The sequence below is a fragment of the Streptosporangium sandarakinum genome, from assembly GCF_013409935.1.
GTDB classification, from domain to species: domain Bacteria; phylum Actinomycetota; class Actinomycetes; order Streptosporangiales; family Streptosporangiaceae; genus Streptosporangium; species Streptosporangium nondiastaticum.
On record NZ_JACCCO010000002.1, the window covers coordinates 1,314,758 to 1,371,845 of the forward strand.

Consider the following 57,088-nt stretch of genomic DNA (forward strand, 5'->3'; position numbering starts at 1 on the left):
GCGAGGTGGCGGTCAAGGAGGTGCGGCTGCCCCTGGTCCTCGACGAGGATCTCCGGGCCGAGCTGTGCACCAGGACCGAGCGCGAGGGGCGGGCCACCGCGATGGTCGCCCACCCGTCCGTGATCACGGTCTACGACGTGGTGACCGAGGACGAGCGTCCCTGGATCGTGATGGAGCTGCTGCGCGCCAGGTCGCTGGAGCAGCTCCTGCAGGAGCACGGCCCGCTGCCCCCGCGTCAGGTCGCCGAGATCGGGCGGCAGGTCCTCGGCGCGCTGCGCGCCGTGCACGCCAAGGGCATCCTGCACCGCGACGTCAAGCCCAGCAACGTCCTGGTGACGCCCGAGCGGGCGGTGCTCACCGACTTCGGCCTGGCCGCGCTGGAGGGCGACGTGCCGATCACCCAGGCGGGCATGGTGCTCGGCTCGGCCGGATACATCTCCCCCGAGCGCGTCCTGGGCGCCAAGGCCAGTCCGGCCGCCGACCTGTGGTCGCTCGGCGCGACCCTCTACACCGCCGTCGAGGGGCGCGGCCTGCACGGCCGCCGTACGGCGGCCGCCGCGCTGGCCGCGCTCACCAGCGGCGAGCCGATCCCGATGGAGAAGGCCGGGCCGCTGACCCCGGTGCTGCGCGGCCTGCTCGCCATCGACCCGGCGACCCGGCTCGACGCGGTCCGCGCCTCGCTGATGCTCGCCCGGGTGGCGGCCGGAGGGGTGGTGGAGGAGCCGGTCCCCCGGCCGCAGCGGAACGGCACGACGATCGCGGTGCCGTCGTTCAACCGCCGCCCGCAGCACCGCGGGCTGCACCGGGTCGGCACCCCGCAGAACACGCCCCCGTCGTTCGTGCCGCCGCCGGGGCCGTTCCAGGCCCCCGCCGCGCCGACCCCGACGCCGGTGGGGTCGATGCGGGGCCACCGCCGCCCGGCCGAGGGCGTGCACCGCAAGCCGGTGGAACGGCCGCCCGCCCCGCAGCCGTTCGGGCGGATCCTGACGCCGATGATCAGGCTGATGCTGCCGCGCCTTCTCTGGCCGAAAAGGCTCCGCAAGCGCGGGTAAAGCGATCTACAACCAACAATCGCTATCTTCTTCTCATGCCGGAACAGCAAAGGCGCCTGCTCGCGAACCGCTACGAGCTGATCGCTCCGATCGGCCGGGGCACGATGGGCACGGTGTGGCGGGCCTACGACCGCTCCCTCGGGCGCGAGGTGGCGATCAAGGAGATCCGGCAGGAGCGCGGTCTCAGCGACGCGCAGCGCGCGGAGCTCCGGGAGCGCATGATCCGTGAGGGCCGTACGGCCGCCCGCATCAGCCATCCCTCGGTGGCCACCGTCCACGACGCGATCAACGAGGACGGCAGCCCGTGGATCATCATGGAGCTGGTGCAGGCCCGCTCCCTGGAGCAGGTGATCGAGGAGGAGGGGCCGCTGCCGCCCCGGCTGGTCGCCGAGATCGGCGTCGACCTCCTCGGGGCGCTGCGCGCCGCCCACGCCCAGGGGGTGCTGCACCGCGACGTCAAGCCCGGCAACGTGCTGCTCACCGAGAGCGGCCGGGTCGTGCTCACCGACTTCGGCATCGCCAAGGCCGAGGGCGACGACAGCCTCACCAGCACCGGCATGGTCATCGGCTCGCCGGGATACACCCCGCCCGAGCGGGCGCGCGGCGAGCACACCGGCCCGGAGTCCGACCTGTGGTCCCTGGGCGCCACGCTGTACTTCGCGGTGGAGGGCAGGCCCGCCTACGAGCGGTCCTCGGTGTCGGAGACCCTGGCCGCCCTGATGAGCGACCAGGTCGATCCGCCGGTCCTGGCCGGTCCGCTCCGGCCGGTGCTGGAGCGGCTCCTGGAGCGCGACTTCCGGGCGCGACCCGAACCGGGCAGGGCGATGGCGATGCTCCGCGCCGTGGCCGACGCCCCCGCGGGCCCGGCCGTGGCGACTCCGGGCGCCGGGCATCCCGCCGCGCCGGACGAGATCCCCTCCACCGGCACGTTCGCGGCACGGCCCACTCCCTCCGCGCCGGACCCGCGGCCGGCGTCCCGGCCTTCCACGCCCCCGGCGCCGCAGCCGCCGGGGTCCGCCGCGCCGAAGGCCGGGCGCCCGTCAGCGCCGCCGTACGGCCTGCCGGCCTCCCGGCCCGCCTCGTCGTCCGCTCCCTCCGCGCCCGGTGGCGCTTCGTCCGCCCCTTCCGCGCCCGGTGGCGCGTCCCCGGCGCCGCGGGGCCCGGCGGGCACGCCTCCCGGTGAGGCCGAGGAGTTCGACGCCGACCGGACCGTGGTGGTCGCCCGCCCGCCGGGGGGTTTCCGCCCACCCGCCGGGAACCAGACGCCCGGCGCCCGGAACCAGGCACCCGGCGGGCCCGGGGCCGCGGCTCCGGCCCGGGGATCGTCCCCGACGCCGCCGGGGACCGGGGAACCGGAAGCGGGCGGCCAGGCCGCGGAAACCCGCATGCTGCCCCCCGTCGAGGCGCACGGCGAGCCCGGCAGGCCCGGAGCGCCCTGGGAGCAGGCGCCGCGGCCCGCGTGGGAGCCCGGGACGCCCCCGGGGACCCGGCTCACCGGCGACCAGCTCCGCTCCCACGGGCTGGGCACCGACCTGTTCGCGATCGCCGGGCAGGGCGGCAAGGGCGTGCAGAACACCACGCCGCCCCGGACCCGCGTCGGCCTGATCGCCCTCCTCGGGGTGGCGGCCGTCGCGCTGATCGTGATCATCATCATGGCGGTGGCCGCCTTCGCGGGCACCTGACGCGCCGCCCCCGCCGGTTTCCGGCGCGGGGCCGCGCCGAACCGGTCAGGAATCGAGAAGCCCGGGAGGGGCCGCCGGTCATAGCGTGATCGGCATGGAACTCACCCTGCACTACTGCTACATCACCGTTGACGACGGCGACAAGGCGCTCGCCTTCTACCGGGACGCGCTCGGCCTCGAACTGCGCAACGACGTCGCGTACGGCGGCGCGCGCTGGCTGACCATGGGCCCGCCGTCGCAGCCGGACGTCAACATCGTCCTGGAGACCGTCAACGCCGATCCGAACGCCGCCCCGGAGGATCTCGCCGCGCTGGGCGACCTGCTCGCCAAGGGCATGCTGCGCGCCGTCGTCTTCGCCACCCCGGACTGCGACGCCACCTTCGAGGAGGTCCGCGCGTCCGGCGCCGAGGTGCTCCAGGAGCCGATCGACCAGCCGTACGGCGTCCGCGACTGCGCCTTCCGCGACCCGGCGGGCAACATGATCCGCTTCCAGCAGCTGAAGAAGGACTGACCCGGCGCCGCCGACGGTCGGTGCCGCGTGGATCGCGCGGCGCCGACCGGCCCGGAGCCGGGGCGGCGCGTCCGGCCGGTGTCGAATTCCGGCTTTATCCGGCAAGACGCAGACTGTACCCATGACCGAATACCGGATCGAGCACGACTCGATGGGCGAGGTACAGGTTCCGGCGAACGCGAAGTGGCGGGCGCAGACACAGCGGGCGGTGGAGAACTTCCCGATATCCGGGCGGGGGCTGGAGAGCCCGCACATCGCCGCCCTCGGCCTGATCAAGGCGGTCGCCGCCGAGGTCAACGCCGAGCTGGGGGTCCTGGAGAAGGACCTGGCGCAGGCGATCGCCGAGGCCGCCACCGACGTCGCCGAGAACGAGTGGGACTCCGAGTTCCCGATCGACGTCTTCCAGACGGGCTCCGGCACCTCCTCCAACATGAACGCCAACGAGGTGATCGCCACCCTGGCCGAGGAGCGGCTGGGCCGTCCGGTCCATCCCAACGACCACGTCAACGCCTCGCAGTCGTCCAACGACGTCTTCCCCACCTCCATCCACGTCGCCGCCGCGACCGAGGTGACCTATCACCTGATCCCCTCGCTCCGGCACCTGGCCACCGCGCTGCGGAGCAAGTCGCTGGAGTTCGAGGACGTGGTCAAGTCCGGCCGCACCCACCTGATGGACGCCACGCCGGTCACCCTCGGCCAGGAGTTCGGCGGGTACGCCACCCAGATCGACAACGCCGTCGCCCGGGTGCGCTCCGCCATCCCGCACCTGGCGCAGCTCCCGCTGGGCGGCACGGCCGTCGGCACCGGGATCAACACCCCGCCCGGCTTCGCTCCCAAGGTCATCGAGAAGCTCCGGGAGGCCACCGGGCTGCCGTTCTCCGAGGCTCCCGACCACTTCGAGGCCCAGGGCGCGCGGGATGCGATAGTGGAGCTCTCCGGGCAGCTCCGCACGGTCGCCGTCTCGCTCAACAAGATCGCCAACGACCTGCGGTGGATGGGATCCGGCCCCAGGGCGGGCCTCGGCGAGATCAACCTGCCCGACCTCCAGCCGGGGTCGTCGATCATGCCGGGCAAGGTCAACCCGGTGCTCCCCGAGGCGACGCACATGGTCGCCGCGCAGGTCATCGGGAACGACGCGGCGATCGCGTTCGCCGGGGCCTCGGGCAACTTCGAGCTCAACGTGATGCTGCCGGTCATCGCCCGCAACATCATGGAGTCCATCCGGCTGCTGGCCAACGTCTCCCGGCTGCTGGCCGACCGGTGCGTCCAGGGCGTCACGGCCAACGCCGGCCGGTTGCGCGAGTACGCCGAGTCGTCCCCGTCGATCGTCACGCCCCTCAACCGGTACGTCGGCTACGAGGAGGCGGCGAAGATCGCCAAGCAGGCCCTCGCCGAGCGCAGGACGATCCGCGAGATCGTCGTCGAGCGCGGCCACGTCGCCTCCGGCGCCGTCACCGAGGAGCAGCTCGACGACCTGCTGGACGTGCTGTCCATGACCCGGCGGCCGTCCTGACGTGCTTCCCCGACCGGCGGCCGGGGAACGCCGTGGAAGACTCGGTGTCCCCGATTCCGCCCCGGACCGTGTCCGGGGCCTCCCCGCAGGAGGATCGAACATGGCACAGGTCAAGTTCTACGGTCGCCGCGACGTCTGGGCCGGCAGGCGCCGGGAGCTCTCCGACACCGTCCACGGCTGCCTGACGGAGGCGTGGAGGCTCCCCGCCGACAAGCGGTTCCACCGGTTCCTGCTGCTGGACGCCGAGGACATGGTCTGCCCGCAGCGGAGCGAGCGGTACCTCATCGTGGAGATCGTCTGCTTCGAGGGCCGCTCCCCGCAGGCCAAGCGCGACCTGATCCGCACCCTGTTCGCCAGGGCGCAGGAGGACCTCGGCCTGCCGCCCGCGGACCTGGAGATCGTGATCCTGGAGGCGCCGCAGGTCAACTGGGGCATCCGGGGCCTGCCGGGTGACGAGCTGGCGCTGACCTACCCGGTCACCGTCTGAGGGACCGTCCACGCCCGCCCCGGCCGGACGAGCGGATCCTCCCGACTCCCAGGAGGATCCGCTCCGCACACATAGCCGACCATTGGACTATGGCGACCGCATACATGGGCCGGTGTTCGGCTGATTGCCTAGATTCGGCAGCATGGTGACTCCTCCACTCCCTGAAGAGAGCGGCTTCTCGCTTTCCTCGGCCGAGGTGGGCGACGGACAAGCCCTGCCCGTTTCGAACACAGGGACCGTATCAATGAAGCGATTCCCCCACCGGGAGAACCCGACAACCCACTCGCCAGATCTGACGGACCTGACAGGACGCCAGGCCGTGGTGACCGGGGCGGGCAGCGGGATCGGGCGTGCCTGCGCGCACCGTCTGGCCGCCGCCGGGGCGCACGTGGTGGTGGTCGACATGGACGCGGAGGCCACCGCGAAGGTGGCCGCGGAGGTCTCCGGCACGCCGGTGGTCGCGGACCTGTCGACGCCGGACTTCACCGACGCCCTCCCACCGGGTACGGACATCGTGGTCAACAACGCCGGCTTCCAGCACGTCGCGCCGATCGAGGACTTCCCGCCGGAGGTCTTCGCGAAGATCCTCAAGGTCATGGTCGAGGCCCCCTTCCTGCTGGTGAGGTCGGTCCTGCCGGGGATGTACGAGCGCGGCTGGGGCCGCGTCGTCAACATCTCCTCCATCCACGGGCTGCGCGCCTCGCCGTACAAGGCGGCGTACGTCACGGCCAAACACGCGCTGGAGGGGCTGTCGAAGGTCATCGCCCTGGAGGGCGCCCCGCACGGGGTCACCTCCACCTGTGTGTGTCCCGGCTACGTCCGCACGCCGCTGGTCGAGAAGCAGATCGACGCCCAGGCCGAGACGCACGGGATCGGCAGGGACGAGGTGATCGAGAGGATCATGCTGGCCCCGGCCGCGATCAAGCGGCTGATCGAGCCGGAGGAGGTGGCCGAGCTGGTCGCCTACCTCTGCGGCCCGCACGGCTCGTTCCTCACCGGGGTGTCCCTGCCCGTCGACGGCGGCTGGACCGCCCACTGACCCCCGGCCCGCGCGGGGCGCGGGCCGGGCACCACCTCGCGCCCGCGGCGCGAGGGAGGCCGGCGGGCCGCTCCCCGCGCCCGGCGACGGGAACCTCCGGGACAGACCGGGATGGACAGGAAGTACGGCGACAATGGAGGGCATGAACGCAGGGATCTTCCTCGAACTGCTGGCCAGGGAAGCGTCGTCGGTCGAGTTCGAGGGGCCCATCCTGGCCGCCCGCGCCGCCGGGGCGGACGCGGCCACGCTCGCCGAGCTGGAGGAGGCCAAGCTCACCGCGCTGAAGGTGCGGGCGCAACTGTCGCGCCGGGCCCGGCGGGAGGCGGAGCTGGCCGCCCTGTTCGACACGGCGAGCGACCTGGCGGGGCTGCGCGACCTCGACGCCGTGCTGGAGGCGATCGTGCGCCGGGCCCGGCAGCTCCTGGGCACCGACGTCGCCTACATGACGCTGATCGACTCCGAGCGGGGCGACACCCGGATGCGGGTGACCGACGGCTCGGTGTCGGCGAAGTTCCGCAACGTGCGGCTGGCCATGGGCACCGGTCTGGGCGGGCTGGTCGCCCAGACCGCCACGCCGTACGCGACGGCCGACTACTTCGCCGACGAGCGGTTCGACCACAGGGCGCACATCGACGAGGCCGTCCACGACGAGGGTCTGGTCGCCATCCTCGGCGTGCCGCTGAAGCTCGGCGCGCGGGTCATCGGCGTGCTGTTCGCCTCCAACCGGAGCGTGCGGCCGTTCACCCAGGACGAGGTGGTGCTGCTCGGCTCGCTGGCCGCGCACGCCGCGGTGGCCATCGACAACGCCCGGCTGCTGCAGGAGACCAGGAACGCCCTGGAGGAGCTCAGCGAGGCCAGCCGGCAGGCCAAGGCGCACGGTGAGGCGGTGGAACGGGCCGCGCTGGCGCACGACCGGATGGCCGGGCTGGTGCTGCGCGGCGGCGGGGTCAGGGATGTCGCCGCCGTGGTCACCGAGGTGCTCGGCGGCTCGCTGGTCGTCCTGGACGAGACCGGGCAGGCGATCACCGGGGACCTCGGCGCGCTGGACCCGGGCGAGGACGCGCACGGATCGGGCCGGCCGGGCCGATCGGGGAAGGGCCCGGCGCGCGGCGGCCGGGCGGCCGGGACCACCGCGGAGGCCATCGCCGAGGCCGCGCGGTCGTCGCGGGCGCTGGGCCGTACGGTCCGCAAGGGCAACCTGCTGGTCGCCTCGATGGACGTGGGCGGCGAGCCGCTGTGCACGCTGGTGCTGCGGCACGAGGGCCCGGTGGCCGACACCGACCAGCGCATCCTGGAGCGGGCCGCGCTGGTCACCGCGCTGCTGCTGCTGTCGCGGCGCACCGCGGCCGAGGCCGAGGGCCGGGTCAGGGGCGAGCTGCTGGACGACCTGATCTCCCGGCCCGGCCTGGACGGCCTGGCGCAGCGGGCCCGGCGGGTCGGGGTCGACCTGAACGCCGACCACGTGGTGATCGTGGTCCGCCACGGCGGGGGGCGCGAGCGCGCCGCGTTCTGGGCCTCCTCCCAGGCCACGCTGAAGGGCGGCCTGGCGGCCCTGCGGGGCGACGAGGTGGTGCTGCTGCTCCCCGGCGACCGGCCCGGCCCCCTGGCCAAGCGGGTGGCGTCCGAGCTGAGCGCGTCCCTCGGGCGCCCGGCCACCGCGGGCGCCGCCGGCCCGGTGCGCGACGCGGAGCCGATCGCCGCCGCCCACCGCGAGGCGCAGCGCTGCGCCGACGCGCTGCTCGCCCTGGGCCGGACGGGGGACGGCGCGAGCGCCGCCGAGCTGGGCTTCGTCGGGCTGCTCGTCGGCGACGGGCACGACATCGAGGCGTTCCTGGCCTCGACGCTCGGCCCGGTGCTCGCCTACGACGCGCGCCGGGGGACCGCCCTGGAGCGCACGCTCACCGCCTACTACGCCGCCGGGGGCTCGCTGTCGCGCACCGCCGAGGCCCTGCACATCCACGTCAACACCGTCACCCAGCGGCTGGACCGGATCGGCCGGCTCCTCGGCGCGGGCTGGCAGGACCCCGACCGGGCCCTGGAGATCCAGCTCGCCCTGCGTCTCCACCGCCTCAGCCACTGACCCGCCGGCCCTTTCCCGCGCCCCGGCGACCGGCCCGGAGCCGCGACCGCCCACCGGCCTGACCCGCGACCGTTCACCGGCCCACGGCCGCCCACCGGCCCGCGACCGTTCACCGGCCCGACCCGTGGCCGCCCACCGGCCCGCGACCGCCCATCCGCCTGACCCGTGGCCGTTCGCCGGCCCTGCCGCGCCGTCCGGCTCCGCCGCCCCTCGCGCCCGGGTCACGATCCGGTAAGCCCCCTTACCGCCCACCCCGCCAGGTGTCGTGATCCCGGGTGTCCACATACACCCGCCTCCCGCTGTGGTGACCGCACCCATAGGAGTGACGCCGGTCACTACGTACCGTGAGCCGACATCCCCCCAACAGCGCAACCTTTGGTGAGTGAGATGACAGAAAAAACCCGAACCCCTATCGGCAAGATCGTCGCCGCCAGCCTGATCGGCACGACGATCGAGTGGTACGACTACTTTCTGTACGGATCCGCCGCCGCGCTGGTCTTCCCCGCCCTCTTCTTCCCCAAGTCCGACCCGCTGACCGGCACCCTGCTGGCGTTCCTGACCTACGCGGTCGGCTTCGTGGCCCGCCCGCTCGGCGCGCTCGTCTTCGGCCACTACGGCGACCTCCTCGGCCGCAAGAAGCTCCTGGTCATCAGCCTGCTGATGATGGGCGTCGCGACCTTCCTGATCGGCTGCCTGCCGACCTACGCGACGGTCGGCGCCGCGGCCCCGCTGCTGCTGACCGCCCTGCGGCTGGTCCAGGGCTTCGCCCTCGGCGGCGAGTGGGGCGGCGCGGTGCTCATCGTCTCCGAGCACGGCGACCCGAACCGGCGCGGGTTCTGGGCCTCCTGGCCGCAGTCCGGCGCCCCCGGCGGCAACCTGCTGGCCACCGCGGTGCTCGCGGTGCTGGCCGCGTTCCAGAGCGACGAGGCGTTCAACAGCTGGGGCTGGCGCATCCCGTTCCTGCTGTCCGGCGTCCTGGTGCTGATCGGCCTGTGGATCCGCCTGTCCATCAGCGAGTCGCCGATCTTCCAGCAGGCGGTCGCCAACGCCGAGCACAAGCCCGTCAAGCGCATGCCCATGGCCGACGTGTTCCGCTACCACTGGCGCGACGTCCTCATCGCGATCGGCGCCCGCTTCGCGGAGAACGTCTCCTACTACGTGATCACCGCGTTCGTGCTGGTGTACGCCACCGAGGCGGCGAAGCTGGACAAGCCCATGGTGCTCAACGCGGTGCTCATCGGCTCGGCCATCCACTTCTTCTCGATCCCGATGTGGGGCGCGCTGTCCGACAGGCTGGGCCGGCGCCCGGTCTACCTGCTCGGCGCGGCCGGGGTGGGCGTGTGGGCCTTCGCCTTCTTCCCGCTGATCGACACCAAGAACTTCTTCGCGGTCACCCTGGCGGTCACGGTCGGCCTGATCCTGCACGGCGCGATGTACGGCCCGCAGGCCGCGTTCTTCTCCGAGCTGTTCGCCACCCGGATGCGCTACTCGGGCGTGTCGGTCGGCGCGCAGCTCGCCTCGATCATCGCCGGCGGCGTCGCCCCGCTGATCGCGGTGGCCCTGCTGCAGCAGTACGGCTCCGCCCTGCCGATCATGCTGTACGTGCTCTTCGCCGCCGTGGTCACCCTGATCACCGTCTTCGTCGCCCGGGAGACCAAGGACCGCGACCTGGCCACCGTGCGCGCCGAGGGCGACACCGCCTCCGCCCCGACCGTCCGCTGAACCCATATCGGAGATCACCAGATGCACATCGAGAGCCGGCGGGTGCCCACCGCCCGGATCACCCAGAACGTCCTGACGACCGGGGTGGCCGAAGGCGAACCGGTGCTGTTCGTCCACGGCAACGTGTCGAGCTCCGTCTTCTGGCGGGAGACGATGCTCGCCCTGCCCGGCGGCTACCGGCCGCTCGCGGTGGACCTGCGCGGCTTCGGCGAGAGCGACCCGGCGCCGATCGACGCCACCCGCGGCCTGCGGGACTTCTCCGACGACGTCCTCGCGCTCGTCGACGCCCTCGACCTGTCCGGCGTGCACCTGGTGGGGTGGAGCATGGGCGGCGGGGTCGTGCTGCAGGCGCTGCGCGACCGGCCCTCGGCCGTGCGGAGCGTGACGCTGGTCAACCCGGTCTCGCCGTACGGCTTCGGCGGCACGCACGGGCCGGACGGCACGCTGAACCACCCCGACGGGGCGGGCGGCGGCGGGGGGACGGCCAACCCCGAGTTCGTGCGGCTGCTGGCCGCCGGCGACCGGTCGGCCGACTCGCCCCTGTCGCCGCGGAGCGTGCTGCGCGCCACGTACGTCAAGCCCGGCACGGTGCTCGACCCCGGGGACGAGGACGTCTTCGTCGAGTCGATGCTCACCACGAGGATCGGCGAGGACAACTACCCGGGCGACGCGGTCCCCTCGGACGCCTGGCCCGGGACGGCCCCCGGCCACCGCGGGGTGCTCAACACCATGGCCCCCACGTACCTGCGGCTGGACGACCTGCACACCGTCGACCCCAAGCCGCCGGTCCTGTGGGTCAGGGGCGACTCCGACGTGATCGTCTCCGACACCTCGATGCTCGACCTCGCCCACCTGGGCGCCCTCGGAATCGTCCCCGGGTCCCCCGGCACCCCGGCCCAGCCGATGGTGACCCAGACGAGGACCGTGCTGCGGCGGTACGGGAACTTCGCCGAGGTCGTCCTCGACTGCGGGCACAGCCCGCACGTCGAGCGGCCCGAGGAGTTCCGCGCCGCCCTCGCCGACCACCTGAAGCGGAGCTGAGAGGCATGACGATGGCATCGACGGCGACTTCCCGGCGCCGCCGGCCCGCCGCGCTCGCGGCGGGCCTGGCCCTCCTCACCGCCGCCCTGTCCGCGGGCGCCCCGGCCGCCGCCGCCGAGACGGCCGGCGCTTCCGGCATCGGCCGGCACTGCGCGCTGATGGGCCTGCTGACGGTCGTGGGCGCCGAGCACCAGGAGAAGTCCTGCCTGGACGACCTCACCACCGCCGGAACGGTCGCCTCCGGGCACACCGACCCCGCCGACTGGGCGGGCCTGCACCCGGCCGGGGCGACCAGCCCGTCCGGCGTGCCCGGCGTCCAGATCGACGGTTACTTCCCCGACACCTCCACCACCAACACCAACCACGGCTGGAACCACGACTCGCAGTTCGTGATCCGGCTCCCTGACGACTGGAACGGCGGGCTGGTCGTCGCGGGCACCCCCGGCAACCGCGAGCAGTACGCCAACGACTTCGTCATCTCCGACTGGGCGCTGGCGAAGGGCTACGCCTACGCGGCGACGGACAAGGGCAACACCGGCGTCGGCTTCTACAAGGACGGCAAGAAGCCGGGGGACGCGCTCGCCGAGTGGAACACCCGGGTCACACAGGTGGCGCTGGCCGCCAAGGCCGTCGCCGCGCAGCGGTACGGCAGGCTCCCCCGCCGCACCTACGCCGCGGGCATCTCCAACGGCGGCTACCTCGTCCGCTGGCAGCTGGAGAACCGGCCGTGGCTCTACGACGGCGGGGTGGACTGGGAGGGCACCCTGTGGACGCAGGACGACAATCTCCTGACCTTCCTGCCGCCCGCGCTGCGGGCCTATCCCAAGGGTGACGCCCAGGCGATGTACGACGCCGGCTACGCCAAGGGGTCGGAGTTCCTGTGGCCGTTCCACCACCAGGTGTACTGGGACCTCACCCAGCGGCTCTACCGCGAGGAGCTCGACCCGGGCTACGACGGCGACACCGACGCCGGCACGCCGTTCTGCGCCTCGGGCACGCCGGACTGCGACGCCGACTACGACTACGCGGCCCGCGGGAAGTACGTCGCGCCCGCGGTGAGGAAGATCGAGCTGACCGGGCGGATCGGCAAGCCCCTGATCACCCTGCAGGGCACGCTGGACACGCTGCTGCCGATCTCCCGCACCGGGGACGTCTACGCGAAGATGGTCGGAGACCGGCCGTTCCGCTACTACCGGATCGCCGACGGCACCCACACCGACGGCCTGTACGCGAGCTTCCCGGACAGGCTGCGGCCGATGCTGCCGTGCTTCCGCACCGCCTTCGACGCCCTCGCGGGCTGGGTGGAGAAGGGCCAGGCTCCCCCGCCGAGCGCGACGCTGCCACGCCCGGAGAGCGGTGACCTCGTCAACGCCTGTCAGCTCGGCAGGTAGTGCCGCCGCATCGTCCGGGCGAGCCGGACGGTGCCCCGGACCCCGGGAACCCGCAGGACCACGCGCCGGGCCAGCGGGTACCGGGGTCCGGCCGCGTCCTGGCCGCCCGCGCCGCCGACCTCCACCCTGCCGGTGCGGCCCATCCGCAGCCGGAAGCGCAGGGCCTCCTCCCCGCCGTCCAGCCGCAGGAACGGCAACCACTCCCCGGGGCACAGGAACCCCTCCTGGGCGGCGAGCCGGGTCGGGACCCTGGCCACCAGCCGCCCCGCGTGGCGTCCCGGCACGCCCGGCTCGATGAGGGCGGGCACGCAGACCTCCTGGTCCGGGCGGGCCGCCCGGCGCAGCGCCAGCTCGGCGGGCGGCCCCCCGCTCGGCGGCACGTACGGCACCGGCACGACGACGAAGACCTGTCCCCGGTCGCGGATGACCGTCGTCCCCGTCGAGACCAGGACGATCGACTCGGGGAACGACCGGGGCTCCACGCAGACGCCCAGCTCCCCCTCCTCCGACCACCAGGGGACGACCAGCCTCCGGGAGCCGCCGGCCAGGTCGCCGACGCAGTCGCCGGGGACGCCGGTCACCCGGGCGCGGGCCCGGTGCGCCCCGCCGTGCATGCGCGCGTGGACCTCCCACGGGCCGGCCGGCAGCGGGCGGCCCAGGGCCGCGGTGTCCACCTCCAGCCGGGCGGTCGCGCCGGCCTGCAGCCTGATCCCGTTGCGATGCCGGCAGCGGGTCAGCGACGACGTCACCGGCAGGGCGTGGACGAGCCCGCTTTCGGGATGCCTGACGTAGACCTCGACCCGGGCCTGTGAGACGGCCCGGGTGACGTCGACCAGCTCCGGGGGGAGGTCGACGTCCAGCGGCGCCGGGGGATCCCACAGCAGGCCGGTCTCGCCGTACGGGACGAACCGCATCGGCTCGCCGCCGGCCCGCATGATCTCCACGGTGAGCGCCATCTCGAACGCGCCGTCCCGCCAGCCGGCCTCCCGCAGGTCGGCCCGCAGGTGGGTGCCGCGCATGGCCTCGGCCAGCGCGAGGAGCCGGTCGAGGCGGCCGGCGCGCAGCAGGGCCGCGCGGACCCGCAGGTGGACGGGCAGGTACCGGTCCAGGTGCGGGGGGAAGCGCTGGACGACGAGCTCGCGCAGCGTGGTGAAGGTGGCCGCCCGCTCCCGGGCGGAGGCGGTGACGAACCGGCCGCCGCCGAGCCGGCGCAGCACCGAGGCCCGCAGCCAGTGCGCGTACATCCGGTCGCGCCGCCGTCCCGGGGGCAGCTCGGCGTCGATGACGTCGAGCAGCTCGCGCAGCTCCGCCCCCTGCACGTACGGGTCGCCCGGCGGTTCGGGGCGCTCGGCCACGTGGCAGCAGACCTCGTCGGCCAGGACCGCGACGACCTTGGCCCGCAGGTAGGCGCGGAGCACGAAGGTCTCCTCGGCCAGGCGCCCGCCGGGGTCGGGGAAGGCGAGCGCCTCGGCGTCCAGGAACGCCCGGCGGTAGAGCTTGTGCGGGGTCAGCGCGGACAGCAGCCGGTCCTTGAGGATGTCGGCGCGGTCGCGGTCGGCCTCGAACACCGGGGAGGGCGGCATCCGGCCGACCACCAGCCGTCCGAGGAGGACGTCGGCGTCGGTCTGCACGGCCCGCCGGTACATCCGCTCCAGCGCGGTCCGCTCCAGCCGGTCGGTCTGCTCCATCAGGTAGACGTACTCGCCCTGGGCGACGGCCATCCCGATGTTGCGGCCGCGCATCGGCGAGCCGGTCTCCTCCAGGTGCAGCACCCGGACGTTCGGCCGCGCCGCCGCCAGCGCCTCAAGGCGCCGCTGGATCCCGTCGCCCGGCCCGGTGTCGGCGAAGACGACCTCGTACTCCTCCGGGGCCATCGACTGCGCGAGGAGCGAGCGGACACAGGCGTCGGCCGCGGTGCCGGGGTCGCGCACCGGCACCACCACGCTGACCTTCACATCCATGAGCCCCAGGGTGCGTCGCCCATGGCATGGAGGCGGTCAGACTTGCCGAGTCCTGGTGTCTCAATACCAGCCCGTGGCCTGGGAATGGGCCCAGGCACCACATGGCGTCCCGTAGCGGCCCTTGATGTAGCCGAGGCCCCACGCGATCTGGGTGGCGGGGTTGGTCTGCCAGTCGCCGCCGGCGCTGGCCATCTTGCTGCCGGGCAGGGACTGCGGGATGCCGTAGGCGCCGCTGTAGCGGTTCATCGCCCGCTCGTTCCAGCCGCTCTCCTTGGTCCAGAGCCTCTCCAGGCAGCCCCACTGGTCGCCCCAGCCGCGCGCGTCCAGCATCTGCTTGCCCAGCGCGCGGTTGCCGGACGGGTTGGCCGGGCCGGACGGGAGCTGCTTGGGATCGAAGCCGCCGCCGCCGGGCGCCTCCTTGACGATCTTGATGGGGCTGAGCTTGCGGCGCTTGTCGCGCTCGGCGGCCAGCCGGTCGGCCTTGAGCGCCTGGGCAGCCTGGGCCTTGAGGACGTCGCCCTCGGGGTCGGGCGCGAACGGGTCGCCGCCGCCGAAGATCTTCGACATCTCGTTCAGGGAGAGCGGCGCCGGCTTCGGGGCGGAGGCGTTCTGCATCGCGGTGTAGACGGTGAACCCGCCGCCGCCCACGACGACGGCGGCCGTCGTCGCGAGGATGACGGCGCGCTTGGGGGTCAGCCACCCCTTCTTCTTCCCGGCCCGCGGCTCCTGTGGGGCCGCCTTGTCCCGCCTGGCGGGTTTCCGGGCGTTACGGCGGGGGCGCGGAGCCGGATGCTCCCTCAGCTGCGGCGGTCCTGAGCTCACAACCTATGAGCTTGCCGCGCGCGGGGGGGTGCTCCGCAACCTGAACGGCGGAGTTGGTCTGCCTCTCCCGTGAGATCAGCAAGCTTTCCCCCTGCTTACCACTCGATTACGTGGTCTTTCCCGTTATTTGGCAACGTACTGTGATTTCAGTCACATTTGCCGGTACGGCGGTCTGCCCGGCCCACACACCGGAGTGGGAGGTCCCGGCGGGGTCCCCCGTACCGCCCGGCCCGCCCCTCCCCTGTCACAGTTCAATGACGGGTGCCGATCGGATGGCATTTGGGCGAATAATTACGGCGTGGCGGGCATCCTTCTCGTGGAAGACGATCCCTCGGTCCGGACGGGGCTGGAGCTGGCGCTGAGCCGCCAGGGGCACACCGTGACCTCCTACGACAACGGCGAGGACGCCCTCGCCCACATCAGGTCGCGCCGCCCCGAGATCGCCGTACTCGACGTCATGCTCCCCGGCATCGACGGGGTCGAGGTGTGCCGCCGCATCCGCCGGATGGACCAGCTGCCCGTCATCCTCCTCACCGCCCGCGGGGACGACCTCGACGTGGTCGTCGGCCTGGAGGCCGGCGCCGACGACTACGTGGTCAAGCCCGTCGAGCCGCGCGTGCTGGACGCGCGGATCCGCGCCGTGCTGCGCCGGGTGGAGTCGGCCGCCTCCGACCGCGTCACCTTCGGCGACCTGGTCGTGGACCGGGGCGCGCTCAAGGTGTCGCTGGCCGGCCGGGAGATCCACCTGACCCCCACCGAGCTGCGGCTCCTGCTCGAACTGGTCCGCCACCCCGGCCAGGTGCTCAACCGCAGATACCTGCTGCGGGCCGTCTGGGACCACACCCACGTCGCCGACTCCCGCCTGGTGGACGCCTGCGTCCAGCGGATCCGCGCCAAGATCGAGAAGGTGCCCGCCGAGCCGGAGTTCATCCACACCGTCCGCGGGTTCGGCTACCGGTTCAGCCCGCCGTGAGGCTGATGCACACCGGCCTGCGGGGCCGCCTGGTCATCGCCTTCACCCTCATCGCCGTGTCCGCCTCCGCGCTCGTCGCGGTGATCGGCTACGAGCTCGTCAAGCGCCGGGTCATCGACCGGACCGAGCAGGTGGCCGTCGGCGACGTGCGCGACATCATCGAGGGGATCAAGGTGCCGGTCGGCGCCCGCTGGCCGGGGGACGGCCCGCCGGCCGACACGCAGATCGCCGCCCTGCAGCGGAGCCTGCGCGCCCGCAACGGCCGGGTGGTGGTCCGCTACGAGAACTACGTCTACCCCGACGGCGACTTCGGCATGGGCGACGTCCCGGCCGACCTCGTCACCGCGTCCGCCCGCAAGACGATGACCGCCCGGCGGGCGGTCCAGGGACGGATGTGGCTGGTCATCGCCACCCCCGTGTGGCGGATCGAGCCCATCGGCATCGCCAGGCCCACCGGGATGAGCGTCTTCGCGTTCGTCCCCCTCACCGAGGAGGAGCGGCTCCTGGACGACCTGCGCCGGCCGCTGGCCGCGGCCGGCGCCGTCATGCTGGTCATCGCGCTCGCCGTCGCCCTGGTGTCGGCCAGGCGGGTGCTGCTGCCCGTCCGGCGGCTGGGTTCGGCGGCCCGGGCTCTGGGCGCCGGCCGGCTCAACACCCGCCTGCCGGTGCACGGCCAGGACGAGCTGGCGCAGCTCACCGCCACTTTCAACGACACCGCCGCCGCCCTGGAGCACAGCGTGTCCGAGCTGCGCTCGCTGGAGGCGATGTCCCGGCGGTTCGTCGCCGACGTCTCGCACGAGCTGCGCACCCCGCTGACCGCGATGACGGCGGTGGCCGACATGCTCTCGGAGGAGGCCGACCGGCTGCCCACCGAGCCTGCGGCGGCCGTACGGCTCGTCCTGCGGGAGATCAAGCGGTTGCGGACCCTGGTGGAGCAGCTCATCGAGACCAGCCGGTTCGACTCGGGCACGGCGACGCTGAACACCGAGAGCGTGGGCGTCGCCGACGTGATCGACGACTGCCTGGAGATACGGGGCTGGTCGGACCGGGTGGAGGTGGACGTGCCCCGCGCGCTGGCCTTCTCCGCCGACCCGCGGCGCCTCGACGTCATCCTGGCGAACCTGGTGGGCAACGCCCTGCGGCACGGCGCGCCCCCCGTCGTGGTGACCGCCCGCCGCGTCCCCGGCGGACTGGAGGTGAAGGTGCGCGACCACGGCCCGGGCATCCCGCCCGCCGACCTGCCGCACGTGTTCAACCGCTTCTACAAGGCGAGCGGCGGCGACGGCAGCGGGCTCGGCCTGTCCATCGCCCGCGCCAACGTCGAGTTGCACGGCGGCACCGTCTCGGCGCGGGCGCAGGACCCCGGCGTCCTCTTCACGGTCTGGCTGCCCGGAAGATGAGGGCACACCGTGACCCCGCCCGGAAGGCGGGACGACCCGGCACGGCCGTACGGCGCACGGAACGGCCCGCCCGCCCGGCCCGGTGGCTCGCCGCCGCCCTGACGGCCGTCCTCACGCTCGGCGGGTGCGGGATCGCCCCCACCGGCGTCCAGGACCGCGGGCGGCCCCCTGTGATCAGCTACAGCCCCACGTGGGTGACCGTCTATCTGCTGCGCGACGGCCGCCTGGAGCCCGTCAGGATCCCGGTGGGCTCCGACACGGCCTCCGACATCATCGACACCCTGTTCCGGGCCGGCAAGCAGCCGCCCGAGCCCGAACTGACCACCGCCCTCGACGCCTTCCGGCACTACGACACCGAGACCACCCGGTACGCCGAGTCGGGCCGGCGCAAGGACCTCGGCGACACCACGGGATACCGGCTGAACGTGATCGTCTCGGGGGAGGGCACGCTCTCCCGAGCCGGGATCGCCCAGCTCACCTGCACGATCCGGCAGAACAAGCAGGAGAGCATCTGGAGCGTCGAGATCACCCGGCTGTTCCCCGGCGAGCCCAGGTCGTGGGGGGAGCACACCTGCTTCGAGTTCCGCGACCTCGCGGCCGACGGCGTGCGGCTGCCCCCGTGACAGGGAACCGCCTCCGGCGGGCGGCGGGCGGCGGGCGGCGGGACAGTCTCGCCCGCTCCAGGGGTAATCGAGTACATCTCCGCCTGGCCGCATCAGTTCAAGCTGTCGCGTATCTATTACGAGCGACGGACAGATCCCCATCAAAGTCTGTTTGATTCGGCATGTAACACCATCTGCCTTCACCGACTCCCGACGTCATTGCGGGGAGATCGGTAATGGATTCCGCGATCAGCACGTAGGTAAGCCATGGCGATCTGCACGTTGCCGGTCAGGGGAGCTATGGAGTCGAGGACGAGACGGTCCTCACACCAGGCGTAGAAGTTCGCGCGTCGCGCCTCCACCGACGCCCAGGTAGGCTCGACGAAGCCGTCGATGTCACGCTGACGACCGTCCAACCGTCGTCGATGCAGGACACGATCGGAGCAGATCACTTCGATGTAGCGCAGCGCCACACTCCGGCGGCGGGCAAGACCGCGCCACTGCTCCCGTGCCTCGTGCGCATCGTTCACCGCATCGACGATGACCGTCTGCCCGAGCGCGAGAACGTCGGAGGCAAGCGCCTCCACCACGACGTAGGCCGCCAGTCCGGTCGGCTGGTCCCGGTCGATTCCCGCTCGCCACATCGCGGCCTCAACCGGATCTACCGACAACACCGGAGCCGGAAGCAAACGACCCAACTCCTGGGCCACAGAACTTTTACCGGCACCGGGTAAGCCGCTCATCACGATCAGCATGCCCGTAACGCTGTCATACGCGGCCGACGGCCATGCGATGCCGAGAAAGATCCCTCGGCGACTGCAACTCGCGTCGCGATCTTCAACCGGTCCCTGTTGTTTCCGCACCGACTTCATTTCGAAACGCTCGGTTATGACGATCGCCGGAAATCAACCCGGAGCATCGTCTTACCCTGCCATGATGGCCACATGACGGCATCAGAAGGCGGTGAGAGCGGGCATGCCCGCTATACCTACCGGCTGCGCATGTCGTCTACCGCGCTGGCCGCCCTGCTGGCCGAATGGGATCGGTGCCGGTGGGTGTGGAACCAATGCGTGGTCACCTCCCGCGCCGCACACAAGGCCGGGCGGGAATGCGGCCCGGCCGGTCTGAATCGGATGCTGACCGGCTGGCGCGCCGAGCACGGCTGGCTGCGCGGCGGCGCAGCGGTACCGCAACAACAGATCATCCGCGACTTCGCCAAGTCCCGCGCCAAAGCGCTCAGGGACATCAGGGGACGGTTGCCGATGCGTCAGCGGGCGGGCATGCCGAAGTTCAAGAAGAAACACTTGGCGGCTCCGACGCTGAACTACACCCGGCAGGGTTTCCGCCTGAGGGACGGCCGCCTGCGCCTGGCCGGGGGCATCGAACTGACGGTGGTGTGGTCACGCTCCTTACCTGCTGAACCGTCCAGCGTGCGCGTCTTCCGCGACTGCCTCGGCCACTGGTACGCCTCCTTTGTCGTGTTCACCCAAGTCGAGATGCTGCCCACGACCGGCCAGGTGATCGGCGTCGACTGGGGGGTCAAGGAGATCGCGACCACCACCAGCGACGACCATGACCTGGTTCACCCTGAGCACGGGAAGAAGGTCGCCGTGAGGCTGGCGCGCTACCAGAAGATGATGGCCCGCCGGAAGCCGCAGCGCGGCCAGGCTGCCTCGAAGGGCTACCGTACGGCCAAGCGGCAGGCGGCGAAGACGTACAAGAAGATCGCCCGGCAGCGACAGGGTACCGCCCGCAAGTGGGCCAAGGCCGTGGTGCGCGACCACGACGTCCTGGCGGTGGAGGACTTTCGGCCGAAGTTCCTGGCCCGATCAAGGATGGCGCGCAAGGCCGCCGACGCGGCAATCTCCGCCACCAAGGCGGAGCTGATCCACATGGCGCGCAAGCACGGCCGCATCCTGTACCTGGTCACCCCCGCCCACACCACGATGGACTGCGGACGCTGCGGAGCGAGAGCCAAGCACGCGCTGCCGCTGTCGGAACGCACCTACACCTGCACCGCGTGCGGAGCCGTGTCTCCCCGGGACAAGAACTCCGCACGTGTGATGCTCCTCCGGGCTGGTCTGGCCCCGGCTGGTGCCGATCGCATAAGACTCGATCGCTCGCCGAGCGACCGCGCAGCGTGAGCCAGGGATCCCCCTCCTTCCAAGGAGGGGGAGCAGTCAAATCGTGATGTCCTCCAGCATCTCGGTGACCAGCGCGGCGATCGGCGAGCGCTCCGAGCGGGTCAGCGTGACGTGGGCGAACAGCGGGTGTCCCTTGAGCTTCTCCACGACCGCGACCACGCCGTCGTGGCGGCCCACCCGGAGGTTGTCGCGCTGGGCGATGTCGTGGGTGAGCACGACGCGGGAGTTGGCGCCGATCCGGCTCAGCACCGTCAGCAGCACCCCGCGCTCCAGCGACTGGGCCTCGTCGACGATGACGAAGGCGTCGTGCAGGGAACGGCCGCGGATGTGGGTGAGCGGCAGCACCTCCAGCATGCCGCGGTCCATGACCTCCTCGATCACCTCGGGGGTGGTGATCGCGCCGAGGGTGTCGAAGACGGCCTGCGCCCAGGGGTTCATCTTGTCGTTCTCGGTGCCGGGGAGGTATCCGAGCTCCTGGCCGCCGACGGCGTACAGCGGGCGGAAGACGACCACCTTGCGGTGCTGGCGGCGCTCCAGGACGGCCTCCAGGCCCGCGCAGAGGGCCAGGGCCGACTTTCCGGTGCCCGCCCGGCCGCCCATCGAGACGATCCCGATCTCGGGGTCCATCAGGATGTCGAGCGCGATGCGCTGCTCGGCCGAACGGCCGTGCAGGCCGAACACCTCGCGGTCGCCGCGCACCAGCCGCACCGACTTGTCGGGCATCATCCGGCCCAGCGCCGAGCCCCGGTTGGACAGCAGCCGCAGGCCGGTGTGGGTGGGCAGGTCGCGCGCCTCGGGCACGTCCGCGGTGCCGTGCTCGAAGAGCGACTGGACGTCCTCGTCGGCCACCTGGAGCTCGGCCATGCCGGTCCAGCCGGAGGACTCCACGAAGGCCAGTTCGGCGCGGTACTCCTCGGCCGCCAGCCCGATCGAGGCGGCCTTGACCCGCATGGGCAGGTCCTTGGAGACGAGGACCACGTCGTGTCCCTCGGCCGCGAGCGTGCGCGCCACGGTCAGGATGCGGGTGTCGTTGTCGCCGAGCCGGAAGCCGACGGGAAGGATCGAGGGGTCGCTGTGGTTGAGTTCGACCCGGATGGTGCCGTCTCCGATGGGCATGGGCTCGTCCAGCCGCCCGTGGGTCACCCGCAGGTCGTCGAGGTACCTCAGCGCCTTGCGCGCGAAGTAGCCGAGTTCCGGATGGTGCCGCTTGGCCTCCAGCTCGGTGATGACGACGATCGGGAGGACCACCTCGTGTTCGGCGAAGCGGCTCATCGCCGCCGGGTCAGCCAGGAGGACCGAGGTGTCCAGGACGTACGTACGCCGGTTGGTGGCCGGCGACGTGGCTGAGGACGAAGGGTTTGCCACGCGATCTCCCCCGGGCGCCATGGGGGGCGCCCTGCCATGTGCTGGGATGCGGACCGGACCCGGATCCCGCCGCGCGACACGCCGGGGGTGCCGGTGCCCGGCCCTCCCTGGCGGAACGTTGTCGCAAAGGCGGGCCCTCTCCGGTGTGGGCGGCCGGTGGCCACCCACTTTTTACGGTACGTCCTGAATACCCGCCTTCCAATGCCGCATGCCTATCCAAAAGGGGGCATTCGTCACAGGGATCAGGAACCGTACCGCCGGTGCCGCGCGGCGTAGGAGCGGAGCGCCCGCAGGAAGTCGATTCTGCGGAAGTCGGGCCAGTAGGCCTCGCAGAAGTAGAACTCGGAGTGGGCGCTCTGCCAGAGCAGGAATCCGGAGAGCCGCTGCTCTCCCGAGGTCCGGATGACGAGGTCCGGGTCGGGCTGGCCGCGCGTGTAGAGATGCTCCGCGATGTGCTCGACATCGAGGACCTCGACCAGGTCCTCGATGCTCGCGCCCTTGCTGGCGTGCTCCTGGAGGAGGGAGCGCACCGCATCAGCGATCTCACGCCTTCCTCCATACCCAACAGCAACGTTCACAATCAGCCCGGGACGGTGGGATGTCGCTTCTTTTGCCTCTTTCAGGACGCGGGCCGTACGGTCCGGCAGGAGGTCGAGCGCCCCCATGGGGTTGACGCGCCAGCCGTCCGCCGCGAGCTCCTGGACCACGTCCTCGATGATCCTCACCAGGAGGTCCAGCTCGTCCTTGGGGCGGCTGAGGTTGTCGCTGGAGAGCAGCCACACGGTGACGACCTCGACGCCGGCCTCCCGGCACCAGCCCAGGAGCTCGGAGATCTTGTCGGCGCCCTTGCGGTGACCGCGGCTGACGTCGTCGAGACCCATGGCCCGCGCCCAGCGCCGGTTGCCGTCGACGATGACGCCGACGTGCCGGGGGACCGATCCCGGCTGCCGCGACAGCTTCGTCTCCAGCCGCCGCTCGTACAGCCGGTAGACGAGATCGCGCACATCCATGGAATCCCCTCCTTCCAACGCCCGCGGTGGAAGGGCGCTGACAGGCAATTATCACCGTCCCGGGGACCCGTTGCCCCCTCTATGGGGATCCCGGATGGGTTGCCGGGCTTGCTCGTCCCAGGCACTCCTCGGCCTCGGCGACCAGTGCGTCGATGAAGATCCCCAGTTCAGCGGAGGTGAGGACCGCGCGCAGGCCGACCCCGCCGCCGCACCAGGCTTCGACGAACGCCCTCCGCGTCAGCCGCCACTCCCCCGACCCGCCCCGCCGTCCCGGGGTCCAGACCGGGATGGTACGCAGCTGACATCGGAGTTCGCCCCCGCTGACGACCCCGTTCCTGGTCCGGTAACGAAACGCGAACAGTTCGTCCTCCCCCGGAAGTCCGGGGAAGCGGTCGTCGGGGTCGGGCCACTGGTCCTGATGGCCGGCGCGGGCCTCGGCGACCCCCCTGGCCAGCCGGGCGAGCAGCCAGCCGCAGCGCTCCCCCACGGTGCCGTACAGCACGCCGTCGCGGTGGAGTTCGAGCGTGATCTCGTACGGCGAGCCGACGCTGTCCCGGCACGCCACCGGCGTGACGGTCAGGTACGACCCGTCAAGACAGCGCAGTCCCCCCACGTCAGAGTAGGTATCCCCGGCCCGTCCGGCCAAACGCGCCGACCGGTGCGGCCACGGTCCGGGCCGGTTCGAGTCGGTTGGGGCCGGCGGGTTCGGACCGGTGGGCACCGGTCGGCGGCACGGGCACGGCGCGCCGTGCCCGCGGGCGGAATGCTCCGACAAGCCGGCCGCGGGCACGGGGCCTACCAGCCTCCGGAGCCGAAGTCGCCGCCCCCGCCGAAGGAGTCGCCGCCCGAGCCGGAGGAGTGGCCGTGGCCACCGGAGGATCCGCCGCAGCCGTCGGCACCGGGACCGGGGCTCACGGACACCGAGCCGTAGGCCGTCGAATCGGCCGGGGACACGCGGCGAGAGCGGGCGCCGACGCGACCGCGGGGCCGGGGACTCAGCCTCTTCGGCCGGCCGGCGGCCGTGACCGCATCGGCCTTCCTGAACAGCAGCACCACCGCGAGGACGACGGCGCCGGTGAGGGTGATGACACCGAAGAACACCATGATCGCCGCCATATCCGCCTCCGGGGGAAGAGAAGGCGGGGCATTCGGCCCCGTTTCCGGTATAGACGAAAGGGGTCGCACGAAAGTTCGGCGGAGGTCTCCTTTCCGCCCGGACGCTCGGCCGGCGCGCGGCGCCCATCGCCCGCCCGGGGCGTGGTGTCCGCCACTCGGCCGGGGCGGCACCCGCCGCTCAGGCGGGACACCCGGCGGCGATCAGCGCGGTCGACCCGCCCACCCGCGGCCGAGGCCCTTCACCCGCGTCGGCAGGACGGGCGGGAGGTCCCGCAGCGCCCGCGTGAACCGGGCCCACCGGCGGCGTCCGGCGGGCGGCTCCGGCGCGGGTTCCGGCAGCGGGTGCCCGGCCGCCCTGAGCCGCTCGGCGAAGTCCCGGGCGTCGACCCGGGAGCCGCCGGGGGGCTTGGGGCGGCCCCGGGCGTAGGCGTCGAACTCGGCGGCGAACCCGGCGGCGCCGAGCAGCGCCACGAGGTCCGGCCGGATGCGGGCCACGACCCCGCGTCTCTTGGAGATCAGGCTCGCGGCCTGGATCCGCAGCCGCCCCTCGTCGAACCCCCGGGGCGGCTCGCCTCCGGCCACCAGGGCGGCCAGCAGCTCCGCCTGGGCCCGCGCCAGCTCGGCCCGGGGATCGGGTACGGAGCCGGACACGGGACCGTTCACGGCTCCGGGCCCGGCTGAGGGAGCGGACACGGGACCGTTCACGGCTCCGGGCGCGGGTGAGGGGGCGGGGCCGGACCCGGGTGAGGGGGCGGGGTGGTTCACCGGGTCAGGCACGGGCCATCGCCTCGCGGATCCGGCCGAGCTCCGCCTCCAGCACGTCGTCGCCGGGATAGTCGCCGTCCCATTCGAGCAGCACGCCCGGCGGGTCCACCCGGGCGCGCAGCTCCGCCAGGATCTCCAGCACCTCGCCGGGAACCCGGGCGGTGTGGGTGTCGTGCCAGACGCCGTGGTGGAGGTGCCCCCCGGCGACGTGCACGTAGGCCAGCTCCGACAGCGGCAGGGCGTCCAGCGCGCCGACGGCCGGCAGACCCAGGTTGATCTGGTTGGTGTAGAGGTTGGCCACGTCGACCAGCAGCCCGACCCCGGTCGTCTCCACCAGCTCGCCCAGGAACTCGGCCTCGGTCATCTCGTCGTCGGGCCAGCCGAACAGGGCGGCCACGTTCTCCAGGGCCAGCGGGACGGGCAGGGCCGCCTGCGCCCGCCGTACGTTGTCGGCGACCACCGCCAGCGCGGCCCGGGTGCGCGGGACCGGCAGCAGGTGACCCGCCTCCATGCCGCCCGCGCGGACGAAGGCCAGGTGCTCACTGACCAGCGGGGCGTCCAGGGCTCGCGCGCAGTCCGCCAGATGCGTCAGACGGTCAGGGTCCGGCGGCTCGGCCCCGCCCAGCCCCAGCCCGACGCCGTGCGGGATCACCGGCAGGCCCCGGCCGCGCAGCACCCGCAGCGACTCCGGAAGGTCGCCGGGACGGATGTTCTCCGCGACGACCTCCACGAAGTCCACGCCCGGCAGGCGCTCCACGGTCAGGTCGATCTCCGGCCGCCACCCGATGCCGACCCCGAGCCGCCCGGTCCCCGTCATGTCGTCTCCCCGCGCCGTCCCGGCGGGCCGCTCAGCCGCCACCGCAGCCCCCTCCGCCGCAGCCGCCGCCGCAGCTCGATCCGCCTCCGCAGCTCGACCCGCCGCCCGAGTCGCCCCAGCCGCCCGAGCCGAAGTCGCCGCCCCCGCCGAAGGAGCCGCCGTCGCCCGACGACCCGGAGGAGCCCCCGCAGGAACCCGAGGCGCAGCTCACGGCGCTGTTCGCGTGCTGCCGCTGCAGTTCCTCGGTGAGGGCGGGGTCGCCGGCCTCGGCGAGACCGTACAGGGCGACCGGGATGCCGACCGCGGCGTACAGGGGCAGGCCCGCGGCGCGGGGGACGCCCCGCACGTGGGTCCTGCCGACGTCGGCGAGGGCCTCACGCCCGGCGTCGGTCAGCATGCCGCGCAGCGCGCGCTTCCGGCTCTGGTAGGTCGTCATGCCGACGACCACGGCGAAGGCGCCGATCAGCAGCCTCACCATACCGACCACTCCTCCGCTTCCGGTGAAGACGACGGTGAGGAACTCGAAGACGGTGGAGGCGAAGGTGAGGAACTCGAAGACGACGGCGAGCACGGTGAGGACCAGCAGGAGGTTCAGCAGCCTCCTGGCCCTGGTGAGCGCGCCGTCGGGGATCAGCAGGCCCGCCCGCGTCAGGCCGTCGCGCAGGTCGTTCATGGCCTGGTCGTCGGCCACGGCGTGGCGCAGCTGCCCCACCTGGCAGGACCCGCCCCGGGCGCGGAGGGCCGCGAGGACGGCCCGCTCGACCGGATCGGGGGAGAGCGGGGCCCCGGTGACCAGGCTGACCTGGCCGCCCCGTGACACGCGGACGCCTCCTCCCCTGGCGAGCACGGCGAGGGCGGTGTTGACCGTCCGCAGCGGCCCGCCGGCCAGGTAGGCGAGCTCGTAGTGGCCGAGCGGGCCGCCGGGGTGGGCGGACGGGACCGAGCGGGCCCGGCGATGTTCCCTGGACAGGGCCGACGCGGTGAAGCCCACGGCGGCGAGGAGGATCAGGGCGACGACGAACAGTGCTTCTTCCATGTCCGGCCTCCCGGGGGGTGGAGGAAAGGCGGATGCCCCGCCGTCATGTAGACGATCGGGGCATCACGGAAGTTCGCCGCGGAGGCCGTTTTCCGGTGCGCAGCGGATCGCTCCGGAGCGCACCGGGGCGCGGCGCTACTTGTCCAGGCGCGCGACCAGGGCGTGGTACTCGTCCCAGAGCTCCTTGGGGAGGTGGTCGCCGAAGGTCTCGAAGAAGGCCGGGATCAGCGCGGCCTCCTCCTTCCAGACCTCCGCGTCCACGCTCAGCAGGGTCCGCAGGTCCTCGGCGGAGAGGTCGAGGCCGTCGGTGTCGAGTTCGGCGGGCAGCAGGCCGATCGGGGTCTCCACCGCCTCGGCCCTGCCGTTGATCCGGTCGACGATCCACTTCAGGACGCGGATGTTCTCCCCGAAGCCGGGCCAGACGAACTTGCCCTCGTCGTTCTTGCGGAACCAGTTGACGTAGTAGATCTTCGGCAGCCGGACGCCCTCCCGTCGGCCGATGTTGATCCAGTGGCCGAAGTAGTCGCCCATGTTGTAACCGCAGAACGGCAGCATCGCGAACGGGTCGCGGCGCAGCTCGCCGACCTTGCCCTCGGCCGCGGCGGTCTTCTCGGAGGCGATGTTGGCCCCGGTGAAGACGCCGTGCTGCCAGCTCAGCGACTCGGTGACCAGCGGCACCGCGGTGGCGCGGCGCCCGCCGAACAGGATCGCCGAGATCGGCACGCCCTTGGGGTCCTGCCACTCGGGGGCGATGGTCGGGCACTGGCCGGCGGGCACGGTGAACCGGGCGTTCGGGTGCGCGGCCGGCTCGCCGCCGTCCGGGGTCCAGTCGCGGCCCTTCCAGTCGGTCAGGTGCGCCGGAGGCTCGTCGGTGAGCCCCTCCCACCACACGTCGCCGTCGTCGGTGAGGGCGACGTTCGTGAAGATGCTGTTGCCCCAGAGGGTCCTGATCGCGTTGGCGTTGGTGGACTCGCCGGTGCCGGGCGCGACACCGAAGAAACCCGCCTCGGGGTTGATGGCGTACAGGCGGCCGTCGTCGCCGAACCGCATCCAGGCGATGTCGTCGCCGATCGTCTCCACCTTCCAGCCGGGGATGGTCGGCTGGAGCATGGCCAGGTTGGTCTTGCCGCACGCGCTCGGGAACGCGGCCGCGACATAGCGGGTCTCGCCCTCCGGCGGGGTCAGCTTGAGGATGAGCATGTGCTCGGCCAGCCAGCCCTCGTCGCGGGCCATCGTGCTGGCGATGCGCAGCGCGTAGCACTTCTTGCCGAGCAGCGCGTTGCCGCCGTAGCCCGAGCCGTAGGACCAGATCTCGCGGGTCTCGGGGAAGTGGCTGATGTACTTGGTGGAGTTGCACGGCCACGGTACGTCCGCCTGGCCGGGCTTGAGCGGGGCGCCGACCGAGTGGACGGCCTTGACGAAGTCGCCGCGCTCCTCGATGAGCCGCAGCGCGGGCTCGCCCATCCGGGTCATGATCCGCATCGACACGGCGACGTACGGCGAGTCGGTGATCTCGACGCCGAGCTGCGAGATCTCGCCGCCGAGCGGGCCCATGCAGAACGGCACGACGTACATGGTGCGGCCGCGCATGCAGCCCTTGAAGAGCTCCCCGAAGGTCTTGCGCATCTCGTCCGGGGCGATCCAGTTGTTGGTCGGCCCGGCGTCCTCCTCGTGCTCGGAGCAGATGTAGGTCCGGTCCTCCACGCGGGCCACGTCGCTGGGGTCGGAGGCGGCGTAGAAGCTGTTCTGCCGCTTGGCCAGGCGCTTGAACGTGCCCTGCTCGACCAGGAGGTTCGTGAGGCGCGTCCACTCGGCTTCCGAGCCGTCGCACCACTCGATCCGGTCGGGCTGCGTCAGCTGGGCGATCTCGGCGACCCAGGCGGCCAGTCCGGCGTGGCTGGTCGGGCTGGGGGCGGTTACGTCCTCGATAACGGACACTGCTACGGCTCCTTACGCTTCTCAGGGCCAAAACATCATTGACCAGGAAACCGCGTCCGATCCAATTGGCGTAGACCAGTGAATTAACGCGGTCGGCGGTCGCCCCGGCCCCTCACCCACCTGGTTCACGGGCGTATGGGCTGGCAGGGGGCATGGTGTTTGAGAGGACCTACCCAAAAGAAGCGAGCCTAAAAAAGCCACTTACCGCAGTGGTATAGGCCACTGAGAAAGGTCTAAACCAATTAGTGAACAGGTTCAGACCAGTCGGCGGCCGTTTCCCCTGCCCAGGCTCACGAATCCAGGTCGGGCCCGGCTGCCCGGACCTGGTCCACGTGACGCAGCGCGTCCCGCAGATCCGCCAGCCAGGAGTCGGTGTGCCTGCCGACAAGTCGGACACACCAGGCCAGCGCGTCGCTGCGGCTGCGGGCCACCCCGGCGGCCACGAGGGTGTCCAGCACCCGGCGCTCCGACTGCCTCAGCCGGGTCATGACGGGGACCGACAGTGTGGTGAACATCACCGTCTCATCGCCCACCTCGACGCCCCAGGAGACCTTGCGGCGGAAGCGGCGCTCCGCCTCCAGCGCGATCTCGACGCGCCGCTCCCGGGTCTCCTCACGGAACCGCTGCACGCCGCCCTCCAGGGTGGCGGCCCGTTCCACCTCCGAGACGTCGTCGGCGAAGGAGGGCACCGGGAGCCGGCCGATCACCGCGATCTCCTCGCGGTCCAGGACGATCTCGGGCTGGCCCTCGAACCAGTCCTCGGGCAACCGCCCGGAGAACCAGCCGCGCAGTTTCTGCGTTGCTTCTTCGACATCCATGTAATCGACATTACAACGCTACGAGCGACGAGACCATAGGCGGATTCGCCGTACGCGCGGGGTGAGGACCGCCGTACGCGGGGAGGCGCCACGCGGAGAGGCGGCCGTACGCGGGGAGGCGCCGCGCGGAGAGGCAGCCGTACGCGGGGGTGCCGTACGCGCGGATGAAGACCGTCGTACGCGTATGGAGCCCTCCGCGCGGGGGCGCGCCTACGCGGGTGAGGGGAGGGAGGGGGCGGCGGGTCAGCGGACGCGGGCCGCGGCGACCGGGCTGACCCGGACGACCCCGGCGAGGTTGCGGGTGCTGACCGGGCTGAACTTGACCACGTCACCGGTCCGCGGGGCCTGGAGCATCTTGCCGTCGCCCCAGTAGATCGCCACGTGCGAGACGTATCCGGGGTTGGTGGGGTCGGAACGCCAGAACAGCAGGTCTCCGGGCTGGGCCTGGGCGAGCGAGACCTGCGGGCCGGAGACGAACTGCTGGTGCGTCACCCGGGGCATCTTCACGCCCGCCTGGGCGAAGGCCCACTGCACCAGGCCCGAGCAGTCGAAGGTGTCGGGCCCCTCGGCCCCCCACACGTACGGCCGGCCGAGCTTGCCGGCGGCCGCGGTGAGGGCCACCCTGACCTGTTCCGCGGTCATGAAGGAGCCCGCCGGCCAGACCGTGCGCCCGGTCTGCTTCCCGGTCTGCTTCCCAGGCTGTTGCACGGGCGCCCGCAGCACCGGGTTGATCGCGGCGACCTGGCTGCCCCTGGGCAGGACGCGCAGGAGGGCGGCGCGCAGCCTGGCGGTGTCGGCCCTGGGCGCGCTCACCACCAGCGCGTTGTTCTCCGGGACGCCCAGCGCCCGCGCGGTCTCCCGGGAGACGACCGCGTCGATGGCGCCCATGCCCATCGTCGCGTAGGCGCCCACCCGCAGGTTGCGCCCGGCCGCGTTCACGATCTTGCCCAGCGGCATGCCGCCGTCGTTGCCCAGGACGAAGGAGACGGCCATCTCCCCGGCGGAGACGTTGTGCCAGAGCCGGTCGGAGCGGGCGGTCGGCTTGGGGGTGTAGGCGCGGAACGTCGAGGGATCGACCCCCAGGGTCTGCACGCGCTTGCCGTCCATGCCCACCTCGGCGGCGTCGGCGCGCTCCACCGCCCGGACCCCGGAGATCTGGGCGGCCTTCGCGACCACGGCCGAACTCAGCGCCCGGTTCGCGACGACGAACATGGTGGGCTTGTGGATCGAGGTGAGCGGGGCCACCGGCCGGGGCGCGGCCCGCGTGGGCGCGGGGGCCGGCGTGGCGGCGGCCCGGACGGTCTCCGTGGTGACCGGCCTGCGCAGGGCGACCGTCGTCTCGGGGACCCGCTCGGGCAGGGTGACGACGACCACCGTCCCGGCCGCCAGCGCGGAGAGGAGGACGACCAGGACGACGGGGAGTAGGCGCCGGCGCCGCGGGAGGCCGGGTGCGGCGCGCCGGATGCGCGGGGCGTAGGCGAGGTCCTGCCGGGCCTCGTGGATCAGATGGGAGACACGCGTCCGCCCCTCGAACACGTCGTCTCCTTCCCTCCGCCCGGCGCCAGACCAAGAGTGCCGGAAATCAGACGATCACGCATGGAAAGCCGCTAAAAGTTCTCTAACGACTTATCGCCGCGCGCTCGGAACGGGCCTCCACACGCGCGGAGTCACTTCCCGGGTGAAGGCCCCCGCGCGGGGACCCCCTCCACACACGGAGATCCGCCGGGACGGGACGTCCCGGCGGATCCACCGGATCAGGTCTCGCGGCCCGGAAGGTCACGGGCCGGCGGGTCAGCCGCCGACGTACGGCACGGCCTCGAGGATCTCCACCGAGTTGGAGCGGCCGTTCGGCATCGTGTAGGTGGCCTTCTCGCCCACCTTCTTGCCGTTGATCGCCGCGCCGAGGGGCGACTTCGGCGAGTAGACGTCGATCGGGGCGCCGCTCTCCTCGCGGGAGGCCAGCAGGAACGTGACCTCCTCGTCGTCGCCCTCGAAGCGGACGGTGACGGTCATGCCGGGGCCCACGACGCCCTCGGTGCGGGGCGCCTCGCCCACCTTGGCGTTGTCGACGATCTGACGGAGGTGGAAGATCCGGGCCTCCATCTTGCCCTGCTCGTCCTTGGCGGCGTGGTAGCCGCCGTTCTCCTTCAGGTCACCCTCTTCGCGGGCCGCCTCGATCTTCTTGGCGATGTCGACGCGCCCGGGCCCCGAGAGGTATTCCAGCTCCGCCTTCAGGCGGTCGTACGCCTCCTGCGTGAGCCAGGTGACGCTCTCGTTGTGGGAGTCGGCCACGGGTTCTCCTTGCTTCCTCTTGAAGGGGGCTTCGTACTCGGACAGACACTCGTCCGCTGGTTGGCGCACGATCGAATCTCGACAGGCTAACAAGTTAACGGCTCGAACGCTTCCCCAAATATCTCACTATACGAGATGGCAGTATTGAACCGAGCCGGAAGTCGCCTGGGCACTGGTCTGCAGCTGCTCGGTAAGGCGGATATATCCCTTACCTGCCGGAATATCGATCTCGCGGCTGCCCACTTCAACGTGGTTGACGTCCACGGCCCGCAGCCGGCAGACGGCGGCGCGGTCGGACGGCTTGACCACCTCGAAGGTGATCTGCAGGGAATCGCTACGGTTGGCATCGAACGCGATGACCTCGTCGATGACGTCGGTGTTGCCCTTCGACGCCCACATGACGTAACCCCACCCGGCGGCGCACACCGCGCACAGGATGGCGATCACCACGTGCACGACGAAGTTGCCCCGACGGGGCTCCCGCTCCGGGAAGTCGCCGGGACTGCCGAGCACGGGTCGGGGCTCCTGGCCCTGCTCGGCCTCACTGATGGCCATGACGGAATCTCCAAGCACTACCGCGGCGTTGTCCGAAACAATTGTCCCCTGCGGGGGCGTTGCCCCCGCGACCGCCCACGAGAAACTAACCTCTCTCTAGAGTGCCTCAGGCCGCGCCGTGGAATGGCACGGCGCCCCAGGGCGCGGGCGGGCGGCCGGTTCCCCGGGCCGCGGCGGGACAGGCGAAGATCCGAACGTGACAGAACAAAGAGGAGACAGCGAGCCCCGTGAGTGCACCGCTGAGGCTTATGGCCGTTCACGCGCACCCCGACGACGAGTCGAGCAAGGGCGCCGCCACGATGGCACGTTACGTCGCCGAAGGCGTGGAGGTGCTGGTCTGCACCCTCACGGGCGGAGAGCGCGGTTCCATCCTCAACCCCAAGATGGACCGCCCCGACATCCTCGAGAACATCGGCGAGGTCCGCCGCCTGGAGATGGAGCGGGCCCGCGAGATCCTGGGCGTCCAGCAGCGCTTCCTCGGCTTCGTCGACTCGGGCCTGCCCGAGGACGAGAACGAGCCGCTGCCCGAGGGCTGCTTCGCCCTCCAGCCGCTGGAGGCCGCCGCGGCGCCGCTGGTCGCGGCCGTGCGCGACTTCCGGCCGCACGTGATCCTCACCTACGACGACGACGGCGGCTACCCCCACCCCGACCACATCATGACCAACAAGGTCTCGGTGGAGGCGTTCGAGGCGGCCGGCGACCCCGACCGCTACCCCGGCACCGGCGAGCCCTGGCAGCCCCTGAAGCTCTACTACCACATGGGCTTCACCCGGGAGCGGTTCGAGGCCCTGCACGAGGCGATGGTCTCCCGCGGCCTGGGCTCCCCCTACAGCGACTGGATCGCCCGCTGGGAGGACCGCCCGCAGAAGGACAGGTGGCCGGTCACCACCCGGGTCCCCTGCGGGGACTACTTCGAGGTCCGCGACCAGGCGCTGATCGCGCACGCCACCCAGGTCGACCCCGACGGGTTCTGGTTCGTCTGCCCGCGCGAGGTGCAGATGGAGATCTGGCCGACCGAGGACTACCACCTGGCGCGTTCCCTGGTGGACACCGAGCTTCCCGAGGACGACCTGTTCACCGGTGTTCTGGCCGAGGAGGCCTCCCCCGCCTGCCACTGACGAGACCGCCGGGTGGCGGTGGCAGACTTGAGGTGTGACTGCCATCGTGTTCGCCGCCGCCGAAGGCGACGTCAGCCCGGGTGTACTGGGCTTCCTCGTCGTCGCCGCCATCGGCTTCGCGCTCTTCCTGCTCGTCAAGTCGATGCGGAAGCAGATCTCCAAGATCGATCTGCCGGCCGATCGAGAGCCCCGCAAACCCGGCAAAAACGCCTGACCGCGCCCGCCGCGGGGTCCCGCCGTACGGCTCAGGCCGTACGGCTCAGCCCGTCTCCGTCCAGGCCCGTTCCAGGGCCCTGGGCAGACCCCAGTGGCCCAGCGGGGTGAGCACCTCGCTCCGGTCGACGATCCCGAGGCAGGCCCACAGCGGCGTGACCGACCCGAACAGCGCCTCGGCCGACTCCAGATCCTCCGGCTCGTCCATCCGGACGTCGATGTCCTCCGACTCCGCGATGAGCCGGGCTATCCGCTCCGGCGAGGCCAGCACCCCCGGGCCGCGCCTGGCCAGCGCGGCCACCACCGCCAGCCAGTCCGCGTGGTCGATCGCGCACAGCGCCGCCAGCACGGAGTCCTCGGAGCTCAGCTCCTCCTCCAGGTCGGCGAACGCCTCGGCGATGTCGTCCTCCTCCGGCAGGTCCGAGATCGGCCCGGCGATCCCCGCCGCGACCGTCAGCCACAGCTCCTCGTCGTCGGCCGGCAGCGGGCCGCCCTCGTAGCCGGCGCAGGCCCGCAGCACGTTGCCCGGGTAGCCGGGGGCGGTCATCAGCTCGCGCAGCCGGGTGCTCGCCGCCCGCAGCGCCTCTTCGGGACGCTCGGTCTCGGGCAGCTCCGCCATGATGCGCCGCAGCTCGCCGAGGGCGAACGCCTCCTCCTCGTGCCAGGCGGCCGACAGCTCCTCGTCCTGCTCGTCGCTCACCGCGTCCCTGGGCACCCGCCCGTCGGGCAGCGGGGTGCCGAGCCAGCGCTCCTGGATCTCCTCGTAGGAGGCCCTGGCCGTCTCGTCGCCCAGCGCGAGGGCGTCCGGATCGACCTCGCCCGCGGCGACCCGCCGCTCCAGGTGGGCGACCAGCCGGTGGAACATCTCCTCGGCGACCGGCCCGCGCTCGTCCTCCTCGGGCCAGACGAACATGGTCCGGGTCAGCAGCAGCGGCTCGGTGCCGGTGGACTCCAGCCAGCGCTGCACGTCGCCCACGGTCGCGTTGCCCGACTCGATCGCCCCCAGCGCCGTTCGGGCCGACTCCCAGAAGGGCGGGGTCAGCGGGTTCCCGGCCCGTTCCATCGCCCGGCGCAGGTCGGGAAGGGCCACCAGCGCCACGCCGGAGGGCACGGCGAGCAACGCGCGCACCACGTCACGCCGGGTCAGCTCCGCGACCGGCCTTCCGGCGTGCACGCGGACGAAGTCGAGATCCACGCTCAACGAGCCTACGCCCCGAACCCACCCGAACACACCTTTCCCCCGCTCCCGGCGGCGCGCCGCCCCGTACGACGGCTCCGCGCCCCCTGCGCGGACGGCCCTGGACGGTCAGAACGGCGCGGGGGCCGCCTGGGGGAACCACGGGCTGACGATCGAGGCCCGTTTCAGGGTCTGCAGGCCCATCGTCACGTCCACGTCGCGGATCCCGGGGATGGCGCCGAGGGTCCCGGTGAGGAACCTGTGCAGATCTGAGTACTCCGCCACCGCCACCTCCCCACAGATGGTGTGCTCGCCGGCCGTCGCGCACAGGAGCAGCACCGCCGGATGCCGCGCCAGCTCCTCGGCCACCGCGTCGACCCGGTGCGGATCCACCCGCAGCCACAGGAACGCCGTCACCGGCAGCCCCAGCGTCTCCGGCTCGACGATCGTGCGCAGCCTCAGCGCACCGGACCTGCACAGGTTCTCCACCCGCCGGCGCGCGGTGCTCTCCATGGTCCCCACCCGGGCCGCGAGGTCCCGCCAGCGCATCCGGCCGTCCTCGGCGAGGGCCGCGACCAGCAACTCATCCACGTCGGACAGCGGCGGCACGAGTTCGGTGGGGTGCGCCCGGTCCCAGCGGTCGAGCCGGCCCGCGCGCAGGGCCGTCACCGCCGCGGGGTCCAGCAGGCCCGGGTCCCAGCCCACCCCGGTGGTGAAGCGGCGCAGGACGATCTCGGAGCTGCTGCCGATGACCCCGTCCAGCTCCGGCAGCCGCAGCAGGGTGAGGTCGAGCAGGTCGTTGCGGTCGGCGGCCACCAGTTCGACCAGGCAGTCGGCCGCCCCGGAGACCAGGGAGACGAACCGCACGCTCGGCCAGCCGGTGAGCGCGTTGGCCACCGACACCGTCCTGCGCGGCTCGCACCGCACCCGCACGAACACGGGCACGCCGCGGCCGGTGGCCAGCACGTCGAGGGTCGCCGCGACGTGGACCCGTCCCGAGGACAGGATGCGGGTCGCGCGCCGGGACACCGTGGCCTCGGAGACGTTCACCGCCCTGGCGATCGCGGGCCAGCTCGCCCGCGGATCGGCGATCAGGGCGGCGATGACCCGGAGGTCCACCTCATCCATGGCAACGACATCCATCATCTACGGGGCGAAAACTGACGTATTCCTGCAAATCAAGCATGAACATTGCTGTTTAGCGTATGGGAGTCGCACTATGTGATGCATCATCACCCCCCTCCCTATTTATTCCGTGGAGTCGCACATGTCCTCCTCCACCACGGCCGCTTCCGGGGCCCGGACCACGGGTGGCACCGCGAACGCACTGGTAGGCGGCACCATCGGCAACTTCGTCGAATGGTTCGACTGGTCGGTGTACGGGTTCTTCGCGGCGTACTTCGCCGACCAGTTCTTCCCCGGCGGCGGCACCACCGCCACCCTGTCGACGCTGCTGGTGTTCGCGATCAGCTTCTTCATGCGGCCGGTCGGCGCGACGGTGCTCGGCATCTACGCGGACCGGCACGGACGCCGGCACGGCATGACCCTCACCATCCTGCTGATGGCCGGGGGCAGCCTGCTCATCGCGCTGGCCCCCACCTACGACGCGGTGGGCTGGCTCGCCCCGGCGATCCTGATCGCCGGCCGGCTGCTGCAGGGATTCTCCACCGGCGGGGAGTTCGGCACGTCCGCCTCGTTCCTCGTCGAATGGGCCAAGCCGGGGCGCCGCGCCTTCGCCGGGTCCTTCCAGCAGGTCTCGGTGGTGCTGGGCATCCTGTGCGCGTCACTGAGCGCCACCGTGCTCACCCGGGTCCTCGACGACGACGCCATGTCCTCCTGGGGCTGGCGGGTCCCGTTCGCCCTCGGCGCGGTGATCGGCCTGGTCGGCATGTACATCCGGCGGCGCCTCGCCGAGCCGGAGGCGTTCCGCCTGCTGGAGCAGAGCGGGCGGCGGGAGCAGCGCCCGCTGGGCACCATGGCCGCGGGTCACCGGCGCGGCGCGTGGTTCGTGTTCGGCATCTCCATCGCCGGTTCGGTGATCACCTACATGTGGCTGACCTACCTGCCCACGTACGCGGTGCTCACCCAGAACGCCGACAAGGCGGACGCGCAGCTGGCCAACACCCTCGCGCTCGCCTTCTTCGTGGTGATCCTGCCGTTCGCGGCGCTGCTGTCCGACCGGTTCGGACGCCGGCCGACGATGCTGGTGTACGCGGCGGCGTTCGTGATCCTGCCGTTCCCCCTGCTGTCCATGCTGGGCCCCGGCTTCGGCAGCGTGCTGTTCGTGTCGCTGGTCGGCATGGCGTTCCTGTCCCTCAACCACTCGAACCTCGCGACGGTCTTCGCCGAGCTGTTCCCGCCGCAGGTCCGCACCATCGGCATCGCCCTGCCCTACGCCATCTCGAACGCGATCTTCGGCGGCACCGCGCCCAGCGTGATGCAGTTCTTCGGCGCCCGCGGCAACCTCTGGGCCGTGCCGCTCTACGTCAGCGTCTGCGCGCTGGTCACGGGCGTGTTCTTCTACTTCATGCGGGAGACCAGGGGCGTGGACACGCACGACGTGGAGATGCGCGCATGATCCCCCTCGCCGCGGACGTGGACCGGCTGCCGCCGTACCCGCTCGATCTCGACGACCGGCAGCGTGAGCGGGTCGACCGGCTGCTGTCCGGAACGGTGGTCTCGCTGCACGACCACCCGGTCCGGCTGCCCGACCCGCTCACCCCTGAGAGCTGGGCGGAGTACGGCGAGAGCGGAACCGAGCACCTGGGCCACGCGGGCCTGGAGCGTTCCGGACTGGACGTGGTGCTGGCCAGCTCGCTGGCCGAACCCGACCAGGAACGGCTGCTGCGCTGGGCCCGCCGGATGCGCGACGGCCTAGCCGCCACCGCCGACGGGCCCGTGATCCTGCCGGCCCTGGAGGACCTGGGCAGCATCGGCACCGACCTGGACGGCATCACCGCCCTGTACGAGGCCGGGATCCGCTCCGCCGGCCTGGTCTACAACGCGGGCAACCCGCTCGGCGGCGGGCTCGGGCAGCCGGTCGACGGCGGCCTCACCCCGCTCGGCCGGCGGGCGGTGACCGAGATGAACCGGCTCGGCATGCTGGTCGACCTGTCCCACGTCGGCGACCGCACCAGCGTCGAGGCCGCCGCGGCCGGCGAGGCGCCGGTGGTGATCAGCCACGCCGGCGCGCGGGCGCTGTGGCCGAGCCCGCGGATGAAGCCGGACGACGTGCTGCGCGCGGTCGCCGACACCTCGGGTGTCGTCGGCGTGGAGGCCGCGCCGGGCTCCACCAGGGTGAAGGGCAATCCCGAGCACGACCTGGACGCGGTGATGGCGCACGTCGAGTACATCGCGGAACTCGTCGGCGTGGACCACGTCGGCCTGGGCCCGGACACCTTCTTCGGCGACCACACCGCCCTGTACGCGGCCGCCGGATGGGCGCCGCAACCGGTGCCCGGCCACGAGGGGCTCGCGCTGCCCGGGTACGTCTCCGGCATGGAGAACCCCGCGGAGGCGCCGCGCAACGCCGCCGGCTGGCTGGTACGGCACGGCTGGACCGACGCCGACATCGCCAAGATCCTCGGCGGCAACGCCCGGCGCGTGCTCGACGCGGTGCTGCGCTGACCCGCCGTACGACGACCGGCCCGCCGTACGGCCCGCTCTCCCCGTGCGACGGCCGACCCGCCGTACGGCCGACCCACCACACGACGAAGGAGATCCCTGTGAGCGGCGCCGCCGCCGAGATCCACGAGCGGATCGCGGAAGAGATCCGCGGACTGTCGGACGACCTGATCGGTCTGAGCCTGGACCTGCACGCCCACCCCGAACTGGCGATGAACGAGAAGTACGCGGCCGGGCGGCTGACCGACCTGCTGCGCGCGGACTTCGCGGTGGAGGAGGGGGTGGGCGGCCTGCCCACCGCGTTCCGGGGCACCGCGGGCGCCGGGTCGCCGGTGCTCGCCTTCCTCTGCGAGTACGACGCGCTGCCCGGCATCGGGCACGGGTGCGGACACAACCTGATCGCGGCCGGCGGGGCCGGCGCGGCGATCGCGCTGCGCCGCGCCGCCCCGGAGCTGCCCGGCACGGTGTCCTGCATCGGCACGCCGGGCGAGGAGGGCGCGGGCGGCAAGGTGCTGCTGCTGGAGGCCGGCGTGTTCGAAGGCGTGGACGCCGCGCTGATGTTCCATCCCGGCGACACGACGATGCCGATCCGGCACGCCACCGCCACCCGCCAGCTCGTGCTGGAGTTCCACGGCGTGGCCGCGCACGCCGCCGCCAGCGCCCAGGACGGGCGCAGCGCGCTGGCCGCGATGATCCAGTTCTTCACCGGGGTGGACGCGCTGCGCCAGTTCGTGCCGGAGACCAGCCGCCTGCACGGGATCATCACGCACGGCGGCGACGCGCCCAACGTGGTGCCCGCCTACACCCGCGCCGAGTTCATGGTCAGGGCCCTCACCGGTGACGTCGTGGACGACATCGTCGGCCGGGTCGAGGCGGTCGCCACCGCCGCCGCCACCGCGACCGGGACCACGGTCCGGATCAGCCGTGGACTCGGCTACGCCGAACGCAAGAACAACCACGTGATCGCCGGACTGGTCGCCGGGCACCTGCGCCGCCAGGGCGTGCCCGTCGAACAGCCGGTGCTGCGCGGCGGCACGGGCTCCTCCGACATCGGCAACGTCAGCCTGGTGCTGCCGACCGTCCACCCCTACCTCCAGGTGATGGACACGGGCACGCCGACCCACTCCGCCGCCATGACCGAGGCGGTCGCCCTGCCCCGGGCGCAGCAGGCCATGCTGCGGATGGCCACCGCGCTGGCCTGCGCCGGAGCCGACCTGCTCGCCGACCCCGAGCTGTTCGACGCCGCGCGGGCGGAGTTCGCCACCAGCGGCCCGGACCTGCCGTCATGACGCGCCCGTGGCCCCGCGACGTGACCGACGTGGTCGCCGTACGCCGTGACCTGCACGCCCACCCCGAACTCGGTTTCACCGAGATCCGCACCGCCGCCAGAGTGGACACCGCGCTGCGCGACCTCGGCTGGGACGTCCGCTCCGGGCGGGAGGTGTTCGACGCGACCGGGCTGCCCGGCCTGCCGGAAGCGGCGGTGCTGGAACACGCGGCCGGTCGCGCGGCGGCCGAGGGCGTGCCGGAGGACCTGGTGACCCGGTTCTCCGGCGGCTGCACCGCCGTGGTCGCCGACCTGCGCGGCGACCGGCCGGGACCGAGGGTCGCGCTGCGCTTCGACATGGACGCGCTGCCGATCACCGAGGCGTCCGCCGGCGACCACCCGCCGATCCGGCGGGGTTTCGCCTCCCGGCATCCGGGCGTGATGCACGCCTGCGGTCACGACGGACACGTCGCGATCGGCCTCGCCCTGGCCGCGGCCCTGTCCACGCGCGACTTCCCCGGCACCGTGCGGCTGCTGTTCCAGCCCGCCGAGGAGGGGGTGCGCGGCGCCCAGCCCATGGTGGCGGCGGGCGTCTGCGCGGACGTGGACGTGCTGCTCGCCGTCCACCTCGGGTTCGGCCTGCCCAGCGGGCGGTTCGCCCCGGCGGCCACCGAGCTGATCGCCACGTCGAAGCACCTGGCCAGGTTCACCGGCCGCGAGGCGCACGCCGCCAAGGCTCCGGAGCAGGGGCGCAACGCGCTCCTCGCCGCCGCGACGGCCACGCTGAACCTGCACGCGCTGCCCCGCTTCGCCGGAGCGACCACGCGGATCAACGTCGGGCGGCTGCGGGGCGGGGTCGCGGCCAACGTGATCGCCGGCGAGGCCGAGTTGGCGTACGAGACGCGCGCGGACTCGGCCGGCGTCGCGGACGAGCTGGCGCGGCGCGCCGAGATCGTGGTGCGCGCGGCCGCGGCGATGCACGAGGTCGACGTCGAGCTGACCCGCACCGGGCACGCCACCGCGGCCACGACCGACCCGGCGGTCGCGGCGGCGCTGGCCTCCGCCGCCGAGGGGCTGGCCGAGGTGCGCGCCACCCATCCGCTCGGCGCGAGCGACGACGCGAGCCTGCTGATGCGGGCCGTACAGGAGTCGGGGGGCGTGGCGGGATACGCCATCGTCGGGTCGGACGGCCCCGGCCCTCCCCACTCCCCACGGTTCGACGTGGACGAGGAGGTGCTGCCGGTGGCGGTGGCCTGGCTGGAGCGTGCCGTACGGGGAGGACAGTGGTGAGCGGGACCTACACCGTCGTCGGCGGCGGGGCCATCGGCGGCACGATCGCCTTCCACCTGGCCGGAGCCGGTCATCGGGTGCTCATCGTCGACTCCGACGCCGCGCAGGTGGCGGCGGTGCGGGAACGGGGCCTGACCATCCGCCGCGCCGACGGCACCGAGCGGAACATGCGGATACCGGCCCGCACCCCGGACGAGGTGACGGAACCGCTGCGCGACGTGCTGCTCGCGGTGAAGGCGAACGCCACCGCGACGGCCGCGCGGTGGATCGCCCCCAGGCTGGCCGGGGACGGGTTCGTGGTGAGCCTGCAGAACGGCCTGTGCGAACCGGAGATCGCCGCGGCAGTGGGGGCCCGGCGGACCGTCTCCGCCTTCGTGAACCTGTTCGCCGACCTGGTCGAGCCGGGCGTGATCGCCGACGGCGGGCCCGGCGCGCTGGTGGTCGGCGAGCTCGACGGCACGGTCAGCCCGCGGGTGCGGCGGTTCGTCGCGGACCTGCAGGCGTGGGGCCCGGCGGTGGCGAGCGGGAACGTCGCCGGCTTCCTGTGGTCGAAGCTCGCCTACGGCGCGGTCGCCGCGGCCAGCGCGACCAGCGACGACCCGGTCGCCGACACCATCGAGCGGCATCCCGGGCTCACCGTCGCGCTGGCCCGGGAGGTCTACGCGGTCGCCGCGGCGCAGGGGGTCACGCCGGAGTCGTTCGACGCCTGGCGGGCGGACGCGTTCGCGAAGGACGCGCCGCCGGACCTCACGCGCGCCGCCCTGGCCGGGTTCTGCGCCTGGCTGCGCACGCAGCCGAAGACCAGGACCGGCATCTGGCGGGACCTGGCGGTCCGGTGCCGCCCGACCGAGGTGCCGGCCCAGTACGGCCCGGTGCTGCGCCTGGCCGAGGACCACGGCCTGAGGTGCCCCGGGGTCGAGGCCGTGCTCCGGCTGATCGGCGAACTGGAGACCGGCCGACGGCCGATGTCCCGGGACAACCCGGCCGAACTCGAACGCGCGGTCCTCGGCGGGGACCCCGGCACGGCCCCCGGCGGGAACGCCGGCGCGGCCCTTGGCGGGAACCCCGGCGAGGTTCACCGCGGGAACCCCAGCGAGGAAAGGGACACCTGATGTCACGTCACGTACTGATCACCGGAGTCGCGGGCGGCCTCGGCGGTGCCATCGCCGAGCGGTTCGCCGCGGCCGGCGACCGGATCACCGGGGTGGACACCCGGGAGGAGCCGCTGCGCGAGCGGCTCGACGCGATCGCGGCGGCGCACGGCGTCGCCACGGACGCCGTCACGGCGGATCTGAGCGGCCCCGACGCGGGAGAGGTGGTCGGTCGGGCGTGGCGGCGGTCCGGCCCGGTGGACGTGCTGGTGAACGCGGCGGGCATCTGGCCCGCGACCCCGCTGCTGGAGATGACCGCGCCGATGTGGGATCACGTGCTGGGCATCAACACCCGCGCTCCCATGCTGACCACGGTGGCGCTGGCCCGGCTGGCCGTGGCCGAGGGCCGCCCGGCGAGCGTGGTGAACCTGGCCTCGGGCGCGGCGATCCGGGCCAGGCCGGGCGCGGCGCACTACTCGACGTCCAAGGCCGCGCTGGAGATGCTCACCCGCTCCTGCGCGGTCGAGCTCGGCGCCGCGGGGATCCGGGTGAACGCCGTGTCGCCCGGGTTCGTGGCCGGCAGCAGCCAGGAGGTCAACCCGATCACCGAGGAGTACGCGGCGGCGGTCTCCGGCAACCCGCTCGGCCGGATCGGGCAGCCGGACGACGTGGCCGCCGCGGTGTTCTTCCTCGCCTCACCCGAGGCCGCCTGGACCACCGGCGCGGTGCTGCGGGTGGACGGCGGCTCGTCGGCGGGCAACCCCGCGCTGCCGGTCCACTGGACGGAGCCCACCTCGGTGCAGTCACCACGGTGACCCGCCGCCTCCTCCTCGGTGCCGGGGACCGGGCCCGCCGGTGACGGCACGCCCGCGTACGGGCTCCGCCGCCGGGAGCGCGCCCGCGGCGTCGCACAGGGGCCTGTGAGAGTGTGGGTTCATGAACAGGCTCGCCGGTGAGACCTCTCCGTACCTGCTGCAGCACGCGGACAACCCCGTCGAATGGCGGCCCTGGGGGCAGGAGGCGTTCGACGAGGCCCGGCGCAGGGGCGTGCCCCTGCTGATCAGCGTCGGCTACTCCGCCTGCCACTGGTGCCACGTCATGGCGCACGAGTCCTTCGAGGACGAGGGCACCGCCGCGCTGATGAACGAGCACTTCGTCAACGTCAAGGTCGACCGGGAGGAACGCCCGGACGTGGACGCGGTCTACATGACCGCGACCCAGGCCATGACCGGTCAGGGCGGGTGGCCGATGACGGTCTTCGCCACGCCGGACGGGCACCCCTTCTACGCGGGCACGTACTTCCCGCGGCCCCACTTCCAGCGGCTGCTGACCGGGGTGGCGAATGCCTGGGCCCGCGACCGCGAGGCGGTGCTGGACCAGGGCTCGAAGATCGTCCAGGCGCTGAACGAGCAGGCGGCGCTGCCGTCGGGCCCGGTGCCGGACCGCGACACGCTGGACCGGGCCGTACGGAGCCTGCGGCGGTCCTTCGACCCCGACCGCGGCGGGTTCGGCGGGGCGCCGAAGTTCCCGCCGTCGATGGTCCTGGAGTTCCTGCTGCGCTACGCCGCCGCCTCCCCGTCCGCGGCGGCCCCGGAGGGCGACCGGAGCGCCGTGGGCGAGGCGACGGCCATGGCTGAGCGGACCCTGGAGGCGATGGCGCGGGGCGGCATCTACGACCAGCTCCGCGGCGGTTTCGCCCGCTACAGCGTGGACGCCGGCTGGGTGGTGCCGCACTTCGAGAAGATGCTCTACGACAACGCCCTGCTGCTGCGGGTCTACACGCACTGGTGGCGCTCCACCGGGTCGGTGCTCGCCCGGCGGGTGGCGCTGGAGACCGCCGACTGGCTGCTGGCCGAGATGCGCACCCCCGAGGGCGGCTTCGCCTCGGCACTGGACGCCGACAGCGAGGGCGTGGAGGGGAAGTTCTACGTCTGGACGCCCGAGGAGATCGTCGAGGTCCTGGGTGAGGACGACGGCGCCTGGGCCGTCTCGCTGTTCGAGGTGACCGGCACGTTCGAACACGGCACCTCGGTGCTGCAGCTTCCGGAGGACCCCGACGACCCCGAGCGGTTCGCCCGGGTCCGCGCCGCCCTGCTGGCCGCCCGGTCCGTGCGGGTACGGCCCGGCCGCGACGACAAGGTGGTGGCCGCCTGGAACGGCCTGGCGATCGCCGCCCTCGCCGAGACCGGGGCGCTGTTCGACCGGCCCGACCTGGTGGAGGCGGCGCGGGCGGCGGCCACGCTGCTCGACGAGGTGCACGTCGACGGCGGCCGGCTGCTGCGCACGTCGCTCGGCGGCCGGGCCGGCACCGGCGCCGGCGTCCTTGAGGACTACGCCGACCTGGCCGAGGGCCTGCTCGCGCTGTACGGCGTGACCGGCGAGACCCGCTGGTTCCGGCTGGCCGGGACGCTGCTGGACAGCGCGCTCGACCGGTTCTCCGACGGCGCCGGCGGGTTCTTCGACACCGCCGACGACGCCGAACGGCTGTTCCAGCGCCCGCAGGACCCCACCGACAACGCGACCCCGTCGGGATGGTTCGCCGCGGCGGGCGCGCTGCTGTCGTACGCGGCCCTGACCGGCTCGGCCCGGCACCGGGAGGCCGCGGAGGCGGCCCTGGGCACGGTGAGCGTCCTGGCCGACCGGCACGCCCGGTTCGCCGGGTGGGGCCTGGCGGTGGCCCAGGCGGCCGTCTCCGGGCCCGTCGAGGTCGCGGTCGTGGGCCCGGCCGGCGACGCGGCGACCGCCGCGCTGCACCGCGCGGCCCTGATGTCGCCCGCCCCGGGCATGGTCGTGGCCCTCGGCGAGCCCGGCGCGGCCGATGTCCCCCTCCTGGAAGGGCGGGGTCCGGTGGACGGCGTCCCGGCGGCCTACGTGTGCCGCGGGTTCACCTGCCGGATGCCCGTCACCACCCCGGAGGCGCTCCGGGCCGAGCTGACCGCCTGACCCGCGGCGGCGCGACCCGGGAACCGGCCGCCCGGCCGGGTCGGCGCGCGGCCGTGAACCGTTTCGCGCCGAGGCCGCCGACCGGGGCGGGCGGCGGCCCGGTCAGCCGACGGGGAGCCGCTGGGCGGGTCCCTCCCGCTGGGCGGGGTCCTGGGTGCGGGGGTCGCTGCCGCCGGTCCCATCGCCGAAGTCCTGGCCGGGGCCGCCGCCGTCGTCCACGCGGCCCTGGGGGCCGTTCTGCGGGCCCGTGCCGTCGCCCTGGCCGTCACCGGTGCCGTCGTTCCCGGGGCCGGTCCCCTGGTCCCCGGGCTCGGGGGACGAGGCGCCGTCGTCGAACGGCGGGGTGGCCGGGGCGTCGCGGAAGCCGCCGTCGCCGTAGCCGTCGTCGGGCGGGCCGGAGGGGTAGTCGCCGTCGTAGCCGTAGGGGTCGTAGCCGTAGTCGGACGGCTCGGGGAACTCCTTGACCGGCTTGCCCTTCATCGCCTCGGCCATGAAGGCCCGCCAGACCTGCGCGGGGTAGCTTCCGCCGTACTGGACGGCGCCGTTGATGACCACCGGCTTGTGGTCGTCGCGGAACATGTCCACCGCGGTCGCGAGCTGCGGGGTGAAGCCGGCGAACCACACCGACACCGAGCCGTCGGTGGTGCCGGTCTTGCCGGCCACCGGCCGGTCGTAGAGGCGGGCGGCCGAGCCGGTGCCGCCCTCGACGACCTGGGTGAGCGCGTAGGTGGCGTCGGCGGCGGTCTGCTCGCCGAAGGCCCGCCTGCCCTTGGCGTCGAACTTCGTGACCTTGCCCGTGGCGTCGGTCACCGACCGGATCACGTGTGCGTCGCGGTGGACGCCGCCCGCGGCGAACGTCGCGAAGCCCGAGGCGTTCTGCACCGCGCTCACCGACGCCACGCCCAGCGGGAGCGTGGCCGCGCCGCGGTGCGGGGCGAGCTGCTCGGCGGGGATGCCCGCGGCCCTGGCGGCCTTGACGACCTTGTCCAGGCCGACCTTCTGCCCGAGGTCGACGAAGGCGGTGTTCACCGAGTTCCTGGTGGCGGTGACGAGGTCGATCTGGCCGTAGGAGGTGCCGCCGGAGTTGGGAATGGGGTGGTCGGGGGCGGAGGCGACCGTCATCGGCGAGTTGCCGTTCACCCGCGTGCCGAGGTCCAGGCCGTTCTCCAGCGCGGCGGCCAGCGTGTACGCCTTGAACGTCGAGCCGGCCTGCACCTTGGCGGAGAAGGAGTTGTCGAACTTGTTGGCGTCGTAGTCGCGCCCGCCGTAGAAGGCGACGACCTCGCCGGTGCCGGGGTCGACGGCGGCCAGGCCGGTGTTGACCTTCTTGGCGGAGCCGTCGGGCATGACGGAGGTGACGGCCCGCTCGGCCGCCGCCATGAGGTTCTTGTCGAAGGTCGAGACGATCTTCAGGCCGCCCTGGTTGACGGCCTCGTCGGTGTATCCCCGGCGTTTGAGCTCGGCGGCCACCTGGTCGAGCATGTAGCCCTGCTGGCCCTTGAGGGAGAAGACCGGGCGGGGCTTCTTGAGGGTCGGGAAGGTGGTGGTGGCGGCCTGCTGGGGCGTCAGCGCGCCGATCTGCACCATGCCGTCGACCACCGACCGCCAGCGCGTCCGGGCGGCGTCGAGATCGGCGCCGTGCGGGTCGGCGAACCGGGACGGCTGCTGGATCACCGCGGCGAGGTAGGCGCCCTCGGCGACGTCGAGCTTGCCGACGTCCTTGCCGAAGTACGCCTGGGCCGCGGCCTGGACGCCGTCGGCGCCCCGGCCGAAGTAGATCGTGTTGAGGTACTGCTCCAGCACCCAGTCCTTGGGCTTGGACTGGTCGACCTTCAAGGAGATCATGACCTCCTTGAGCTTGCGGATTATGGAACGTTCCTGGCTGAGGCCGCTGTAGTAGTTGCGGACCATCTGCTGGGTGATCGTCGAGCCGCCCTGGAGCTGCCGGCCGGTGACCGTGGACCACATGGCGCGGAAGGTGCCCTTGAGCGAGACGCCCTTGTCGTCATAGAAGGAGCGGTTCTCGGCGGCGATGACGGCGTTCCTGACGCTCTCCGGCACCTCGGACAGGGGCACGCTGCGGCGGTTCACCCCCTGCTTGGCCAGCACGGTCTTACCGTCGCGGTAGTAGATCACCGAGCCTTGCGCGGTGGCCTTCGGCTGCGTGCTGTCCGGGATGGGGGTCATCGCCCACACCACCCCGAGAACGCCCACCGACAAGACGACCACGACGCCGAAGGCGATCAGCGCCAGCCGCAGGAACCGCCGTCCCGGCCCTCTCTTCCCGCCCTCTCGCACGCGGCAACCCCCATCCCCTGGCGCGGCCGACCCCCCGTCAGCTGCGCGAACCGTAAGGGTAAACGATGCATAACGGTGGCTGAACCCTGCTTGGGATGGTACGGCTAGCTCTTGACCTGGCGCGGCACATCGGCCACCAAAGGAAGGACCCGGTATGGCACGGGAGTGGCCAAGGCGATCACCGAGGAGGTCCTGACCACCCCCCGGACGTCAACGATCACGTCAATGACCCGCTGGAGATCCGCATTGCTGCGCGCCACGACCCGGCAGAGCATGTCGTCCCCGCCGGTGATCGTGTGCACCTCCAGCACCTCGGGGATGGCGGCGAGCTGGTCGACCACCGGGTCGTGCCCGCCGAACTGGCGGATCTGCAGGGTGACGAACGCGGTGACGTCGTAGCCGAGCGCCGCGGGCGACACGTCGGGCCCGAACCCGGTGATCACTCCCCGGGCGGACAGCCGGTCGAGGCGGGCCTGCACGGTGCCCCGGGCCACGCCCAGCCGCCGGGAGCACTCCAGCACCCCGAGCCTCGGCTCCCTGGTGAGCAGGGCGATGAGCCGGGCGTCGAGCTGATCGATCGTCATGATGTCCAGATACTCCCTGGAGGCGTGAGGCTGAATAGGCATATTGTCCAGTAATTCACGTAACTCTTGCGCACACAGCCCATGAAATCCGAAAGTGGCCGCATGAGGGACAACTTTCCTGTGAACGGCATGGACGCCGTGGTCTTCGCCGTGGGCAACGCCAAGCAGGCCGCCCACTACTACTCCAGCGCTTTCGGCATGAAGTTGGTGGCGTACCGGGGGCCCGAAACCGGCAGCCGTGACGAGGTCTCCTACGTCCTGACCTCCGGCGGCGCCCGGTTCGAGCTGCGCGGCGCGGTGCGCGCGGGCACCGGGGTGTCCCGGCACGTCGCCGAGCACGGCGACGGCATCATCGACCTGGCCATCGACGTCCCCGACGTGGAGGCCGCCTACAGCTACGCGATCTCCCAGGGCGCCAAGGGCCTGGCCGAGCCGTACACGGTGGAGGACGAGCACGGGAAGGTCGTGATGGCGGCGATCGCCACCTACGGCGAGACCCGGCACACCCTGGTCGACCGGTCCAACTACAGCGGGCCGTACCTGCCGGGCTTCGTCGCCGCCGAGCCGATCGTCGCGGCGCCCGCGGTGAAGAACGGCCGCTTCTTCCAGGCCGTCGACCACTGCGTGGGCAACGTCGAGCTCGGCAAGATGGACGAGTGGGTGGAGTTCTACAAGCGGGTCATGGGCTTCACCAACATGGCCGAGTTCGTCGGCGACGACATCGCCACCGAGTACTCGGCGCTGATGTCCAAGGTCGTCGCGGACGGCACCCGCAAGGTGAAGTTCCCGCTCAACGAGCCGGCGGTCTCCCGGAAGAAGTCGCAGATCGACGAGTACCTGGAGTTCTACGGCGGCCCGGGCGTCCAGCACGTCGCGCTGGCCACCAACGACATCCTCAGCGCCGTGGACCACATGCGGGCCGCCGGCGTCGATTTCCTCGACACGCCCGACTCCTACTACGACGACCCGGAGCTGCGCGCCCGCATCGGCGAGGTCCGCGCCCCGATCGAGGAGCTGAAGAAGCGCAAGATCCTGGTCGACCGCGACGAGGACGGCTACCTGCTGCAGATCTTCACCAAGCCGGTGCAGGACCGCCCGACGGTGTTCTTCGAGCTGATCGAGCGGCACGGCTCGCTCGGCTTCGGCAAGGGCAACTTCAAGGCGCTCTTCGAGGCGATCGAGCGCGAGCAGGACCGCCGCGGCAACCTCTGACGCCGCCCGCGCGGCCCTTCCGGGCGCTCCGCGGCCCGGAAGGGCCGCGTTCCCCTCCCCCCGGAAGGGCCGCGTTCCCCCGAAGCCCGAAGATCCCCTTCCGGTCCGCGCCCCGGGCTGTCCGGAGGCCGCGGCACGAACAGGCCATCCGCGACACAACCCCACGGACACCCCGGGCCCGCACCCCATTACCGTGGGTAGCACCCGCCCGTCACGTAGTCTGCGTGCGGTGCCCGGCGCGGTCCGGGCCCGGAAGGGGGACTCACGGGCATGACGTCCGGTCGACTGGCCATCGGGGCAACCGCCACGTTTCTCAGCACGCTCGCCGCCTTCGGCGGGGTCGGCGCGACCGCGTGCACGGCGTCGAAGGGGGCGACGGCCCCCGCGGCCTCCGTCGCCGCCGACGGCGTCCCGGCCCCCCGGCACGACGCCCCGCGTCAGGGGCGGCTCGGGGCCCCCGGGATCGGCGACCCCGACTTCCCCACCGACGGCAACGGCGGCTACGACGTCGAGCACTACGGCCTGCGGATCGGCTACGACCCGCCCTCCCGGCGCCTGGCGGGCGTGGCCACGATCACGGCGAAGGCCACCCAGGGACTGGACGCGTTCAACCTCGACCTGTCGGGCTTCCGCGTCGCCAGGGTCACCGTGGACGGGCGGCCCGCGGCGTTCACCCGGGCCGGCACCGAGCTGACCGTGACCCCCGCGACGCCCGTCTCCGACGCGGACCGCTTCACCGTCGTGGTCTCCTACGACGGCGAGCCCAAGCCGATCACCGGCTCCTCCAACCTCGGCACCTACGGGTTCATCCCGACCCGCGACGGCGCCTTCGTCACCAGTGAGCCCAACGGCGCCAAGACCTGGTTCCCCGGCAACGACCACCCGGCCGACAAGGCCCGCTACGACTTCGAGATCACCGTCCCGGCCGGGCTGACCGCGCTGGCCAACGGCGAGATGGTCGGCGCCCCGGTGACGACCGGCGGCAGGACGACCTTCCGCTGGCGTGAGAGCCACCCCATGGCGAGCTACCTCGCCACCATGACGCTGGGCCGGTTCGAGCTGCGCCAGGGCAGGACGGCCTCCGGGATCGCGAACCTCGCGGCGGTCGACCCCCGCTACCGCGACTCCCTGGGCAGGCTGTACACCCAGTCGGGGCAGATCACCGACTACTGGAGCACGGTGTTCGGCCCCTACCCGTTCTCCTCCACCGGCGGCGTGATCGACGACTTCTCCGCGGGCTACGCCCTGGAGAACCAGACCAAGCCCATGTACGGCGGGTTCGTCCCCGACGACGACACCGTCGCCCACGAGCTGGCCCACCAGTGGTTCGGCGACAGCCTGAGCATCCGGCGGTGGAAGGACCTGTGGCTCAACGAGGGCTTCGCGACGTACGCCGAGTGGCTGTGGAGGGAGCACAACGGCGTCCCCGCCGAGCAGTCCTTCCGCGCCACCTACGACGCGCACCCCGCGGGCGACGCGATCTGGAAGTATCCCCCCGGCCGCGCGCAGCCGCAGGACCTGTTCAACGACTCCGTCTACCGGCGCGGCGGGATGGCGCTGCACGCGCTGCGGCGGCGCATCGGCGACGCGGCGTTCTTCAAGGTCCTGCGGACCTGGACCACCGAGCACCGCTACGGCTACGTGACGACCGAGGAGTTCGTCGCCCTGGCGGAACGGATCTCCGGCAGGCAGCTCGACGCGCTCTTCGACGCCTGGCTGTTCAAGCCGGCCAGACCCGCCGCCTGACGCCGGGACGCCCGCCCGCGCCCCGGGACCGCCGCCCGCGCGGGCCCGGCCGCGTCCCGCCTCCCCGCGACCGGCGACCGGCGACCGGACGCCTGCCCGGACGCGCCCGTCTCCACGTCGGATGCCCGAGTTGACCATACTTCGCCGCGCGAAGTATGGTCTCCCGCATGGCTAAAGGATCACCAGCGGTCAGTGAGGCGACCTACTTCATCCTCGCCTCGCTGCTCGACGGCCCGCTGCACGGCCACGGGATCATCAAGCGGACGCTCGACCTCTCCGAGAGCCGGGTGAAGCTGCCGGTCGGCACGCTGTACGGCGCGCTCGACCGGCTGGCGGCGAACGGCCTGATCGCCGTGGACCGCGAGGAGGTCGTCGACGGCCGGCCCCGGAGATACTTCCGGCTCACCGACCACGGGCACGACGTCGTCTCCGCCGAGGCGCTGCGCATGCAGCAGGCGGCGTCGGTGGTGACCGGGCGGCTCCTCCGTCCCGGATCGGCCTTCGCGTGACCGCGGCCCTGGAGCGGCCCGCCGCCACGGGGGCGGGCGGGACCTCCCTGGAGCGCCGCTACCGGCGGCTGCTGCTGTGCTACCCCCGCCGCTACCGTGTCGAGCACGGCGGCGAGATCATCGCCACCCTGCTCGACACGGCCGAGCCGGGACGCGCGCTGCCCCCGCTCCGCGAGGCGCGGGCGCTGGTCTCCGGCGGGCTGCGGGCCAGGATCGTCGCGGCGGCGTCGGACCGGCCGGCCTGGCTCGACGGCCTGCACCTCGGGGTGACCGCGCTGTGCGCCGTCCAGCTCGCGACGCTGGTGCCGTACACGGCGTCGGTGCCGATCTGGACGGGCCTGTCGGCGCTGGCCCTGCTGCTCGTCATCCGCGGGCGGGTACGGCTCGCCCTCCCGGTCGTGGCGCTCGTCGCGTCGAAGGTGTTCGCGATCACGCTGGGACGACCCTGGCTGGATCCGACCCTGCTGCCCGTGGACGCCCCTCCCGTCTGGCACACCGGAGCCCTCTACGGCGGCGGCGGCCCGGTGGCGCCGATGGCCGGCTACGGCCTGGCCGTCCTGGGCCTGCTGGTGCTGGCCGCCCACCGGCACCGGCTCGGCAGGCGCTCGTGGCTCTGGCTGCCGGTGGTCCCGTTGCTGGCCGGCGCCGACCCGGCCGGGCTCGACTTCGGCCGCGGCGGCGACGCCCTCGACGTGGTCAGGACCGGGCTGGAGCTCGGGCTCCTGCTGTTCGCGGCCCGAGCCGGCCACGTGGCGCGCGACCCGCGCTGGGCCGTGGCGGCCGCCGTCCATCTCGTCCCCGTCTGCGTCGTCCACGCCGAGAACCTCGGCGTCCACTCCGAACCCGACATCGCCCACCTGGCCGCGCTGCTCCTCGCCACCGCGCTCGCCGCGGCCGCGCCGTACCGGGCGAGGCGGCACCCCGCCCTCTAGCGATCCTCCCGGCTCCGCCCCCCAGGGGCCCGGCCGGTTCTTACCCGCGTGCTCCCCGCGAGCCTCCGCGGCCCTCCCCGAAACCCTCACCCACCGCGAGCGGCCACCGCACCCGCGGCCCGCCCGCGTGCCGAAACGAGGTCACCATGCCACGAGTTCTCTTCGTCGTGCCCGCGATCGGCCTGGCCCTGGCCGCGCTGACCGGCTGCGGCGGGCCGGCCGCGACGCAGGCCGCGGCCACGCCCTCACCCGCCGACGCGATGCAGAACAGGATCCGCCAGATGGAGTCCGACCGCGCCGACTGCATGAAGCGCAAGGGCTTCAAGTACAACATGAATGTCCCGCCGCCCAAGCGGGTCGGTGACGAGAAGCGCAAGCTCGACGCCGGCGACTACGAGACGATGAAACGGTTCCGGCAGAAGTACGGGTTCACGTACTTCGCCGAGTTCGTCTACCCGGACGACCCGGCCGCCGCCCAGTACGAGATCTACGACAACACCGCCAACCAGCCGATCAAGAACTCCCTGTCGGATACCCAGCTCGCCGCCTGGGACGAGGCCGACGTGGACTGCCGCAACGCGGCGATCAAGAAGTTCACCGGCAAGACCGTGACCAGCGAGCAGGACTACTACGACCAGCTCAACCGCCGTCTGGAGCAGGCGGACCGCGAGACGGACGGCGACCCCGAGCTCATCGAGCTGGCACGGAAGTACGGCGGGTGCCTCCGGGCCAAGGGCTACAAGGTCGCCTCACTCCGGCCCACGAAGATCATCGAGGCCGGCGGCGCGGAGCTGAAGGCGGAGCTGAACCGGCTCGGCCGCCAGCAGGCCGAGGACCCCGTCGACGGGGCCGAGTACCAGCCGAAGCTGACGGCCGCGCAGGCCCGGCCGTACCTGGACAGGGAGATCAAGGCGGCGCTCGACGACCTGGAGTGCGGCCGGGACTTCTACCCCGCCTACTCCGCGGGCAACAAGATGATGAAGGCCTACGACGAGTTCGGCCTCAGGGTGATCCAGTGGTGAGGCGGCTCCCCGCGCGCCGGGCGGACTCCGGCCCCCGGACGGTCCGGCGGCTCCGGCGGCTCCGATGGTGAGGAACAGGCGCCGCGTGCTGGGCGGTGTCCTGGCCGGGGTCGTCCTGGTCGCCGGCACGGGCTGGGCCGTCGGCACGCGGCTGCGCTCCCCCGCCGACGAGGCCGCGCTGCGCCGGCCGCCCAGGCCGTCCCTGGTCACCTCCCCCGTCGCGAGGAAGAAGCTGACCAGCGCCATCGCCGTCAGCGGCACCCTGGCGTACGGCTCGCCGCTGCCGGTGACCCTCGCCGGCGTGGTCGGCGGCGCCGGAGGGACCGACGCCGCCGGAGCCGCCGCCGGCGGCGGGGCCCAGCGGGTCACCCGCGCCCCGCGCCCGGGGACGGTCAAGGAGGGGTCGGTGCTGCTGGAGGTCAACGGCCGCCCGGTGTTCGCCCTGCGCGGCAAGGTACCCATGCACCGCACGATGGCGCCGGGCACCGGCGGCGCCGACGTCCGCCAGCTCCAGGCGGCGCTGCGGCGCCTCGGGTGCCGCCCGCCGTCCACGGGCGTCTTCGACTCCGCCACGGCCGCCGCCGTACGCCGCTGGTACGCCGCGCGCGGCTACCGGGCGCAGGAACCGGACCTCGCCGCCCGCCGGGAGCTGGAGACCCTCCGGCAGGCCGTGCGGACCGCCGAGGAGGACCTGCTCACCGACAGGGAGGCCCTCGACACCGGGCGCGACGTCAAACCCCTGACGGTCAAGCTGGCCAACGCCCGTGAGGACCTGCGGGCCGCGCGGAACGCGCTGGCCGCGGAGAAGGCGCGCGACCTCAGCCCCGAGGAGGCCACCCGCCTCACCGAGCTGACCAGGGCCGTGCGGCAGGCCGAGGAGGAGGTCCTGACCGCCGCCCAGGCGCTCGCCGCCGCCAAGCCCGGGGACGACAGGACGCTCCTTGAGGCCAAGGCCGCAGGCGCCCGGGAGAACCTGCGGGCCGCCCAGGAGACGCTGGCCGCCTTCGACGACGAGGCCCGGGCGGGCAAGACCACCCGCCTCGCCGGGCTGACCAAGGAGGTGCGCGCCGCCGAGGACGCCGTCGCCACCGCCGACCAGGCGCTGCGCCGGGCCCGGCGGCTCTCCCCGCTCCGGCTGAAGGTCGCCAACGGCCGCCGGGACGTGGCGGGCGCCAAGGCGGTCCTGGCCGAGTACCTGAAGACCTACGGCGTCAGCGTCCCGCCCGGGGAGATCGTCTTCCTGCCCGCGCTGCCCGCCCGGCTGGACGAAGCCGCCGTCCGGCCCGGGGACGCCGTCGAGGGCAAGGTCGCCACCGTGACCAGTTCGTCCTTCGCGGTGACCGGCTCGGTGGACCGGGACGAGGCCAAGCTGCTGCGCAAGGGCCTGAAGGCGGTCCTGGAGACCGCCGACGGCGCGACGTTCCCGGCGGTGCTGACCGCCACCGGCAAGGACGCCGAACCCGCGGACGCGGGAACGGACGGCGGCTCCGGCGAGAAGAAGGCGACGAGCCCCTTCGGTGACGCGGCGGGGTCCGTGCCGGTCCTGCTCACCCCGACGACGGCCAAGGGCCTGCGGGACGCGGTCGGCACACCGGTCACCGCCAGGATCTCCGTCGGCGCGACCGGCGGCGCGGTGCTCACCGTGCCGGTCGCCGCCGTCGTCACCTCGGCCGACGGCCGCGCGAGGGTCCGGGTCGCGCTGCCCGGGGGCGGCGACCGGGTCGCCGACGTGGAGGTCAGGACCGGCCTGGCCGCCGACGGCGACGTCGAGGTGACACCCGTACGGCCCGGCACGCTGAAGGAGGGCGACCGGGTGGTGGTGAGCGATGCCTGACGTCATCGTCCTGGACGCCGTCAGCCGGGTGTTCCCCACCGACCCGCCCGTGCGGGCGCTCCGCGACATCGGGCTGCGGGTCCGGCGGGGCGACTACGTGGCCATCGTGGGCCCCTCGGGGTCGGGCAAGTCCACCCTGCTGAACACGCTCGGCCTGCTGGACCGGCCCACCTCCGGCTCCTACCTGCTGAACGGCACCGAGACGACCGTCCTCGGGGACGGCGCGCGGACGAGACTGCGGGGACGCGAGATCGGCTTCGTCTACCAGTCGTTCCACCTGCTGCCGCACCGGACCGTCGCGGAGAACGTCATGCTCGCCGAGGTCTACGGCGGGCACCCGCGCCGGCACCGGCGGCGGCGGGCGCTGGAGGCGCTGGAACTGGTCGGCATGTCGCACCGGGTGGACTTCCCGCCCGGGCGGCTGTCCGGGGGCGAGCGGCAGCGGGTGGCGATCGCCCGCGCGCTGATGGGCGAGCCCGCCCTCCTGCTGTGCGACGAGCCCACCGGCAACCTCGACAGCGGCAACACCGAGGCGGTGCTCGACCTGTTCGACGGCCTGCACGCCCACGGCCTCACCCTCCTGGTGATCACCCACGAGGACGAGGTGAGCGCCCGCGCCGGCCGCCGCGTCCGCATCAGCGACGGCGTCCTCACCGAGGAGTGACCGTACGGCCACGCGGCCCGCATGCCGCCTCCCCGCCGCGCCCCGCTTGCTCGCGTTCCCCCGCGTCCGCGCACCGCCCCCTGTCCGTCCGTCGCGTACCGCGCGCCCGGCCGTACCCCGTGAGAGGAGACCATGGACATCCGCGACCTGTGGGCCGAGGCCCTGGCCGGCGTGCTCGCCCGCCCGGTCCGCTCCGCGCTGACCACGCTGGGCACCGTCCTCGGCATCACGACCCTGGTGATCACCCTGGGCGTCGCCGCCACCGCCGGGAACCAGATCGTCGGCCGGTTCGACGAGCTGACCGCCACCGCGATCACGGTCGAGGTGCCGGCCGGGCCCGGCGGCCCGCTCGTCGGCTGGGACTCCCCCGCCGAGGTGCGACGGCTGCGCGGGGTCACCTCCGTCTCCGCCCTCGCCCAGACCGAGGAGAGCTCCAACCTCCGGGTGACGGCCAACGACCTCGTCGATCCCACCCGGGTCACCGGCCAGACCCTCGCCGTGGTGGCCGGCGACCCCGAGCTGCCGCGGGCCGCCCGCGGCCGCATGGTCGAGGGCCGCTTCTTCGACGCGGGCCACGTGCGGCGCGGTGACCGCGTGGTCGTCCTCGGCGACCAGGCCGCGCGGATGCTCGGCGTCACCCGCCTGACGGGCGCCCCCGCCGTCTTCATCGAGGACCGCGCCTACACGGTGATCGGCGTCCTGGGCGGCCTGGGCCGCGAGCAGGTCCTGTCCACCGCGGTGATCGTGCCGCCCACGACCGGCGTCGGCCTCGGCCTGCGGAACGTCACCCGCGTGCTGGTCAACACCTCCCTCGGCGCCGCCGACCTCATCGCCCGCCAGGCCCCCGTCGCGCTGAGCCCCAACCACCACGACGAGCTCCAGGTCATCTCGCCGCCCACCCCCAAACGCGCCCGAGACGGCGTCCAGGACGACGTCAACGGCCTCTTCCCGATCCTCGGCCTGGTCTCCCTGGTGGTCGGCGCGGTCGGCATCGCCAACGTCACCCTGGTCACCGTGATGGAGCGCGTCTCCGAGATCGGCCTGCGCCGCTCCCTGGGCGCCGCCCGCCGCCACATCGCCGCCCAGTTCCTCCTGGAGTCCACCCTGATCGGGATGACCGGCGGGGTGATCGGCGCCGGAGCCGGCCTGGTCTCCGTCGTCGCCGTCTCGGCCGCGCAGCGGTGGACCCCCGTCCTCGACGCGCGCCTCGCCCTGGCCGCGCCCGTGGCCGGCGCCCTGGTCGGCCTGCTCGCCGGCCTCTACCCCGCCCTGCGCGCCGCCCGCATGGAACCGGCGGACGCCCTGCGATGAACGGGATCTCCCTTCTCTGGGAGGCATCCACGACACGAATCGGCTGCTCAGACGGGTCCGAGCGACGTACACTCGGCATGTGACCGCCGCGCATGACCACGACGACCTGCACGCCCTGGTG

At 72.9% G+C, this 57,088-nt stretch carries 51 protein-coding genes (2 of these 51 cut by a window edge); 32 read left to right on the forward strand and 19 right to left on the reverse strand.

From position 1 onward, the window contains the following. The 10 genes from HDA43_RS24340 to HDA43_RS24385 all read left to right on the forward strand — a co-directional run. Positions 1–1,052: the 3' portion of a serine/threonine-protein kinase gene (locus tag HDA43_RS24340; RefSeq protein WP_179825450.1), read on the forward strand. Its footprint begins 109 nt before the window's first position; the window shows 1,052 of its 1,161 coding nt (coding positions 110–1,161); its start codon lies beyond the left edge, outside the window; the stop codon is at positions 1,050–1,052. Between the two features lie 35 nt (positions 1,053–1,087). Further along, on the forward strand, positions 1,088–2,734 hold the full coding sequence (locus HDA43_RS24345; RefSeq protein ID WP_179825452.1) for a serine/threonine-protein kinase: 1,647 nt from the start codon (positions 1,088–1,090) through the stop codon (positions 2,732–2,734). A gap of 94 nt (positions 2,735–2,828) precedes the next feature. Continuing rightward, complete coding sequence (locus tag HDA43_RS24350) at positions 2,829–3,245, forward strand: VOC family protein (RefSeq protein ID WP_179825454.1); 417 nt, start codon at positions 2,829–2,831, stop codon at positions 3,243–3,245. Positions 3,246–3,366: 121 nt separating this feature from the next. After that, complete coding sequence (locus tag HDA43_RS24355) at positions 3,367–4,758, forward strand: class II fumarate hydratase (protein WP_179825456.1); 1,392 nt, start codon at positions 3,367–3,369, stop codon at positions 4,756–4,758. A 100-nt stretch (positions 4,759–4,858) separates the two neighbouring features. Then, the gene (locus tag HDA43_RS24360) at positions 4,859–5,245 is read left to right on the forward strand and encodes a tautomerase family protein (RefSeq protein ID WP_179825458.1); all 387 of its coding nucleotides are present in this window, start codon (positions 4,859–4,861) and stop codon (positions 5,243–5,245) included. Between the two features lie 244 nt (positions 5,246–5,489). After that, positions 5,490–6,284 carry a 3-hydroxybutyrate dehydrogenase gene (locus HDA43_RS24365; protein WP_179825460.1) on the forward strand — a complete coding sequence of 265 codons (795 nt, stop codon included), beginning with the start codon at positions 5,490–5,492 and terminating at the stop codon, positions 6,282–6,284. A gap of 142 nt (positions 6,285–6,426) precedes the next feature. After that, entirely contained in the window at positions 6,427–8,364 is a 1,938-nt protein-coding gene (locus HDA43_RS24370) for a helix-turn-helix domain-containing protein (RefSeq protein WP_246424498.1), read from the forward strand. A 387-nt stretch (positions 8,365–8,751) separates the two neighbouring features. Further along, positions 8,752–10,086, forward strand: coding sequence for an MFS transporter (locus tag HDA43_RS24375; RefSeq protein WP_179825464.1), 1,335 nt, complete (start codon positions 8,752–8,754; stop codon positions 10,084–10,086). Between the two features lie 21 nt (positions 10,087–10,107). Then, a complete protein-coding gene (locus HDA43_RS24380) occupies positions 10,108–11,127 on the forward strand; it encodes an alpha/beta fold hydrolase (RefSeq protein WP_179825466.1) in 1,020 nt (339 codons plus the stop codon). 5 nt (positions 11,128–11,132) lie between these two features. Next, positions 11,133–12,518: a tannase/feruloyl esterase family alpha/beta hydrolase gene (locus tag HDA43_RS24385; protein WP_246424499.1), complete on the forward strand. Its 1,386-nt coding sequence runs from the start codon at positions 11,133–11,135 to the stop codon at positions 12,516–12,518. Here HDA43_RS24385 and HDA43_RS24390 read toward each other — a convergent pair. Together HDA43_RS24390 and HDA43_RS24395 are read right to left on the reverse strand one after the other, a co-directional pair. Further along, the gene (locus HDA43_RS24390; RefSeq protein ID WP_179825468.1) at positions 12,503–14,479 is read right to left on the reverse strand and encodes a glycosyltransferase family 2 protein; all 1,977 of its coding nucleotides are present in this window, start codon (positions 14,477–14,479) and stop codon (positions 12,503–12,505) included. The two genes, HDA43_RS24385 and HDA43_RS24390, sit on opposite strands and share 16 nt — an antisense overlap. Positions 14,480–14,539: 60 nt before the next feature. Then, a complete protein-coding gene (locus tag HDA43_RS24395; protein WP_312873518.1) occupies positions 14,540–15,301 on the reverse strand; it encodes an aggregation-promoting factor C-terminal-like domain-containing protein in 762 nt (253 codons plus the stop codon). A gap of 298 nt (positions 15,302–15,599) precedes the next feature. On the opposite strand from HDA43_RS24395, the gene HDA43_RS24400 reads away from it, so the two are divergent. Genes HDA43_RS24400 through HDA43_RS24410 form a run of 3 tightly spaced genes read left to right on the forward strand, consistent with a single transcriptional unit; the run spans position 15,600 to position 18,297 of the window. Further along, positions 15,600–16,274 (forward strand): response regulator, encoded by a 675-nt coding sequence (locus HDA43_RS24400; RefSeq protein WP_179825471.1) that lies wholly within the window; start codon positions 15,600–15,602, stop codon positions 16,272–16,274. Positions 16,275–16,279: 5 nt separating this feature from the next. Next, positions 16,280–17,674: an ATP-binding protein gene (locus HDA43_RS24405; RefSeq protein WP_218912598.1), complete on the forward strand. Its 1,395-nt coding sequence runs from the start codon at positions 16,280–16,282 to the stop codon at positions 17,672–17,674. Then, positions 17,671–18,297: a hypothetical protein gene (locus HDA43_RS24410; RefSeq protein WP_179825475.1), complete on the forward strand. Its 627-nt coding sequence runs from the start codon at positions 17,671–17,673 to the stop codon at positions 18,295–18,297. Before HDA43_RS24405 ends, HDA43_RS24410 begins: the two co-directional genes overlap by 4 nt. Positions 18,298–18,476: 179 nt before the next feature. Here the strand turns inward: HDA43_RS24410 and HDA43_RS24415 are convergent, their stop codons facing one another. After that, a complete protein-coding gene (locus HDA43_RS24415) occupies positions 18,477–19,031 on the reverse strand; it encodes a P-loop nucleotide/nucleoside kinase family protein (protein WP_179825477.1) in 555 nt (184 codons plus the stop codon). A gap of 189 nt (positions 19,032–19,220) precedes the next feature. Here HDA43_RS24415 and HDA43_RS24420 point away from each other — a divergent pair, with 189 nt between their 5' ends. Continuing rightward, entirely contained in the window at positions 19,221–20,420 is a 1,200-nt protein-coding gene (locus HDA43_RS24420; RefSeq protein WP_179825479.1) for an RNA-guided endonuclease InsQ/TnpB family protein, read from the forward strand. A gap of 36 nt (positions 20,421–20,456) precedes the next feature. On the opposite strand, the gene phoH2 is transcribed toward HDA43_RS24420, so the two are convergent. The 12 genes from phoH2 to HDA43_RS24480 form a co-directional block, all read right to left on the reverse strand. Continuing rightward, entirely contained in the window at positions 20,457–21,806 is a 1,350-nt protein-coding gene (gene phoH2, locus HDA43_RS24425) for an RNA 5'-3' helicase PhoH2 (RefSeq protein WP_179825480.1), read from the reverse strand. Positions 21,807–22,027: 221 nt separating this feature from the next. Continuing rightward, a complete protein-coding gene (locus HDA43_RS24430) occupies positions 22,028–22,795 on the reverse strand; it encodes an isoprenyl transferase (protein ID WP_179825482.1) in 768 nt (255 codons plus the stop codon). A gap of 79 nt (positions 22,796–22,874) precedes the next feature. Then, positions 22,875–23,408 carry a hypothetical protein gene (locus HDA43_RS24435; protein WP_179825484.1) on the reverse strand — a complete coding sequence of 178 codons (534 nt, stop codon included), beginning with the start codon at positions 23,406–23,408 and terminating at the stop codon, positions 22,875–22,877. Positions 23,409–23,590: 182 nt separating this feature from the next. After that, on the reverse strand, positions 23,591–23,911 hold the full coding sequence (locus HDA43_RS24440) for a hypothetical protein (protein ID WP_179825486.1): 321 nt from the start codon (positions 23,909–23,911) through the stop codon (positions 23,591–23,593). A gap of 201 nt (positions 23,912–24,112) precedes the next feature. Then, a complete protein-coding gene (locus HDA43_RS24445) occupies positions 24,113–24,574 on the reverse strand; it encodes an SCO6045 C-terminal-like domain-containing protein (RefSeq protein ID WP_179825487.1) in 462 nt (153 codons plus the stop codon). Between the two features lie 106 nt (positions 24,575–24,680). Beyond that, the gene (locus tag HDA43_RS24450; RefSeq protein WP_179825488.1) at positions 24,681–25,493 is read right to left on the reverse strand and encodes an MbnB/TglH/ChrH family RiPP precursor modification enzyme; all 813 of its coding nucleotides are present in this window, start codon (positions 25,491–25,493) and stop codon (positions 24,681–24,683) included. A gap of 31 nt (positions 25,494–25,524) precedes the next feature. Continuing rightward, the gene (locus tag HDA43_RS24455) at positions 25,525–26,529 is read right to left on the reverse strand and encodes a TIGR04222 domain-containing membrane protein (RefSeq protein ID WP_179825489.1); all 1,005 of its coding nucleotides are present in this window, start codon (positions 26,527–26,529) and stop codon (positions 25,525–25,527) included. A gap of 135 nt (positions 26,530–26,664) precedes the next feature. Next, positions 26,665–28,467 carry a phosphoenolpyruvate carboxykinase (GTP) gene (locus HDA43_RS24460; RefSeq protein WP_179825490.1) on the reverse strand — a complete coding sequence of 601 codons (1,803 nt, stop codon included), beginning with the start codon at positions 28,465–28,467 and terminating at the stop codon, positions 26,665–26,667. A gap of 290 nt (positions 28,468–28,757) precedes the next feature. Next, a complete protein-coding gene (abmR, locus tag HDA43_RS24465; protein WP_179825491.1) occupies positions 28,758–29,285 on the reverse strand; it encodes an ATP-binding transcription factor AbmR in 528 nt (175 codons plus the stop codon). 243 nt (positions 29,286–29,528) lie between these two features. Next, a complete protein-coding gene (locus tag HDA43_RS24470) occupies positions 29,529–30,821 on the reverse strand; it encodes a C40 family peptidase (RefSeq protein WP_179825492.1) in 1,293 nt (430 codons plus the stop codon). Between the two features lie 255 nt (positions 30,822–31,076). Continuing rightward, complete coding sequence (gene greA / locus HDA43_RS24475) at positions 31,077–31,577, reverse strand: transcription elongation factor GreA (protein ID WP_179825493.1); 501 nt, start codon at positions 31,575–31,577, stop codon at positions 31,077–31,079. A 126-nt stretch (positions 31,578–31,703) separates the two neighbouring features. Then, complete coding sequence (locus tag HDA43_RS24480) at positions 31,704–32,132, reverse strand: DUF4307 domain-containing protein (RefSeq protein ID WP_179825495.1); 429 nt, start codon at positions 32,130–32,132, stop codon at positions 31,704–31,706. Between the two features lie 248 nt (positions 32,133–32,380). Between HDA43_RS24480 and mca the strand changes: the two genes are divergently transcribed. Beyond that, positions 32,381–33,250: a mycothiol conjugate amidase Mca gene (gene mca, locus HDA43_RS24485; protein WP_218912393.1), complete on the forward strand. Its 870-nt coding sequence runs from the start codon at positions 32,381–32,383 to the stop codon at positions 33,248–33,250. A 34-nt stretch (positions 33,251–33,284) separates the two neighbouring features. Further along, complete coding sequence (locus HDA43_RS24490; protein WP_179825499.1) at positions 33,285–33,464, forward strand: hypothetical protein; 180 nt, start codon at positions 33,285–33,287, stop codon at positions 33,462–33,464. Between the two features lie 45 nt (positions 33,465–33,509). Here HDA43_RS24490 and HDA43_RS24495 read toward each other — a convergent pair whose 3' ends face one another. Beyond that, the gene (locus tag HDA43_RS24495) at positions 33,510–34,658 is read right to left on the reverse strand and encodes a hypothetical protein (RefSeq protein ID WP_179825501.1); all 1,149 of its coding nucleotides are present in this window, start codon (positions 34,656–34,658) and stop codon (positions 33,510–33,512) included. Positions 34,659–34,769: 111 nt separating this feature from the next. Beyond that, a complete protein-coding gene (locus HDA43_RS24500; RefSeq protein ID WP_179825503.1) occupies positions 34,770–35,768 on the reverse strand; it encodes an Lrp/AsnC family transcriptional regulator in 999 nt (332 codons plus the stop codon). A gap of 139 nt (positions 35,769–35,907) precedes the next feature. On the opposite strand from HDA43_RS24500, the gene HDA43_RS24505 reads away from it, so the two are divergent. The 7 genes from HDA43_RS24505 to HDA43_RS24535 all read left to right on the forward strand — a co-directional run bounded on the left by HDA43_RS24505 (position 35,908) and on the right by HDA43_RS24535 (position 44,855). Continuing rightward, positions 35,908–37,218, forward strand: a complete 1,311-nt coding sequence (locus HDA43_RS24505; protein ID WP_179825505.1) for an MFS transporter — start codon at positions 35,908–35,910, stop codon at positions 37,216–37,218. After that, positions 37,215–38,267 (forward strand): dipeptidase, encoded by a 1,053-nt coding sequence (locus HDA43_RS24510; RefSeq protein ID WP_179825507.1) that lies wholly within the window; start codon positions 37,215–37,217, stop codon positions 38,265–38,267. The genes HDA43_RS24505 and HDA43_RS24510 overlap by 4 nt, the downstream gene beginning before the upstream one ends. Before the next feature lie 98 nt (positions 38,268–38,365). Continuing rightward, a complete protein-coding gene (locus HDA43_RS24515; RefSeq protein ID WP_218912395.1) occupies positions 38,366–39,553 on the forward strand; it encodes an amidohydrolase in 1,188 nt (395 codons plus the stop codon). Beyond that, the gene (locus HDA43_RS24520; protein ID WP_179825509.1) at positions 39,550–40,821 is read left to right on the forward strand and encodes an amidohydrolase; all 1,272 of its coding nucleotides are present in this window, start codon (positions 39,550–39,552) and stop codon (positions 40,819–40,821) included. The genes HDA43_RS24515 and HDA43_RS24520 overlap by 4 nt, the downstream gene beginning before the upstream one ends. Continuing rightward, positions 40,818–41,933 (forward strand): ketopantoate reductase family protein, encoded by a 1,116-nt coding sequence (locus HDA43_RS24525; protein ID WP_179825511.1) that lies wholly within the window; start codon positions 40,818–40,820, stop codon positions 41,931–41,933. Before HDA43_RS24520 ends, HDA43_RS24525 begins: the two co-directional genes overlap by 4 nt. Next, a complete protein-coding gene (locus HDA43_RS24530; RefSeq protein ID WP_179825513.1) occupies positions 41,933–42,727 on the forward strand; it encodes an SDR family NAD(P)-dependent oxidoreductase in 795 nt (264 codons plus the stop codon). Before HDA43_RS24525 ends, HDA43_RS24530 begins: the two co-directional genes overlap by 1 nt. A 121-nt stretch (positions 42,728–42,848) precedes the next feature. Beyond that, positions 42,849–44,855 carry a thioredoxin domain-containing protein gene (locus HDA43_RS24535; RefSeq protein WP_179825515.1) on the forward strand — a complete coding sequence of 669 codons (2,007 nt, stop codon included), beginning with the start codon at positions 42,849–42,851 and terminating at the stop codon, positions 44,853–44,855. A 102-nt stretch (positions 44,856–44,957) separates the two neighbouring features. Here the strand turns inward: HDA43_RS24535 and HDA43_RS24540 are convergent, their stop codons facing one another. Together HDA43_RS24540 and HDA43_RS24545 are read right to left on the reverse strand one after the other, a co-directional pair. Then, a complete protein-coding gene (locus HDA43_RS24540) occupies positions 44,958–47,153 on the reverse strand; it encodes a transglycosylase domain-containing protein (protein WP_179825516.1) in 2,196 nt (731 codons plus the stop codon). A 104-nt stretch (positions 47,154–47,257) separates the two neighbouring features. Beyond that, the gene (locus tag HDA43_RS24545) at positions 47,258–47,737 is read right to left on the reverse strand and encodes an Lrp/AsnC family transcriptional regulator (protein ID WP_179825517.1); all 480 of its coding nucleotides are present in this window, start codon (positions 47,735–47,737) and stop codon (positions 47,258–47,260) included. Between the two features lie 102 nt (positions 47,738–47,839). Between HDA43_RS24545 and hppD the strand changes: the two genes are divergently transcribed. The 9 genes from hppD to HDA43_RS24590 all read left to right on the forward strand — a co-directional run. Beyond that, on the forward strand, positions 47,840–48,949 hold the full coding sequence (gene hppD, locus HDA43_RS24550) for a 4-hydroxyphenylpyruvate dioxygenase (protein ID WP_218912396.1): 1,110 nt from the start codon (positions 47,840–47,842) through the stop codon (positions 48,947–48,949). 270 nt (positions 48,950–49,219) lie between these two features. Continuing rightward, entirely contained in the window at positions 49,220–50,695 is a 1,476-nt protein-coding gene (locus HDA43_RS24555) for a M1 family metallopeptidase (RefSeq protein WP_179825519.1), read from the forward strand. Between the two features lie 167 nt (positions 50,696–50,862). After that, positions 50,863–51,204, forward strand: coding sequence for a PadR family transcriptional regulator (locus tag HDA43_RS24560; RefSeq protein ID WP_179825520.1), 342 nt, complete (start codon positions 50,863–50,865; stop codon positions 51,202–51,204). Next, on the forward strand, positions 51,201–52,136 hold the full coding sequence (locus HDA43_RS24565; RefSeq protein ID WP_179825521.1) for a hypothetical protein: 936 nt from the start codon (positions 51,201–51,203) through the stop codon (positions 52,134–52,136). The genes HDA43_RS24560 and HDA43_RS24565 overlap by 4 nt, the downstream gene beginning before the upstream one ends. Before the next feature lie 146 nt (positions 52,137–52,282). Next, positions 52,283–53,158 carry a hypothetical protein gene (locus tag HDA43_RS24570; protein WP_179825522.1) on the forward strand — a complete coding sequence of 292 codons (876 nt, stop codon included), beginning with the start codon at positions 52,283–52,285 and terminating at the stop codon, positions 53,156–53,158. 85 nt (positions 53,159–53,243) lie between these two features. Further along, complete coding sequence (locus tag HDA43_RS24575; protein WP_312873519.1) at positions 53,244–54,992, forward strand: peptidoglycan-binding protein; 1,749 nt, start codon at positions 53,244–53,246, stop codon at positions 54,990–54,992. Further along, entirely contained in the window at positions 54,985–55,656 is a 672-nt protein-coding gene (locus tag HDA43_RS24580; RefSeq protein ID WP_179825533.1) for an ABC transporter ATP-binding protein, read from the forward strand. The genes HDA43_RS24575 and HDA43_RS24580 overlap by 8 nt, the downstream gene beginning before the upstream one ends. A gap of 132 nt (positions 55,657–55,788) precedes the next feature. Further along, positions 55,789–56,967: an ABC transporter permease gene (locus tag HDA43_RS24585; protein WP_179825535.1), complete on the forward strand. Its 1,179-nt coding sequence runs from the start codon at positions 55,789–55,791 to the stop codon at positions 56,965–56,967. 79 nt (positions 56,968–57,046) lie between these two features. After that, on the forward strand, positions 57,047–57,088 hold the 5' end (the start) of the coding sequence (locus HDA43_RS24590) for a hypothetical protein (protein ID WP_179825537.1). It continues 207 nt past the right edge of the window; 42 of the gene's 249 nt are visible here — the first part of the coding sequence; its start codon is at positions 57,047–57,049; its stop codon lies beyond the right edge, outside the window.

What these genes read in the sequence shown, in the direction of transcription:
- HDA43_RS24345 (WP_179825452.1), top strand. Translation starts at nt 1,088, where the DNA reads ATGCCGGAACAGCAAAGGCGCCTGCTCGCGAACCGCTACGAGCTGATC.
- HDA43_RS24350 (WP_179825454.1), top strand. Translation starts at nt 2,829, where the DNA reads ATGGAACTCACCCTGCACTACTGCTACATCACCGTTGACGACGGCGAC.
- HDA43_RS24355 (WP_179825456.1), top strand. Translation starts at nt 3,367, where the DNA reads ATGACCGAATACCGGATCGAGCACGACTCGATGGGCGAGGTACAGGTT.
- HDA43_RS24360 (WP_179825458.1), top strand. Translation starts at nt 4,859, where the DNA reads ATGGCACAGGTCAAGTTCTACGGTCGCCGCGACGTCTGGGCCGGCAGG.
- HDA43_RS24365 (WP_179825460.1), top strand. Translation starts at nt 5,490, where the DNA reads ATGAAGCGATTCCCCCACCGGGAGAACCCGACAACCCACTCGCCAGAT.
- HDA43_RS24370 (WP_246424498.1), top strand. Translation starts at nt 6,427, where the DNA reads ATGAACGCAGGGATCTTCCTCGAACTGCTGGCCAGGGAAGCGTCGTCG.
- HDA43_RS24375 (WP_179825464.1), top strand. Translation starts at nt 8,752, where the DNA reads ATGACAGAAAAAACCCGAACCCCTATCGGCAAGATCGTCGCCGCCAGC.
- HDA43_RS24380 (WP_179825466.1), top strand. Translation starts at nt 10,108, where the DNA reads ATGCACATCGAGAGCCGGCGGGTGCCCACCGCCCGGATCACCCAGAAC.
- HDA43_RS24385 (WP_246424499.1), top strand. Translation starts at nt 11,133, where the DNA reads ATGACGATGGCATCGACGGCGACTTCCCGGCGCCGCCGGCCCGCCGCG.
- HDA43_RS24390 (WP_179825468.1), bottom strand. Translation starts at nt 14,479, where the DNA reads ATGGATGTGAAGGTCAGCGTGGTGGTGCCGGTGCGCGACCCCGGCACC.
- HDA43_RS24405 (WP_218912598.1), top strand. Translation starts at nt 16,280, where the DNA reads ATGCACACCGGCCTGCGGGGCCGCCTGGTCATCGCCTTCACCCTCATC.
- HDA43_RS24410 (WP_179825475.1), top strand. Translation starts at nt 17,671, where the DNA reads ATGAGGGCACACCGTGACCCCGCCCGGAAGGCGGGACGACCCGGCACG.
- HDA43_RS24415 (WP_179825477.1), bottom strand. Translation starts at nt 19,031, where the DNA reads ATGCTGATCGTGATGAGCGGCTTACCCGGTGCCGGTAAAAGTTCTGTG.
- HDA43_RS24420 (WP_179825479.1), top strand. Translation starts at nt 19,221, where the DNA reads ATGACGGCATCAGAAGGCGGTGAGAGCGGGCATGCCCGCTATACCTAC.
- phoH2 (WP_179825480.1), bottom strand. Translation starts at nt 21,806, where the DNA reads ATGGCGCCCGGGGGAGATCGCGTGGCAAACCCTTCGTCCTCAGCCACG.
- HDA43_RS24430 (WP_179825482.1), bottom strand. Translation starts at nt 22,795, where the DNA reads ATGGATGTGCGCGATCTCGTCTACCGGCTGTACGAGCGGCGGCTGGAG.
- HDA43_RS24440 (WP_179825486.1), bottom strand. Translation starts at nt 23,911, where the DNA reads ATGGCGGCGATCATGGTGTTCTTCGGTGTCATCACCCTCACCGGCGCC.
- HDA43_RS24450 (WP_179825488.1), bottom strand. Translation starts at nt 25,493, where the DNA reads ATGACGGGGACCGGGCGGCTCGGGGTCGGCATCGGGTGGCGGCCGGAG.
- HDA43_RS24455 (WP_179825489.1), bottom strand. Translation starts at nt 26,529, where the DNA reads ATGGAAGAAGCACTGTTCGTCGTCGCCCTGATCCTCCTCGCCGCCGTG.
- abmR (WP_179825491.1), bottom strand. Translation starts at nt 29,285, where the DNA reads ATGGATGTCGAAGAAGCAACGCAGAAACTGCGCGGCTGGTTCTCCGGG.
- HDA43_RS24480 (WP_179825495.1), bottom strand. Translation starts at nt 32,132, where the DNA reads ATGGCCATCAGTGAGGCCGAGCAGGGCCAGGAGCCCCGACCCGTGCTC.
- mca (WP_218912393.1), top strand. Translation starts at nt 32,381, where the DNA reads ATGGCCGTTCACGCGCACCCCGACGACGAGTCGAGCAAGGGCGCCGCC.
- HDA43_RS24500 (WP_179825503.1), bottom strand. Translation starts at nt 35,768, where the DNA reads ATGGATGAGGTGGACCTCCGGGTCATCGCCGCCCTGATCGCCGATCCG.
- HDA43_RS24505 (WP_179825505.1), top strand. Translation starts at nt 35,908, where the DNA reads ATGTCCTCCTCCACCACGGCCGCTTCCGGGGCCCGGACCACGGGTGGC.
- HDA43_RS24510 (WP_179825507.1), top strand. Translation starts at nt 37,215, where the DNA reads ATGATCCCCCTCGCCGCGGACGTGGACCGGCTGCCGCCGTACCCGCTC.
- HDA43_RS24520 (WP_179825509.1), top strand. Translation starts at nt 39,550, where the DNA reads ATGACGCGCCCGTGGCCCCGCGACGTGACCGACGTGGTCGCCGTACGC.
- HDA43_RS24530 (WP_179825513.1), top strand. Translation starts at nt 41,933, where the DNA reads ATGTCACGTCACGTACTGATCACCGGAGTCGCGGGCGGCCTCGGCGGT.
- HDA43_RS24535 (WP_179825515.1), top strand. Translation starts at nt 42,849, where the DNA reads ATGAACAGGCTCGCCGGTGAGACCTCTCCGTACCTGCTGCAGCACGCG.
- HDA43_RS24545 (WP_179825517.1), bottom strand. Translation starts at nt 47,737, where the DNA reads ATGACGATCGATCAGCTCGACGCCCGGCTCATCGCCCTGCTCACCAGG.
- hppD (WP_218912396.1), top strand. Translation starts at nt 47,840, where the DNA reads ATGAGGGACAACTTTCCTGTGAACGGCATGGACGCCGTGGTCTTCGCC.
- HDA43_RS24555 (WP_179825519.1), top strand. Translation starts at nt 49,220, where the DNA reads ATGACGTCCGGTCGACTGGCCATCGGGGCAACCGCCACGTTTCTCAGC.
- HDA43_RS24560 (WP_179825520.1), top strand. Translation starts at nt 50,863, where the DNA reads ATGGCTAAAGGATCACCAGCGGTCAGTGAGGCGACCTACTTCATCCTC.
- HDA43_RS24570 (WP_179825522.1), top strand. Translation starts at nt 52,283, where the DNA reads ATGCCACGAGTTCTCTTCGTCGTGCCCGCGATCGGCCTGGCCCTGGCC.
- HDA43_RS24580 (WP_179825533.1), top strand. Translation starts at nt 54,985, where the DNA reads ATGCCTGACGTCATCGTCCTGGACGCCGTCAGCCGGGTGTTCCCCACC.
- HDA43_RS24585 (WP_179825535.1), top strand. Translation starts at nt 55,789, where the DNA reads ATGGACATCCGCGACCTGTGGGCCGAGGCCCTGGCCGGCGTGCTCGCC.